This window comes from Psychroserpens sp., from assembly GCF_045105015.1.
Classification (GTDB): Bacteria; Bacteroidota; Bacteroidia; order Flavobacteriales; family Flavobacteriaceae; genus Psychroserpens.
In genome coordinates, this window is the sequence record NZ_JBGCCX010000074.1 from 1 (window position 1) to 45,756 (window position 45,756).

General features: G+C 32.4%; 41 protein-coding genes. 11 read left to right on the forward strand and 30 right to left on the reverse strand.

Annotation, left to right across the window (positions count from 1 at the left end):
* The 4 genes from AB8B90_RS05730 to pheT form a co-directional block, all read right to left on the reverse strand.
* Window positions 1-2,387 (reverse strand): DNA translocase FtsK (locus tag AB8B90_RS05730; RefSeq protein ID WP_405334592.1); only part of this gene is annotated, 2,387 nt, incomplete at its 3' end.
* A 96-nt stretch (window positions 2,388-2,483) separates the two neighbouring features.
* Window positions 2,484-2,852: a diacylglycerol kinase gene (locus AB8B90_RS05735; protein WP_405334595.1), complete on the reverse strand. Its 369-nt coding sequence runs from the start codon at window positions 2,850-2,852 to the stop codon at window positions 2,484-2,486.
* Window positions 2,852-3,352 (reverse strand): thiol peroxidase, encoded by a 501-nt coding sequence (tpx, locus tag AB8B90_RS05740; RefSeq protein WP_405334597.1) that lies wholly within the window; start codon window positions 3,350-3,352, stop codon window positions 2,852-2,854. Before tpx ends, AB8B90_RS05735 begins: the two co-directional genes overlap by 1 nt.
* Before the next feature lie 101 nt (window positions 3,353-3,453).
* On the reverse strand, window positions 3,454-5,880 hold the full coding sequence (gene pheT / locus AB8B90_RS05745; protein WP_405334599.1) for a phenylalanine--tRNA ligase subunit beta: 2,427 nt from the start codon (window positions 5,878-5,880) through the stop codon (window positions 3,454-3,456).
* A gap of 120 nt (window positions 5,881-6,000) precedes the next feature.
* Between pheT and AB8B90_RS05750 the strand changes: the two genes are divergently transcribed.
* Complete coding sequence (locus AB8B90_RS05750) at window positions 6,001-7,218, forward strand: peroxiredoxin family protein (RefSeq protein ID WP_405334601.1); 1,218 nt, start codon at window positions 6,001-6,003, stop codon at window positions 7,216-7,218.
* 9 nt (window positions 7,219-7,227) lie between these two features.
* Here AB8B90_RS05750 and AB8B90_RS05755 read toward each other — a convergent pair whose 3' ends face one another.
* The 3 genes from AB8B90_RS05755 to recG form a co-directional block, all read right to left on the reverse strand.
* Entirely contained in the window at window positions 7,228-7,809 is a 582-nt protein-coding gene (locus AB8B90_RS05755) for a tRNA-(ms[2]io[6]A)-hydroxylase (protein WP_405334604.1), read from the reverse strand.
* Window positions 7,810-7,859: 50 nt separating this feature from the next.
* Window positions 7,860-8,594, reverse strand: coding sequence for a hypothetical protein (locus AB8B90_RS05760; RefSeq protein ID WP_405334607.1), 735 nt, complete (start codon window positions 8,592-8,594; stop codon window positions 7,860-7,862).
* A gap of 87 nt (window positions 8,595-8,681) precedes the next feature.
* Entirely contained in the window at window positions 8,682-10,784 is a 2,103-nt protein-coding gene (recG, locus tag AB8B90_RS05765; protein WP_405334609.1) for an ATP-dependent DNA helicase RecG, read from the reverse strand.
* Between the two features lie 118 nt (window positions 10,785-10,902).
* Between recG and AB8B90_RS05770 the strand changes: the two genes are divergently transcribed.
* Window positions 10,903-11,799 carry a patatin family protein gene (locus tag AB8B90_RS05770; RefSeq protein WP_405334612.1) on the forward strand — a complete coding sequence of 299 codons (897 nt, stop codon included), beginning with the start codon at window positions 10,903-10,905 and terminating at the stop codon, window positions 11,797-11,799.
* 9 nt (window positions 11,800-11,808) lie between these two features.
* On the opposite strand, the gene AB8B90_RS05775 is transcribed toward AB8B90_RS05770, so the two are convergent.
* The 3 genes from AB8B90_RS05775 to AB8B90_RS05785 are packed head-to-tail and all read right to left on the reverse strand — an operon-like array spanning window position 11,809 to window position 15,195.
* Entirely contained in the window at window positions 11,809-12,327 is a 519-nt protein-coding gene (locus AB8B90_RS05775; protein WP_405334614.1) for a hypothetical protein, read from the reverse strand.
* Window positions 12,328-12,356: 29 nt separating this feature from the next.
* Window positions 12,357-13,922: an FMN-binding glutamate synthase family protein gene (locus AB8B90_RS05780; RefSeq protein ID WP_405334617.1), complete on the reverse strand. Its 1,566-nt coding sequence runs from the start codon at window positions 13,920-13,922 to the stop codon at window positions 12,357-12,359.
* A 1-nt stretch (window position 13,923) separates the two neighbouring features.
* Window positions 13,924-15,195, reverse strand: coding sequence for an amidohydrolase (locus tag AB8B90_RS05785; RefSeq protein ID WP_405334620.1), 1,272 nt, complete (start codon window positions 15,193-15,195; stop codon window positions 13,924-13,926).
* Between the two features lie 138 nt (window positions 15,196-15,333).
* Between AB8B90_RS05785 and AB8B90_RS05790 the strand changes: the two genes are divergently transcribed.
* Both AB8B90_RS05790 and AB8B90_RS05795 read left to right on the forward strand, forming a co-directional pair.
* Window positions 15,334-17,652: an ATP-dependent helicase gene (locus AB8B90_RS05790; RefSeq protein WP_405334623.1), complete on the forward strand. Its 2,319-nt coding sequence runs from the start codon at window positions 15,334-15,336 to the stop codon at window positions 17,650-17,652.
* A 9-nt stretch (window positions 17,653-17,661) separates the two neighbouring features.
* A complete protein-coding gene (locus AB8B90_RS05795; RefSeq protein ID WP_405334625.1) occupies window positions 17,662-18,705 on the forward strand; it encodes a WG repeat-containing protein in 1,044 nt (347 codons plus the stop codon).
* A 5-nt stretch (window positions 18,706-18,710) separates the two neighbouring features.
* Here AB8B90_RS05795 and AB8B90_RS05800 read toward each other — a convergent pair whose 3' ends face one another.
* Complete coding sequence (locus AB8B90_RS05800) at window positions 18,711-19,679, reverse strand: hypothetical protein (protein WP_405334628.1); 969 nt, start codon at window positions 19,677-19,679, stop codon at window positions 18,711-18,713.
* Window positions 19,676-20,635: a hypothetical protein gene (locus AB8B90_RS05805; protein ID WP_405334631.1), complete on the reverse strand. Its 960-nt coding sequence runs from the start codon at window positions 20,633-20,635 to the stop codon at window positions 19,676-19,678. Before AB8B90_RS05805 ends, AB8B90_RS05800 begins: the two co-directional genes overlap by 4 nt.
* 127 nt (window positions 20,636-20,762) lie before the next feature.
* Here AB8B90_RS05805 and AB8B90_RS05810 point away from each other — a divergent pair, with 127 nt between their 5' ends.
* Window positions 20,763-21,383, forward strand: a complete 621-nt coding sequence (locus tag AB8B90_RS05810; RefSeq protein ID WP_405334634.1) for an L-threonylcarbamoyladenylate synthase — start codon at window positions 20,763-20,765, stop codon at window positions 21,381-21,383.
* A gap of 52 nt (window positions 21,384-21,435) precedes the next feature.
* Here the strand turns inward: AB8B90_RS05810 and AB8B90_RS05815 are convergent, their stop codons facing one another.
* The 3 genes from AB8B90_RS05815 to AB8B90_RS05825 all read right to left on the reverse strand — a co-directional run bounded on the left by AB8B90_RS05815 (window position 21,436) and on the right by AB8B90_RS05825 (window position 23,815).
* Window positions 21,436-22,293: a flagellar motor protein MotB gene (locus AB8B90_RS05815; RefSeq protein WP_405334637.1), complete on the reverse strand. Its 858-nt coding sequence runs from the start codon at window positions 22,291-22,293 to the stop codon at window positions 21,436-21,438.
* Between the two features lie 101 nt (window positions 22,294-22,394).
* On the reverse strand, window positions 22,395-23,375 hold the full coding sequence (locus AB8B90_RS05820) for a glycosyltransferase family 2 protein (RefSeq protein WP_405334640.1): 981 nt from the start codon (window positions 23,373-23,375) through the stop codon (window positions 22,395-22,397).
* Window positions 23,372-23,815: a type I restriction enzyme HsdR N-terminal domain-containing protein gene (locus tag AB8B90_RS05825; RefSeq protein ID WP_405334643.1), complete on the reverse strand. Its 444-nt coding sequence runs from the start codon at window positions 23,813-23,815 to the stop codon at window positions 23,372-23,374. The genes AB8B90_RS05820 and AB8B90_RS05825 overlap by 4 nt, the downstream gene beginning before the upstream one ends.
* Before the next feature lie 102 nt (window positions 23,816-23,917).
* On the opposite strand from AB8B90_RS05825, the gene holA reads away from it, so the two are divergent.
* On the forward strand, window positions 23,918-24,922 hold the full coding sequence (gene holA / locus AB8B90_RS05830) for a DNA polymerase III subunit delta (RefSeq protein WP_405334646.1): 1,005 nt from the start codon (window positions 23,918-23,920) through the stop codon (window positions 24,920-24,922).
* Here holA and AB8B90_RS05835 read toward each other — a convergent pair.
* The 12 genes from AB8B90_RS05835 to uvrA form a co-directional block, all read right to left on the reverse strand.
* A complete protein-coding gene (locus AB8B90_RS05835; protein ID WP_405334649.1) occupies window positions 24,919-25,272 on the reverse strand; it encodes a VOC family protein in 354 nt (117 codons plus the stop codon). The genes holA and AB8B90_RS05835 overlap by 4 nt on opposite strands.
* A gap of 14 nt (window positions 25,273-25,286) precedes the next feature.
* Window positions 25,287-26,213, reverse strand: coding sequence for a tachylectin-related carbohydrate-binding protein (locus AB8B90_RS05840; RefSeq protein WP_405334652.1), 927 nt, complete (start codon window positions 26,211-26,213; stop codon window positions 25,287-25,289).
* Window positions 26,214-26,307: 94 nt separating this feature from the next.
* Entirely contained in the window at window positions 26,308-26,787 is a 480-nt protein-coding gene (locus AB8B90_RS05845; RefSeq protein ID WP_405334655.1) for a hypothetical protein, read from the reverse strand.
* The gene (locus tag AB8B90_RS05850) at window positions 26,784-27,047 is read right to left on the reverse strand and encodes a DUF202 domain-containing protein (protein WP_405334658.1); all 264 of its coding nucleotides are present in this window, start codon (window positions 27,045-27,047) and stop codon (window positions 26,784-26,786) included. The genes AB8B90_RS05845 and AB8B90_RS05850 overlap by 4 nt, the downstream gene beginning before the upstream one ends.
* 3 nt (window positions 27,048-27,050) lie before the next feature.
* A complete protein-coding gene (locus tag AB8B90_RS05855; RefSeq protein ID WP_405334661.1) occupies window positions 27,051-28,655 on the reverse strand; it encodes a class I SAM-dependent methyltransferase in 1,605 nt (534 codons plus the stop codon).
* A gap of 109 nt (window positions 28,656-28,764) precedes the next feature.
* Window positions 28,765-29,580, reverse strand: coding sequence for a polyphosphate kinase 2 (gene ppk2, locus AB8B90_RS05860; protein WP_405334695.1), 816 nt, complete (start codon window positions 29,578-29,580; stop codon window positions 28,765-28,767).
* Between the two features lie 4 nt (window positions 29,581-29,584).
* On the reverse strand, window positions 29,585-30,439 hold the full coding sequence (ppk2, locus tag AB8B90_RS05865; protein ID WP_405334663.1) for a polyphosphate kinase 2: 855 nt from the start codon (window positions 30,437-30,439) through the stop codon (window positions 29,585-29,587).
* Window positions 30,440-30,570: 131 nt separating this feature from the next.
* Complete coding sequence (locus AB8B90_RS05870) at window positions 30,571-32,982, reverse strand: thiamine pyrophosphate-dependent enzyme (RefSeq protein WP_405334666.1); 2,412 nt, start codon at window positions 32,980-32,982, stop codon at window positions 30,571-30,573.
* A gap of 152 nt (window positions 32,983-33,134) precedes the next feature.
* Window positions 33,135-35,987, reverse strand: a complete 2,853-nt coding sequence (locus AB8B90_RS05875) for a metalloprotease (RefSeq protein ID WP_405334669.1) — start codon at window positions 35,985-35,987, stop codon at window positions 33,135-33,137.
* Complete coding sequence (locus tag AB8B90_RS05880; protein ID WP_405334672.1) at window positions 35,984-37,255, reverse strand: endonuclease/exonuclease/phosphatase family protein; 1,272 nt, start codon at window positions 37,253-37,255, stop codon at window positions 35,984-35,986. Before AB8B90_RS05880 ends, AB8B90_RS05875 begins: the two co-directional genes overlap by 4 nt.
* Before the next feature lie 29 nt (window positions 37,256-37,284).
* Window positions 37,285-37,971, reverse strand: a complete 687-nt coding sequence (locus tag AB8B90_RS05885; protein WP_405334675.1) for a TIGR00730 family Rossman fold protein — start codon at window positions 37,969-37,971, stop codon at window positions 37,285-37,287.
* Window positions 37,972-38,002: 31 nt separating this feature from the next.
* Complete coding sequence (uvrA, locus tag AB8B90_RS05890; RefSeq protein WP_405334677.1) at window positions 38,003-40,834, reverse strand: excinuclease ABC subunit UvrA; 2,832 nt, start codon at window positions 40,832-40,834, stop codon at window positions 38,003-38,005.
* 199 nt (window positions 40,835-41,033) lie between these two features.
* Between uvrA and AB8B90_RS05895 the strand changes: the two genes are divergently transcribed.
* The 4 genes from AB8B90_RS05895 to AB8B90_RS05910 all read left to right on the forward strand — a co-directional run bounded on the left by AB8B90_RS05895 (window position 41,034) and on the right by AB8B90_RS05910 (window position 43,222).
* The gene (locus AB8B90_RS05895) at window positions 41,034-41,846 is read left to right on the forward strand and encodes a peptidylprolyl isomerase (protein WP_405334679.1); all 813 of its coding nucleotides are present in this window, start codon (window positions 41,034-41,036) and stop codon (window positions 41,844-41,846) included.
* 67 nt (window positions 41,847-41,913) lie between these two features.
* Complete coding sequence (locus AB8B90_RS05900) at window positions 41,914-42,441, forward strand: hypothetical protein (protein ID WP_405334681.1); 528 nt, start codon at window positions 41,914-41,916, stop codon at window positions 42,439-42,441.
* Window positions 42,442-42,572: 131 nt separating this feature from the next.
* Entirely contained in the window at window positions 42,573-43,022 is a 450-nt protein-coding gene (locus AB8B90_RS05905; RefSeq protein ID WP_405334682.1) for a hypothetical protein, read from the forward strand.
* A complete protein-coding gene (locus AB8B90_RS05910; RefSeq protein ID WP_405334684.1) occupies window positions 43,022-43,222 on the forward strand; it encodes a helix-turn-helix transcriptional regulator in 201 nt (66 codons plus the stop codon). The genes AB8B90_RS05905 and AB8B90_RS05910 overlap by 1 nt, the downstream gene beginning before the upstream one ends.
* A gap of 38 nt (window positions 43,223-43,260) precedes the next feature.
* On the opposite strand, the gene AB8B90_RS05915 is transcribed toward AB8B90_RS05910, so the two are convergent.
* Window positions 43,261-43,935, reverse strand: a complete 675-nt coding sequence (locus AB8B90_RS05915) for an SIR2 family NAD-dependent protein deacylase (protein ID WP_405334686.1) — start codon at window positions 43,933-43,935, stop codon at window positions 43,261-43,263.
* A gap of 34 nt (window positions 43,936-43,969) precedes the next feature.
* Between AB8B90_RS05915 and AB8B90_RS05920 the strand changes: the two genes are divergently transcribed.
* Entirely contained in the window at window positions 43,970-44,620 is a 651-nt protein-coding gene (locus AB8B90_RS05920) for a TrmH family RNA methyltransferase (protein ID WP_405334688.1), read from the forward strand.
* Window positions 44,621-44,636: 16 nt separating this feature from the next.
* On the opposite strand, the gene AB8B90_RS05925 is transcribed toward AB8B90_RS05920, so the two are convergent.
* A complete protein-coding gene (locus AB8B90_RS05925) occupies window positions 44,637-45,422 on the reverse strand; it encodes a carboxypeptidase-like regulatory domain-containing protein (RefSeq protein ID WP_405334690.1) in 786 nt (261 codons plus the stop codon).
* A 126-nt stretch (window positions 45,423-45,548) separates the two neighbouring features.
* Window positions 45,549-45,756 (reverse strand): hypothetical protein (locus tag AB8B90_RS05930; protein WP_405334692.1); only part of this gene is annotated, 208 nt, incomplete at its 5' end.

Sequence of the window (45,756 nt, forward strand, 5' to 3'; positions counted from 1 at the left end):
AGAGCTACTAAATCAGGAACAAGAACTTGTCTGGCTTTACTTCCTTCAAATCCTCCAACGATACCTGCTGCTTCTAATTGGTCAATCAATCGTCCAGCTCTGTTATATCCTAATTTTAATTTTCTTTGCAATAAAGACGCAGAACCTTGCTGTGCTGTCACAATAATTTCAGCTGCTTCTCTAAACAATTTATCTCTATCTGCAATATTATTATCAAGACTTGTGCCACTTTCTTCACCTACATACTCAGGTAATTGATGTGCTTCAGGGTAAGCCTTTTGGGAGCCAATAAAATCTGTTATTTTTTCAACTTCTGGAGTGTCAACAAATGCACATTGAATTCTAATAATTTCATTTCCTTGTGTGTAAAGCATATCACCTCGACCAATCAACTGATCTGCACCAGAACCATCTAAAATAGTTCTAGAATCTATTTTTGAAGTTACTCTAAATGCAATACGTGCTGGGAAGTTTGCTTTAATAATACCTGTAATTACATTTACAGAAGGACGCTGTGTAGCGATAATAAGGTGAATACCAATAGCACGTGCAAGTTGGGCTAATCGAGCAATAGGAGTTTCAACTTCTTTTCCGGCCGTCATAATTAAATCAGCAAATTCATCTACTACCAATACTATATATGGTAAAAACTTGTGACCGTCATTGGGATTTAACTTACGTGCTTTAAATTTAGTATTATATTCTTTTATGTTACGACACATTGCATTTTTAAGCATTTCGTATCGATTGTCCATTTCAATACACAATGAGTTTAATGTGTTTATAACCTTAGTATTATCTGTAATAATAGCATCTTCACTATCTGGTAGTTTGGCTAGGTAATGTCGCTCTATTTTGTTAAATAATGTCAATTCTACCTTCTTAGGATCAACCAAAACAAACTTAACTTCTGCAGGATGTTTTTTGTAAAGTAGTGAAGTTAATACAGCATTTAATCCTACAGATTTACCTTGACCAGTTGCTCCAGCCATTAATAAGTGTGGCATTTTAGCTAAATCTACCACCATAGTTTCATTACTAATGGTTTTACCAAAAGCAATAGGAAGTTCCATTTCAGATTTTTGAAATTTTTGTGATGCGATTACAGAGCGCATCGATACTATGGTTGAGTTTTTATTTGGAACTTCTATACCAATGGTTCCTTTTCCTGGTATTGGAGCAATAATACGGATGCCTAATGCTGAAAGTGATAAGGCGATATCATCTTCTAAGTTTTTAATTTTTGAAATTCTAACTCCTGCTTCTGGTACAATTTCGTAAAGTGTAACAGTCGGACCAATAGTTGCCTTAATACTAGAGATTCCAATTTTGTAATTATTTAAGGTTTCTACAATTCGATTTTTGTTTTCTTCAAGTTCTTCTTGATTAATAGTAATGCCTTCAGTATCGTATTTTTTTAACAAATCTAATGGAGGAAATTCAAATTTACTGAGATCTAGGGTCGGATCAAATTGTCCGAAATCTTCTACCAGTTTATTTGAAAGATTATCTGTTTCTGAAACTTCCTCTTCAATTGTTTTTATTTCAATGTTTAGTTCTGGTTCTGGCTCAATCTCAGGTTCTGGTTCAGGTTTGGTGATTTCAACTTTAGTAATTTCAATCTTTTTTTCTGGAATGGAGTGATTTTCTATGGTAGGTTTAGGTTTTTCAATATCTAATTCGAAAGCAGACTTAATGTCTTCAGCTTCAGCAGACAAATCATTATCTAATGGGACAATGGTTTCGTTATCAGTGTTTTTATCAGAACGAATATCCTCTTTAAACTCTTTTTTAGCACTTTTGAAAAGAGACGCAATTGAATCGCCAGTAACTTTGAATCTAATAGCTAAGTACACAATCAAAATAAAAACGAGTAGGAGCATAGTGCCGATTTTACCCATGTAATCTTGAAAAAAACTATTCATTTCAAAACCAATTGTTCCGCCTAGCGTGTCGAATTTTTGTGCGAAAAATCCAAAGAAAACAGAAAGCCAAATTGCAATAAGTGTTCCCCAAATCCAATGTCTGCGTAGTTTTGATTTGTTTATATCAAGGGTTACATAAACTCCAGATAGAAATAATAGTCCTGAGAATATAAAAGAAGATATTCCAAAACCTTTGTTAATAAATAAGTCGCTTACCCAAGCACCAAGTTTATTTAGCCAATTTTGCGCTTCAACATCTCTAGATGCAAATTCTGAAAGTGTGCTTTGATCTGCTTGACCAGTAAAGAAAAAAGACAAGAATGCAATAAACAACAAAACACCAAGAATGATCAATAAACTACCAAAAATCAACTTTTGCTGACTTGATAATTTAAAACTTGGTTTTTTTAGTTTAGGCGTTGTTTTAGCTTTGCTCTTAGTCTTCGTTTTTTTCTTCGCCATAAAGGATTCTTAGTGTAAAACAAAAATACAAATTACTAACGTTTATCCTAACTTAAAAGTATTTAAACCTAGGAGATATTAACGGAGTTATTAACCTTAAAATATTTTAGGTATGTAAATAATTAAACCTACAATAGTAGATGAAACTGCTGCTATAAAAACTGCACCAGCAGCTATGTCTTTTATTTTTCCTATAGTTTCATGTCTGTCAGGATGAATAAAATCTGCAATGTACTCTATTGCGGTATTCATGCCTTCTATGCTCATTACTAGACCTATACATGTAATTTGAATAAGCCATTCTGTATTAGAGATATTAAAATAAAATCCTGCAATGGTAACTATTATCCCAATACAAAATTGAATTTTAATACTTGATTCAGTCTTTACAAGATAAGCTGCGCCTTTAAAGGCGTAGCCTACACTTTTTAATCGGTTAACTAGGAACGAGTCTTTTTCTGACATTATTTTAAAGAAGCTAAAGCTTTTTCATAGTTTGGTTCATCAGCAATTTCACTGACTTGTTGAGTATGTAGAATCTTTCCTTTTGAATCAACAATTATAATGCATCTAGAAAGTAGTGTTTCAAAAGCGCCATCTGTAAAATCAAGACCATAGGTCTTTCCAAAATTTCCATCTTTATAATCAGATAAGCTAATAACATTATCTAATCCTTCAGCGCCACAAAAACGAGCCATAGCGAAAGGTAAATCTTTAGAGATGCAAAGTACTTTAGTATTCTCTAGGCTACTTGCTTCTTTGTTAAACGTTCTTATTGATTGCGCGCATGTGCCTGTATCTACACTTGGAAATACATTTAGGACTAAGTTGCTTCCGCTATAGTCATTTAATGTTTTTGTAGATAAATCTGTTGTGGTTAATTTAAAATCTGGAGCTTGTGATCCAATTTCAGGGAGCGTTCCTGATGTATTTACGGGAGTTCCGCCTAATGTTACTGATGCCATTTTGTGTTATTTAGTGAATGTTAAATTTAAGTATTATTTAAATTCTAAATGCCAAATAAATTATAAAAAAAAAGCCTTTTCATTTCGAAAAGGCTTTTTTTTTATCTCAACTCTGCGCCAAGCTGTTTTTCAAAATTGGCTTGAAGCTTGTTCATTATTTTGTCAATTTGTTTATCTGTGAGTGTTTTCTTTTCATCTTGAATGGTAAAACTTACGGCATAACTCTTTTTGCCTTTGGGAAGGTTCTTGCCTTGATAGACGTCAAAAAGATCGACATCTTTTAAGAGTTGCTTTTCGGTTTGCATAGCTATTTTATCAATATCTTCAAACATCACATTTTCGTCTAATAATAGAGCAAAGTCACGACGTACTTCTGGGTATTTAGGAATGTCCTTAAATTTAATGTCTTGGTGTTGTACCAAATCTATAATATTATCCCAGTTAAATTCAGCAAACAGTACTTCTTGAGAAATTCCAAAATGCTTTAAGACTTTCTTATTTATAATCCCAAAGTCAACCAATTTTGTTTTTCCTTGTGATAAACTAATGCCTTCACTAAACACATCATTTTTGATAGGAGAAACTTTATGTTTATTTAGTCCTAAGCGTTCTAATGTGCTGTTTACTATACCTTTTAAATAAAAGAAGTCACTTTTCTGAACAGGAGTGTTCCAACGTAAATTAGTTTTGTTTCCTGTTAAGAAAATGGATAAACGTTTAAATTCTTCACGTGATTCACTATAGTTATGATAGGTTTTTCCAAACTCATATAACTTCAAATTATCACGTTTTCTATTAATATTATAGCTTACCGACTCCAATCCCGAAAATAATAAGCTCTGTCGCATTACACTTAAATCATTACTCAACGGATTTAGCATTTCTACATTGTGTTCTTCATTAAGTTGTTCGCTTAATTTAATGTATTTAGGGGTCGTCAATGAATTTGATAACATTTCGAAAAATCCTTGAGAAGCCAGTTGATTACCAATGACATTCTGAAGCTTGTAATCTTCAAATTTAGAAGTATTAGAGATCGAAGCGTTTAACTTTTCAGTGGTTTCAATGTTGTTGTAACCATAAACACGCAAAACTTCTTCAATAATATCTGCTTCACGTTGAACATCATTCCTGTAGGCAGGAACTGTTAGTCCTAAACCAGCTTCAGTTACATTGTTTACTTTAATGTCTAAAGAGGTTAAGATGCTTTTTATCGTTTCCTTTGGGATCTCTTCGCCAATCAGTTTCTTAGCATTTTCAAAGCTTAAACGGACTTGAAAGTCTTTGATTTTGTTAGGGTAGAAATCTAATAAATCACTTGTAATATCTCCACCAGCAATTTCTTGTATCAGAATTGCAGCTCGCTTTAATGCGTATTCTGTAATGTTTGGATCAATGCCTCTTTCAAATCTAAAAGATGCATCAGTATTCATTGCATGACGCTTAGCTGTTTTTCTAATGCTTACAGGATTAAAATAAGCACTTTCTAGAAAAATAGTTGTTGTGTTTTCGGTAACACCAGAATCGATTCCTCCAAAAACTCCTGCAATACAAATTGGTTTTTCTGCATCACAAATCATAAGGTCTTCTTCGTGCAATTCTCGTTCTATCTCATCAAGTGTGGTGAATTTTGTGCCTTTAGGAAGCGTTTTTACTACGACTTTATTGCCAGCTATTTTGGCTGCATCAAAGGCGTGAAGCGGTTGTCCTAATTCATGTAATACATAATTGGTAATATCAACGATGTTGTTTTTTGGAGCTAATCCAATCGCTTTTAATCTATTTTGTAGCCATAAAGGGGATGTTTCTACTTTTATTCCAGAAATGGTGACACCACAATAGCGAGGTGCTAAAGTTTTGTCTTTAACATCGATATCTATTTTTAGTGTTCTGTTTTCAACATGAAACGAACTTACTGAAGGAGTAATTAATTCTGAATTGATTTCTTTTTGGAGTAATCCTGCTTTTAAGTCTCTAGCGACACCAAAATGACTCATGGCATCAGCACGATTTGGAGTGAGTCCGATTTCAAATACTTGATCATTTTCAACTTCAAATAAATCTGAAGCAAGAGTACCAACTTTTGTGTCAGGTCCTAAGACCATAATTCCGTCATGAGATGCTCCAAGACCTAATTCGTCTTCAGCGCAAATCATTCCATGGCTTTCTTCACCTCTTATTTTACCTTTTTTGATTGTCCAAGCTTCACCTTTGTCTGTATATAAAGTTGTACCAATTGTAGCGACGGGAACCTTTTGTCCTTTTGCAACATTTGGAGCTCCACATACAATTTGTAAAGGTGTTTTGTCGCCAATATTTACAGTTGTAATTTTTAAACGATCTGCATTTGGATGTTGTTCACATGTTAATACTTCTCCAACAACAATACCGTCTAAACCACCTTTTATCGATTGAAAAGACTCAATGCCTTCAATCTCTAAACCTAAGTCTGTTAGAAGTTTACCAGTTTGTTCAGCTGGCCAATCTGTCTTTAAAAACTGTTGTAACCAATTATAAGAAATCTTCATTTTTATTCTTTAATCAAGACACAAAGATAATAATACTATGTAGTAATAATAATTGATAATTGCTTTTCTTTGTAAGAATTATAAATTTGTTAAGACTATAGCTTATTTAATCTCCATATCATGAAATATTCTATTGCTTTTATTGTTGTTTTTCTAATGCTGTTGTCCTGTGATTCAAGAGAGGGAAACAAACTAAAATTAGGGTTTTGGAGGGCTGAATTGCGCGTTAGTCCAGATGAGGTTTTGCCTTTTGTTTTTGAAGTAACCTCTCAAGAGTCTATCAAGATTTTTAATGCAGATGAAGTGATTTTAGTGAATGATATTTCGTATTCTAAAGATACAATAGTTTTTAAAGCTCCTGTATTTGAAGGTTACGTAAAAGCTATTATTAATGGTGAAGACTTAGAAGGTGATTTTATAAAAGAAAGTTTGGATCGTGTGGTTCCATTTTCAGCTGAATATGGAAACAGAGAGCGGTTTGCTTCAAAATATAATCAAACAAATCAGGATTTGACTGGAAATTGGGAAGTTGTATTTAGTCCAGATTCTGAAGCTGACATGTATATTGCTAAAGGAATTTTTAAGCAAGAAGGGGCAAAAGTTAAAGGTACTTTTCGAACCACCACAGGAGATTATCGTTATTTAGAAGGTGTTATGGATGGTGATATTATGAAGCTATCTACATTTGATGGAGCTCATGCTTTTTTGTTTACTGCTGAAATTGAAGGCGATACTATGAATGGTATGTTTTACTCAGGAAATCATTGGGTAGAGCCGTTTGTTGGAAAACGGAATGAAACTTATGAATTGCCAGATGCCAACAATCTTACCTATTTAAAAGACGGATATGAAGTATTAGAATTTACTTTTCCAGATTCAGAAGGGGATATGGTGTCATTGTCTGATGATCAATTCAAGAATAAGGTAGTTGTAGTGCAGATAATGGGAACTTGGTGTCCAAATTGTTTAGATGAAAGTAAATATTATTCTGAATATTACAACATGACTAGTAATGAAGATTTAGAATTCGTCGCTTTAGCTTTTGAGTATGCAAAGACAAAAGAAAAAGCATTCCAAAGTATTAAACGTTTAAAAGATAATATTGGAATATCATATCCAATTTTATTGGCGCAATATGGGACTTCAGATAAAGTTAAAGCTCAAGAAAAATTACCTATGCTAAACCATGTTTTGTCATATCCAACCACAATTTTTATAGATAAAAAAGGACAAGTGCGAAAAATTCATACAGGGTTTAACGGGCCTGCAACTGGGGAAAAGCACACAGAGTTTAAGCGTGAATTTGAAATATTTATGGATAGTTTGCTTATTGAATAATTACTTTTTTTAACCATGTATGCTTTCAAACACACCATAGCTTTTAATGAGTTGACCTTCAAATTCTACGAGGTCTTTCCAGCGCTGATCAACATCAATATCTTTTCCGTATTTACGAGCAAAGGTTATAAAGATTGTGTAGTGACCTGCTTCGCTAACCATTAAGTCATAATAAAATTGAGAAAGTTTTGGGTCTTTGATTCGTTGCGATAATAATTTGAATCGTTCACAACTTCTAGCTTCAATCATGGCAGAAAACAACAATCGATCTACCATGCTTTGTAGGTGGTTGCCACCCTTATTCATAAACTTATATAATTCGTTTACATAGCTGTCTTTTCGTTCTCTGCCAAGTTTGTAGCCACGAGCTTTAATAATGTTGTGTACCATTTGAAAATGCTCTAGCTCTTCTTTGGCGAGTTCTAGTAAGTCAGTAACTAAATCCTCGTATTGTGGATTATGAGTTATAATAGTAATGGCATTAGTAGCAGCTTTTTGTTCGCACCAAGCGTGATCTGTCAGTATTTCTTCGATATTTTCTTCTGCAATAGTTGCCCAACGAGGATCGGTTTCTAATTTAAGATGAAGCATTCTAGCGTTTTATGTGTTTAAAATTATGATTTAAAAACTATTATCAATTGTTAACCTTTGCTTAGTATTCCTTCGCTAATACTTTCAGGAATAACATTTTTAAGTTTTGCAAATTGTAATGACAGATCTCCATCTCTGATATCATCTAAAAGCCATTTTTTATTAGAATATTCCATGATCCATATTTTTTCTTCACTGTTATAACCATTTTTTCCTTTAACTATTCTTCTGGAATCTCTGTCGATTAGGTAGTCTTCAACATTTGCTGTTATACTGAAAGCTATTTTGGAGCCTTCAAAATTGTCGTCATCAGAAATTTCTAAATACAATGGTTTGATTTTATTAATACTCTCAAGATGACATACATTTTTTAAATTTTCTGATTTCCATTTGTCTAAATGAACACTTTGTTGGTTTTGCCAATACCAATGATTTACGTATTCAGAAACTTCTTTCATATCTTCATTGTTCCATGCTTTATAAACTCTTGTAAATGTATTGGTTACATGTTTTTCAACATTTAGCCATGAGAAATCCTTATTTATTAGACCTATTTTAAAGAGTTCTTTTTTTGCTTTTCGTACTGCAAAAAACTCAACAGTTTTCATATAAATAATTAATGGAAGAAAGATTATAGTTAAAAGACCTAAAATGGTTTTTCCCCACCATGTTTTAAAAAACGCCTTTGCTACAGTACCGCCTGGGCCAGCATATACTGGGTCTGCATAAAGTAATATAGCTATAAAAATAATAGTGAAGAGTAGTTGTTTTTGATTCGAAGTCATTTATTAGCAATTTAAGTTAATAAGTTAAATTGTTTCTACATTCAACAATATAATAATTAATATTTATTTCAATTGTTTAGATTATGACTAGCTAATATAGTTCCAAATATTTTTATACTTACTGAGTTGTCTGTAAGTTTCCAAGATAATTTTGTTTTCAATTTGATTAAGTGATGGGTCGTGGGTTAGAATTCGTTTAGCGTAAAAACGTGCGCTTTGCAAAATATCTTTGTCTTTAATGATATTTGCTATCTTTAAATTCAATATACCACTTTGTTGTGTGCCCATGATGTCTCCTGGACCACGAAGTCTTAAATCAACTTCAGCAATTTCAAATCCGTCACTGGTTCTAGTCATAGTTTCAAGTCTTATTTTACTGTCCTGACTTAGTTTGAAACCAGACATTAAAATACAATAGCTTTGTTCGGCGCCACGACCTACGCGTCCTCTTAGTTGGTGTAATTGTGATAAGCCAAATCTTTCGGCGCTTTCGATAATCATAACTGATGCATTTGGTACATTAACGCCAACTTCAATAACAGTTGTAGCGACCATAATTTGTGTTTCACCTTTAACGAAACGTTGCATCTCATAATCTTTATCTGCTGGTTTCATTTTGCCATGTACTATAGAGATTTGGTATTTTGGTTGTGGAAAATCTCTTACAATACTTTCATAACCGTCCATTAAATCTTTATAATCTAAATTTTCACTTTCTTGAATTAAAGGGTAAACGATGTAAACTTGTCTTCCTTTATCAATTTCATCTCGCATGAAACGTAAAACTTTGAGTCGATTTTTGTCATATCGATGCACTGTTTTTATGGTTTGTCTTCCTGGTGGCAATTCATCAATAATTGAAATGTCTAGATCGCCATAAACAGACATTGCTAGAGTTCTCGGAATTGGTGTAGCAGTCATTACTAAAATGTGTGGAGGAGAGGTGTTTTTTTTCCATAGTTTAGACCTTTGAGCAACTCCAAATCGATGCTGTTCGTCTATGATTGCGAGTCCTAAATTTTTGAATTTCACCTTCTCTTCTAGGAGTGCATGAGTGCCAATTAAGATTTGTAATTCGCCATTTTCTAATGATTCATGAATTTTTCTTCTTTCTAAAGTAGTACTTGAACCAGTTAGTATTGAAATTCTGATATTCAGTTTTTTAGACCATTCAATTAAACCGTTATAGTGTTGAACTGACAAAATTTCAGTCGGAGCCATTAAACAGGATTGAAAACCATTGTCAAGTGCCATGAGCATTGACATGAAAGCTACGATAGTCTTTCCTGAGCCTACATCACCTTGTAGTAATCGATTCATTTGTGCGTTGCTTCCTAAATCTTGTCTAATTTCTTTTAAAACACGTTTTTGTGCATTGGTTAAATTGAAGGGTAAATAGTCTTTGTAGAAATTGTTAAAATAGTCGCCGACCGATTCGAACGGAAATCCTTTTATTTTAGATTTATGAATGAGGTTTTTGAGAATTAATTGCAATTGAATATAAAATAATTCTTCAAATTTCAGTCTAAATTCGGATCGTGATAAAAGGTCTTGGTTTTTGGGAAAATGTATGTTAAAAAGGGCGTCGCTTTTAGATATTAATTTAAGTTCTGAAGTAAGGTTTTCTGATAGTGTTTCTTTAAAACGACCTTTTGTTTCTAAAAATAAACTTTGCATTATTTTAGTCATGACTCTATTTGTAATGCCTTTGTTCGAAAGTTTTTCTGTCGAAGGATATATTGCTTGCATTGATGAACGCAAGTTTTGTTTGTGATCTTCTAGTAATTCTAGATCAGGATGTGGCATGCTAAACTTACCATTAAACCAATTTATCTTTCCAAACACAACATATGGTGTGTTTGTTTTTATGCTGTCACGTATCCATTTTTGTCCACGAAACCAAACCAGTTCCATGCGTCCAGTGTCGTCTTCGAATGTGCCTACAAGTCGTTTGCCTCTTTTTTGAGGGACTTCTTTGAAGCTGATTATTTTACCTATAATTTGAACTTCAGCAGTATTTCTTTGGAGTTGGCTAATTTTGAAGTACTTAGTCCTGTCTAAATAACGATTAGGAAACAGATTGATCAGGTCTTGATAAGTGTGAATTCCTAATTCGCTCCTTAGCAAGTCAGCACGATTAGGCCCAACACCTTTAAGATAATCTATTGGAGTTTGTAGATTCACACTCATAACTGCGAATTTACCAAATTACTTTTTACGATTTTGTTATTAAAATTAGATTTTCTTTTAATTTATGCTTGAATAAAATTGTATTTTGTAGAATGATTTTGATTAAGTTGAAAAATAGATGAGAGCATTGGTTATATCTGGTGGTGGAAGTAAAGGTGCTTTTGCAGGTGGCGTTGCTCAGTATTTAACGCAGGATTTGGGTAGAAATTATGATATGTTTTTAGGTACCTCAACTGGAAGCTTGTTAGTGCCTCATTTGGCGGCTAATGATATTGGTAAGTTGTATACTATATTTACCAATGTGAACCAGCGAGATATATTTAGTGTGAGTCCATTCGTTCAGCGTCAAAAAGGTGATCGAGAATATGTTTCTATTGATTTTTTGAATTCACTGTGGCAATTCATAAGAATGAAAAGGACCTTTGGTGAGAGTAAGTCGTTAAAGCGATATATAAAAAGGAATTTAACAATAGAAGAATTTAATAAAATAAGGGAAACTAAAGAAGATGTGGTTGTAACGGTTTCGAATTTATCGATGAATCGTGTGGAGTATAAGTCTATAAAAGAATTTGACTATGAAGAGTTTTGTAATTGGATTTGGATTTCATGCAATTATATCCCCTTTATGTCCTTGGCTAAAGTTAACGGTTATGAATATGCTGATGGTGGTTTGGGTTGCGTGATTCCAATAAGAGAGGCTATAGAGCGAGGTGCTACTGAGGTTGACGCTGTTGTTTTGGAGTCTGAAAATATGAGTAAGCAAAAAATCTTGGGTAAAAATCCGTTTTCATTAATGCTGAGTCTCTTTGGTCATTTGTTAGATCAGGTTGAGAAAAATGATATTATGATTGGTAAGTTGGCGGCTAAAAACAGAGGTGTGAAACTAAATTTGTATTATACGCCTACAAGTCTTACCGAGAATTCATTGATTTTCAGTAAACGATTAATGGTGAAATGGTGGGCTCAAGGCTATGAGTATGCTAAACAAAAGCACAAAGATTCAGCGTTGTTATAGAAGTGCAAGTTACCAAATCTCTGAAACCTCCTCCTTGATAAAAGATAGAGCTGCATCGCTAGGAGATCGTTTGTCTATCATATCGCTTAAAATAACTTCTCTTAGTTTGTCTGAAGAATCAATTTTTTCAGATAAATTAGCTTTTCTGATCATTTGAATTGTAGCATTTTTTGCGGTTGAAGTGATGCTCCAACACTTGTCTGTAACGTATATTTGTTGTGCTAAATTGTGATCAAACTCTTGTTCTATATTTGCTATAAGTAAAGACTCGTAATCTTCTTTATTAGAAGAGTTTGGCTTAACTCTTAAGAGTAGTTTTGATGGTTTTATTCTTTCTAAAAAAAGGGACATGCGTTCATAGGCTTGAAGTCGCATTGGTAAGCTTTCTTTTTGGAGGTCCTTTTGAATTAAAAAGTTTCTACGATTATTTTCATTTTCAATATGTTCTCTAAAAAATAAAAATGCAATTGCTCCTGTAACTATAGCTGGAACACAATATAATAATAAGCCTATGATGTCTAATTCCATAATTGATTTTAAGTGTTATAAGTTGGAATTTATTTCTTTTTTAAATTGCCTCCCAAAAATAGACAATCTTTTAAATCTTGCATAGAAGTAAATGGAACTTTTGTTTTGTTATACATATAAGTACTGCTTAAATCCTTTGATAAGTTATGATCATCAACGTTTAGTTCAATATCTGTCATATCAAATTGGCAAGGATGTTCATGTCCAGCCGCATGTGTGATTTCGATAAGCTCTTTTTTGAAAGATTTGAAATACTGAGCTAATCGTTCAGATTTAAGAGGGACATTAATCCCATTTTGAAGCCATTTGCTTTGGGTTGCTACTCCTGCTGGACATCTATTTGTATGACAAACTTGCGCTTGAATGCAACCTATGCTCATCATGGCTTCACGAGCAACATTAATACAATCAACTCCCATAGAAAATGCCATTGCGGCTTTGGCAGGAAAACCTAGTTTACCACTACCTATAAATACAATGCGCTCAGTTAAACCCTTATTTTGGAATAATTTATATAAATCACCAAAGGCATAAACCCAAGGCAAGCTTACGTGATCAGCGAAGCTTGGCGGAGCAGCTCCAGTTCCTCCTTCGCCACCATCAACAGTTATGAAATCTGGTCCTTTACCTGTTTTATGCATAATTTCAGCAAGTTCTTCCCACTGGTCTAATTTTCCTATTGCAGCTTTTATTCCTACAGGTAAGCCTGTAGCTTCTGCAATAGATTCAATGAAATCTATTAATTCTGGTACATTAGAAAAAGCCTTATGATTTGGAGGTGATAATACATCTTTACCAACTTCAACACCTCTAATTTCGGCAATTTCTTCTGTTATTTTAGCTCCTGGAAGTACACCTCCTTTTCCTGGTTTAGCACCTTGAGAAAGTTTAACTTCAATAGCACGAACAAAAGGATTGTCTTCAACCAGCTTTATCATTTTTTCCATTGAAAACCCTCCATCTTGTGCACGAACACCAAAATAACCGGTTCCAAAGTGAAATACAACATCGCCGCCATTTTTATGATAAGGTGATAAGCCGCCTTCACCAGTGTTGTGATATGCATGAGCAATTTTAACACCTTTATTTAAAGATTCTATTGCCTTGGCAGACAAAGAGCCAAAACTCATAGCAGAGATATTTATAATTGAAGCTGGTCGATAAGGTTTTCGCCTTTTGTTATGTAATCCCATAACTTTTGCACATGGAATAAATGATTTGTCAGTGTTGCTAGGGTGATTGTCATCAACTTTAAAGGGCATCATCGCATTATTAATGAAAATATGATGATGTGCGTAAATATCACGATCTGTTCCAAAACCTTCATAGTTGTTTTCTTGCTTTGCAGAGGCATAAATCCAGCTTCTCTCAATTCTGTTGAATGGTAATTCTTCACGATTATTCGCTACAAAATATTGACGCATTTCAGGTCCGATACTTTCTAAAAGATAACGAATATGGCCAATAATTGGAAAATTATGGCTTATGGTATGTTTTGTTTGGAAAAAGATGTCTCGCATTGCGATGACCACCAACACAATGATAATCCATAACCACCAAGGGATATTGGATAGTATATCTAAAAATGATTCCATATTAGTTTTGATTTAAATAGTCTAATGTTATTTGAGTTAAGGCTTTTACGCCAAGCAATAATCCACTTTCATCAATATAGAAACTAGGTGTATGGTGTGGATGAAGTTCTGTGTTTCCTTTTGTCATTCCGCCAAGATAAAAATAAAAACCTGGAATTTTTTCTTGAAAGTAAGAAAAATCTTCACCTATAGTTTCTGCTTTAATCTGAATCACTTTATCATCTCCAGCAGCTTTACGTAAACTAGGTAGCATATCTTTGACTAAGTCATGATTGTTATATGTAATTGCTGTTTGATTTCTGAATGAAATTGTTGCTTCACCACCATAAGCTTTAGCAATCATTTCAGTCATTTCAGTCATACGTTTTATGATCAAGGCTTTCATATCTGGATCTAGTGTTCGCACTGTACCAACTAATTCGGCAGTTTCGGGTATTATATTAAATCGAACACCACTAGTTATTTTACCTATTGTAATGACTGCAGCTTCATTTATAAGTTTAGATTCGCGGCTAATAATACTTTGAAAACCGTCAATAATTTTTGCTGAAATCAATATAGGATCAACACCCAACCAAGGTGCTGCACCATGAGCTTGTTGACCTTTTACATTTATAACAAACCTTTCAACAGCTGCCATAGCGCCTCCAGGTTTGTAATGTATTTGTCCAACTTCGACCATTGAGCGTAAATGTAATCCAAAGATCACATCTACAGTGGGATTTTCTAAAACCCCTTCTTTAATCATCAGTTTTGCACCACCTTCTTCTCCTGGAGGTGGACCTTCTTCAGCAGGCTGAAATATGAATTTAACAGTGCCTTTTATTTTATCTTTATTATTTGATAGAATTTCTGCAACAGCCATTAAAATTGCCGTATGACCATCATGACCACAGGCATGAGCAACTCCAGTTTCGTTTCCTAAGAAATTTGTGGTAACAGTAGATTTGAAGGGTAACTCACTATTTTCGGTTACTGGCAAGGCATCAATGTCTGCTCTAAGTGCCACTACTTTTCCTGGTTGATTCCCTTTTAAAATGCCAACAACTCCAGTTTTTGCAACTCCAGTTTGAACTTCTAAGCCTAATGATTTGAGATGCGATGCAATTTTTTTAGCAGTTTTAAATTCTTGATTAGATAATTCAGGATGCTGATGAAAATCTCGTCGCCATTCTATGAGTTGAGATTCGATATCTATAAATTGGGATTCTAAATCATTTTGTGCTGATACACTGATAATTCCCAAGAAAAGAAGTCTGCATAGGATTTTCATGTTTTCCTTTTTTTTATTTAAAACCTAAATATATATCAAAAAACAAAAGCTATGATGATTGTTTATAATTATTGATAAAAGCACCATAAAAAACCTATAACAAATAGTTATTTTTATCATTCTAAAAATGTTAACGAATTGGAAAAATATTTAAGTCAGTTAAATGATGCGCAATTAGCACCGACCTTACAAAAGGATGGTCCGATGATAATCATTGCAGGTGCTGGTTCTGGTAAAACACGAGTATTGACCTACAGAATTGCTTATTTGATGAGCCAAGGTGTGGATGCATTTAATATTTTGGCATTGACTTTTACAAATAAAGCTGCTAAAGAAATGAAAGGCAGAATTGCTGATATTGTTGGTGACAGTGAAGCTAAAAATCTTTGGATGGGTACGTTTCACTCAGTGTTTGCTAAGATTTTGCGTTTTGAAGGTCATCATCTAGGTTTTCCTAGTAATTTTACAATATACGACACACAAGATTCTCAAAAATTGTTAGGTTCCATCATAAAAGAAATGGGCTTAGATAAGGATATTTATAAGACTAAACAGGTGTATAGTCGAATTTCGTCGTATAAAAATAGCTTGATTACAGTTAAGGCTTATTTTAGAAATCCTGAACTTATGGAAGCTGATGCAGCTGCAAGGCGACCTAAAATGGGAGAAATTTATAAAAATTATGTCGATCGTTGCTTCAAAGCAGGAGCTATGGATTTTGATGATTTACTACTTAGAACAAATGAGTTATTGACCCGTTTTCCGAATGTACTAGCTCAGTATCAAAATAAGTTTAGATATATTTTAGTCGATGAGTATCAAGATACTAACCATTCGCAATACCTAATTGTAAGAGCATTGTCTGATCGTTTTCAAAATATTTGTGTTGTGGGTGACGACGCTCAAAGTATTTATGCCTTCAGAGGAGCTAATATCAATAATATTTTAAATTTCCAGAAAGATTATGATGATGTTAATGTGTATCGTTTAGAACAAAATTATAGATCTACTAAAAATATTGTAGGAGCTGCTAATTCAGTCATAGAACATAACAAAACAAAACTTGATAAAATTGTTTGGACCGCTAATGTTGAGGGAGCAAAAGTGAAAGTAAACAGATTAATGACTGATGGTGACGAAGGACGTTTTGTTGCAAGTACCATATGGGAAACTAAAATGAATGAGCATTTGCCAAGTAGTGATTTTGCTGTTTTATACAGAACTAATGCGCAATCTAGAGCCATTGAAGATGCGCTAAGAAAACGGGATATTCCGTATCGTATTTATGGAGGCTTATCATTTTATCAACGAAAAGAGATTAAAGATGTCACGGCTTATTTACGCTTGATATTAAATCCAGCAGATGAAGAAGCTTTGAAGAGGATTATCAACTATCCTTCAAGAGGAATAGGTCAAACAACTCTTGATCGATTGGTTGTTGCTGCAAATGGCTACAATAAATCAATTTTCGAAGTGCTTCAAAATATAGATAAAGTGGATATTAATATTAATGGTGGTACTAAAACGAAGTTGAGAAACTTTGTCACGCTTATTGAAAGTTATCAAGTTATGAACCAAACGGCAAATGCTTTTGATCTTACAGAGCATGTTGTGAAGTCTAGTGGTTTGATGAGAGAGTTTAATAAAGACGGAACTCCTGAAGGCGTAACTCGAATAGAAAATGTTGAAGAATTATTAAATGGTGTTAAGGATTTTGTTGAAGGTCAATTAGAACTAGCAGATGCTGGAGATACATTAGCAGAGTTTTTAGAAGATGTTGCTTTAGCTACCGATTTAGATGCTGATAAAGGTGATCCTAACCATGTAGCATTAATGACAATACACTTGGCTAAAGGATTAGAGTTTTCGCATGTTTTTATTGTAGGTATGGAAGAAGATTTGTTTCCAAGTGCAATGAGTATGAATACAAGAAGTGAGCTAGAGGAGGAGCGACGTTTATTTTATGTGGCTCTAACTAGAGCTGAAAAACAAGCTTACCTAACTTATACTTTGTCACGTTATCGTTGGGGCAAACTAATAGATGCAGAACCTAGTCGTTTTATTGAAGAAATAGACGATCAATTTGTAGAAGTGCTAACACCAATAAACGAACCTCGTCAAAATCCAATGCTGTCTGCAGATATATTTGGTGATGTTGAGCCGAGTCGTATTCGATTTAAGAAACCGATAAAACGAAAAAAAGAAGTAAAGCCTCCAAAATTTGTTGCTCCTAAAAACTTGAAGCCAGTGTCTAAGTCTTCTAATGTCGATGATAAAACAAATTTATTTGACGCTAAGTTAGCTGTAGGTAATTTTGTAGAACATACCCGTTTTGGTAAAGGTGAAGTGCTAAAAATAGAAGGGAAAGGTGCCGATGTAAAAGCCGAAATTAATTTTGAAGTTGGTGGTGTAAAGAAATTATTACTTCGTTTTGCGAAATTAGATGTATTAGGTTAAATAAAAAAGATGAAAATAAAAACGATATTATTAGCTCTTGTATTAGTTAATTGTTGTTTTTCTTTTGGACAGCAGTTTACAAAAGAGGAATCACTAAAAGGAAGAATGAAAGAAAATGTCATTTTTGGTGATTCTTTGAACATTCCTGTGTTTAGTAGTGATGTTTGGGGTTTTAAAGATGAAGGGTTTCATTTTATTAGAAAAGAAGGAAAGTGGGCTTTGAAAGATGTGAATAAAAACAAACTCATAATTCCATTTGAAATCGATTCCATTTTAACCCAATACAATCCACCAAATATTAAAAGTTACTCAATAAAAAGAAAAGGCAAATGGGAGTCTTTCACGTTTACAGAAAAATACAAAATGAAGAAAGCAAATCCATATAGTGGTTTAGCTACTTCAGATAAACGTAATAATGTCTATAAAGGAAAAGATTGGTTAAGATTTCAAGTCATTTATAATGGGAAACGTGGTGTAATGAATTATAAATATGAATGGATTGTTCCTCTCAGATATGATTATGCCTTAGACCTATATACACCTCTCACAGAAAATTATAGAGATTCAGTATCTTATATTTTATATAATAATGATAAAGTTGGTTTATTAACTAATGATGTCATGATTGAGCCTAAATATGATGATATTGGAGCTTATGAGTTTAGAGGTTATGATTATAAGGCCATTATAAAATTAACAGACGGTAAAGATTATTTTGGGACAACTATCAATGGCAAAATGGGAATGATGAATTTTAATGAAGAAGTATTAGTTGAAAATATTTACGATGAAATCGTGTATTGCAAGCCTTACTCTGATAATATGAAATATCCAGATAAGTTTGTAGTTAGAGTTGGAAGAAAATATGGTGTTGTTAATATTACCGGAGACTTATTAATACCTATTGAATACGAATCTATCGAGTATGATGAAACTTTCGAGAAATTAGATCGCTTTTTTGTGAGAAAGAATATGAAATATGGTATCGTTAATTCTGAAAACGAAATTTTAATGCCTATTGAATTTAGTAGAGAAGAATTAAAAAATAACTAATCATGTTATTTTATCATACAAACTGAATTGACATTTCCTTCACCATCATATTCTCTAACAGAATTGCTTGGGTCCAGTATCCAGTTTCCATCGACAATAAATTTATAATGATGTTTGCCGGCTGACATTGGTAAACGAATTTTCCAATAACCATTTTCAGTTTTAGTCATTTTTAGACTATCCTCGTTCCAATTATTGAAAGATCCTGAAAGGATAACCTTATTTGAGTTTTGATGCCCTTTTAGTAAGAACGTCTGATATTTTCCCACATTTATATGTGAGTTAAATTCATTAAATTCATTTCTAACTTTATCTGGATTAGAAGGATCTTCCATCCATTGGCCATCAACTATGAAACGATATTCGTAGCTGCCAGGTTTTACTTGAAGTTTTAATTCCCAACCATTTTCAATCTTGTACATTTTAAATACATGTTCATTCCATTTATTAAAAGATCCAGCAATGATGACTTTATTAGCAGACTCATAACCTCTTAATCTAAATCTTACATTCCCTTTGTCATCGGGATAGGCTTTAGGATACATCTTAAGATTGTAAACATGAAGTTGTTCCCCATTTTCACCTACAGCATCAACTGCGTTGAAAGTGTTTCTACTTGGTTCAGCCCAGTATTCATTGTTTATTATGAATTTAAATTCCCATGTAAAATTATCATCAAATTTGCTAAGTGGTTTTCTTAATTGATAAGTATCCTCATTAATTTTAGTCATTTTCCAGTCGTATTTTGACCAATTATTGAACTCACCAGAAACGACAACATTATCAACATTTAAATCATCAAAGCTAATACGATTTCCTTCTATGTCGTGGGATAATGTTTCGTAGTCAGACCTATGAAATGTAAATACAACATCATCGCCTTCTATTGTGTATCCTTTTTGATTTTGGGCAAAAGAAGTGTGTATCGTGATTACGAATAATATGGTAATAATATATAATGATTTTAACGTCATTCCTTATATAATGGTTGCTTTACAAAGTAAAGCTTTTCTTTTTTATAATTAATAATTGTTCGTTGTTGTCTTAAAAATTCATAGCCTAAGACACCATCTAATTGAGTTCCAAATGCAATATTCATTTTGTTTAGATTTGTCAAAATCGTTTGCATGGGTCCGAAGTAGATTGCATCCGTTAATTTAACACGATACAACTTTCCTGCCAAGACTTCAATTTTTTTTCCACTTACACCGACCAATTGGAGTTTACGTTTTGGAAAAAATTGTTTTAAAGCTTCTTTGTTAACTTTTTTATTAAGCTGATTATACTCAGCAGCACTATCTAATCCAAATTTTAAATTTTGATTATTTACGCTTGCTTCTAATACGATTGTATGTTTTTTTTTTTTTATATCAACACTATCAATTATTTTTTCTAAATAAACAGATTTATCAAATTTTTCACCTTTACTATTTACTTGAGACAATGTGATTTGGTTAAGATGCATATCAATAAAGATTTCGTAATCCTTAAGAAGATCATAGCCTATAATTCCTAAGAGATGCATTTTTTTACTAATTTCTATTGATGATAAATCAATAACATCTGAAAATTTATTTTTAATAACTAAATCCTTGATAATAAATTCATGTAATTGCTTTTCTAGTGGATTGTCAATAAAATCAATTACACCAGAATTTTGTTTATTTGGTTGAGAACTAGTCATTTTACCTTTAAAGTGATTCTTGTTTAAAATTAAAGATTCTGAACCTGTATCAATGATAAAATTGCCAGTTTGATCTAATAATTTTGCCTCAATTACAATTAAATGATCTACTAATTTGAAGGGAATTCTTGTTGTACTATTATTTAGTACTTCAGCCTTAGGAAAATACAAAACTTGATTATACTCTTTAGTATATCCTAAAAAGGGTAGTGTAAAAAGGAATAAAAAGTAGAGGTGCTTCCGCATATTTAATAGACTCTAAAAAGATAAAAACGTTACACTACATATAAAAGAAGTATAAAGCTCTTTTTATTTATTCAAATCATGAAATAATTAATTACTTTGTAACTTATAACACTAAGATTGGCAATTTATGGCTGAATTAATTCGTATTTATGAAGAGAATCCTAATCCTAAAGAGATTAAGAAAGTTGTTGAGGCGTTAAAACGTGGTGGATTAATCATTTATCCCACAGATACAGTTTATGGTTTGGGCTGTGATATTACAAACATTAAAGCTCTAGAAAAGATTGCAAGAATAAAAGGTCTGAAGTTAGAAAAATCAAACTTTTCATTTATTTGTCATGATTTAAGTAATCTAAGCGATTACGTAAAACAAATTGATACAACGACTTTTAAAATTTTGAAACGAGCACTTCCTGGTGCTTATACGTTTATCCTACCAGGATCTAAGAGTTTGCCACATCCGTTTAAAAAAAGAAAAACTGTTGGTATTCGTGTTCCTGATAATAACATTGCTTTAGAAATTGTAGAACAACTTGGTCATCCTATCGTATCTACTTCAATTCGTGATGATGATGAAATTATAGAGTATACCACAGACCCTGAATTAATTCTTGAAAAATGGGATAACCTTGTAGATATTGTTATTGATGGAGGGTATGGTGATAATGAAGCTTCTACTGTTATTGATTTATCTGAAGCCGAACCTATAATTATTAGAGAAGGCAAAGGAAGCTTAGAAATTTTTTAATAAAAAAAGCTCAACCTTTCGATTGAGCTTCATTCTTTTAGTTCTTATTTAATTAGTTACCTGCAGAAAGGTTTTTCATTTCTTCTTCAACCATTTCATAGAATTGGTCAATTTTTGGTAAAACTACAATTCGTGTACGTCTATTTTTTGCTCTATTTTCAGCAGTGTCATTTTCAACTAAAGGGACATAATGACTTCGTCCTGCTGCAATTAATTGTTGCGGATTTACTTTCAACTCTTCAAGAACACGAACTACTGATGTTGCGCGCTTCACACTTAAATCCCAATTATCGACCAACACGCCTTTAGAATATGATTTGTTATCTGTATGAGATTCTACCATTGCTTCAAAGTTTGGTTTGCTATTGATGACTTTAGCAACTTTAGCGAGAACATCTTTGGCTTTGGTTGTTACATTATAACTACCACTTTTAAATAATAATTTATCTGCTATAGAAATAAATACAACACCTTTTTCGACATTAACTTCAATGTCTGGATCGTCAATACCAACAGCTTTCTTCAAACTAGAAACAATAGCTAAAGTCACACTATCCTTTTTAGTTAAAGCATCTTGTAATCTTGATATCTTTAAATCTTTTTCTTTTAAACTTTCCAAAGATTTTTCAAGATTCTCTGCCCCTTTTTGAGTTAAGGTTGTTAAGTTTCCTTTCGTGTCTATTAAATCTTGATTAGACTTACGTAAATCTGCTAATTGATCTTTCATGGTTTCGACACGAGCTTCAGCAGCAGCTCTATCAGATAAACAACTGTTTAGTTTTACAGTTGCAGAATTCAATAAATCTTGAGTTTTTTTGTGCTCATCTTTTAGAGCCATATGTTCTTTCTTGGAAACACATGACGTCAATACAAACATTCCAGCAATACTTAAAAGCATTAATTTTTTCATAATAAAGTTTGATAATTTATTGTTGTTAACTTATCAAAAGTATATAAAAGTAAAGACGATAAACCCTACTTTAACTAAACTTTTAACAGTTTTATGAACAATTAATAGTCTTGACGTTTTTTAATGAAGTAAGACCATACAATAGAGTTTGTTTGGTAGTAGTTTTTTCTCTTTGGAAGTTGTCTGCGTTTTTTTAAAAGGCGGGTTAGGTTTGCATAAAAACTAAAGTGAGCTTTAAGAATAGCTAAAACATGCGATAACTTTAAATTGACTAAAAATTTTAGTCCAGCAATACCGTCTAAAACCATCCTAATAAAGATAATGCCAAAAATGAATCCATGTGCGTTTTTAGTTATTGTAAATAAACTATTTCTAAAGTTAAGGTATGTTTTTTGTGGGTTTAAACTGTTAAGCGTTGCACCTCCTACATGATATATTTTAGAATCACCGACATATGTTGTAGTCATGCCAGTATTAAAAGCTCGCCAACACAAATCGATTTCTTCAAAATGAGCAAAATAAGTTTCATCAAAACCATTTAAAGCTTCAAAAGTAGACTTTCTAATAAATAGGCATGCACCAGAAGCCCAAAAGATAGTTTCTTTATCATCGTATTGTCCTTTGTCTATTTCAATTGAATCAAAAATCCGTCCTCTACAAAACGGATATCCATATTTATCAATGAATCCTCCAGCAGCTCCAGCATACTCAAAATATGATTTCTTTTTAAAGTCTAATATTTTGGGTTGAATTATTCCTGTTTGAGAGTTTGAAATAAATTCTTCAATAACAGGAGTGAGCCAGTTTTGAGTAACTTCTACATCGCTATTAAGTAAACAAAAGACATCGGCTTCCAAATGTTTTAAAGCATCATTGTAGCCTTTAGCATATCCTCCGTTAGTTTGGTTTTGTATAATCTGAATTTTTGGAAAATGATGTTTTAAAAACTCTACAGAGCCATCAGTTGATGCATTGTCAGCCACATAAATATCTGCCTCATTTGAATATTGAATAACTGAAGGTAGGAATTGCTCTAGCAATTGTTTTCCATTCCAATTTAATATAACTACAGCTATTTTCATTTGTATTCTGGAATATCTCTTAGAAAGTCATAACGTTCATTTTCAAAATCCATAACACAATAATAATGATTAATTCCGTTAGTTACCATCAAATAGCTTGCTTTTAAAGTGAGGTTGTATCTAGCTATTTGGTCAAAAGTTGATTGCTCAATTTTTATTTTATGTGATTTACATTCTACGATGAGATGAATACTTCCGTCAGAATTAAAAACCACAATGTCATACCGTTTTGTTAAACCATTTACTTTGAGTTCTTTTTCAACATTAATTAATGATTTTGGATATTTTTTATGTGTGATTAAATACTGAATACAGTGTTGACGCACCCATTCTTCAGGTTGTAAAATGATGAATTTTTTACGAATCTCATCGAAAATAGATACTTTATTTTCGTTACTTTTGAAACGGAATTTGAACTTCGGAAAATTTAATTCTTGCATACAAGCAAACTAGTATTTTTTCAAAGTTAATCTACTAAATCTGAAAACCAAAACAGAGATTGATTTTTTGGAATTCAGCATTTGAAAATATAATTTTCAACGATGGAAGACGTAAAGCAAATAGTTGCAAATATCAATAAAGGAGACATTAAACCCATTTATTTTTTAATGGGAGAGGAGCCTTATTATATTGATGCAATATCTGACTATATTGAAAATAACTTACTTGCTGAAGAAGAAAAGGGATTTAATCAAATGGTGTTGTATGGTCGTGACGTTTCTATTGATGATATAGTTAGTAATGCCAAACGTTATCCTATGATGGCTGAACGACAAGTTGTTATTGTAAAAGAAGCTCAAGATTTATCACGTACCATTGAAAAACTATCTAACTACGCTGAGAACCCTCAACCTACAACTGTTTTGGTTGTTAATTATAAGTATAAAAAAATTGATAAGCGTAAAGCATTATATAAAACCATAAAGAAGTTAGGAATTGTCTTTGAAGGTAAAAAGCTTTATGAAAATCAAGTTGCTGACTGGATTCGTCGCGTCTTATCTGGGAAAAAATACACCATTTCACCTAAAGCAGCTCAGATGCTGGTTGAGTTTTTAGGAACAGATTTAAGTAAAATTAATAATGAGTTAGAAAAACTTAAAATTATTCTTCCTGAAGGCACTCAAATTACAGCAGAACACATTGAGCAACATATAGGTATTAGTAAAGATTATAACAATTTTGAGTTGCGTAAAGCTGTTGGAGAACGCAATAGTGTAAAGGTCTTTAAGATTATAAATTATTTTGCCAACAATCCAAAGGACAATCCTATGGTTGTGACTGTGTCCTTGTTGTTTAATTTCTTTTCGCAGTTACTGCATTTTCATGGTTTACATGATAAGAATCCAAGAAATGTAGCTTCAGCATTAAAAATCAATCCATATTTTGTTAATGAATACGTTTCTGCAGCTAGAAATTTTCCTATGAAAAAAGTAAGCAGTGTTGTATCGTTACTTCGCGAGTTTGATGTGAAGAGTAAAGGAGTGAATTCAAATGCTGTACCTCAGGGTGATTTGTTAAAAGAGTTATTGGTCAAGATATTGTCTTAGTCTTCTGTCTCACACCAAACTGCTAATTCATTTCCAGAAGGGTCTAAAAATTGAAACCGTTTTCCTCCTGGGAAGGAAAAGATATCTACTGATATTGTTCCGCTAAGATCCATTATTTTTTGTTTAATGTCTTCTAGGTTTTTATGTTGAAGTACAACAAGAACTCCATTAATTATAGAGTTTTCAGTTTTTTCAAAACCTCCCGAAATCCCACTATTTTCAAAAGCCGTATAATTGGGACCATAATCTGTGAAAGTCCATCCAAAAGCTCGAGTATAAAATAGCTTAGTAGCTTCTAAGTCGGTAGACTTGAATTCAATATAATTGATGTGGTTGTTAAATGGTTTCATAAATGTATTTCTTATTAGAACGGGACAGCATATAGTTCTCCATTGTTACCAGATGTAACCAGTCTAAATTTTTCCCAATTCCAACCAATTTTTTTAGCTGTTCCATTATTAGCCCATTTCGTCTCGCCATTACTGCCTTCGTATTTAAACCAAAATAACTCTCCTTTTTTTGAAATAGCATATAGCACTCCATTTTCACCAGCTATTACTTTAGTGTATTTATCCCAGTTCCAACCAATTTGTTGTGGCTGACCATTATTAGCCCAACTTCGTTCTCCATTATTTCCAAGGTACTTAAACCAAAAGAGTTCACCTTTATCTGTAACTGCGAATAATTCACCATTATCACCTGCAACTATACTTGAGTATTTTTCCCAACCCCATCCAATCTTTCTAGGTTCTCCATTATTTGCCCAGCTGCTTTCTCCATTTTTTCCTAGATGTTTAAACCAATGTAAGTCTCCATCTGGAGTAATTGCAAAAATAACACCATCATCACCAGCAACTAGATTGGAGTATTTTTCCCAGCCCCATCCAATTTTCTTTCCAGTACCATTATTTCTCCAATTCACTTCTCCATTTCGACCTTGATGTTGAAGCCAGAATAACTCTCCTTTAGAGTTTACTGTATACAATACTCCATTGTTTCCTGCAGCAATATTAACACAGTTTCCCCAGTCCCAGCCAATTCTTGTAAAACTTCCACCCATAAACCAACTTTCTGAACCATCATTGTCATCGTATTTTGCCCACATTAAATCTCCTGAGTCACCTTGAACGAATCTAGATGAGTTATTATTAAAGTTTATTACTTCTGCAAAATGGTAATTAGAACTATGATCGTTATTAATGCTCAGAGCAAATAATGCTAAGACGATAGATAAAACTGAGAAGATTAATTTTGTGTGTGATTTTATATTAGATTTCAAAGTCGTTTTCATTTTGTAATAATTGTGGTTAGTATTTCAATTATTGAAAGATTAATTAGGTCAATCTCAGTTGTTTTTAATAAAATTAGAGTTAGGCTGGTTCAACTTATAAATAACCTAATTCTTCAACCTTCAAGCCATAGTCATACTGCAAATCTTCATGTAATTTTGAAATAATCTTTTCAACTAGCGTTAATTGTCTATTATAAATATTTATAAGCGTAGTATTATGCTTAATAGAAGGTTTAAATTCTTTTAATTTCCAGCAATAGTAAAGAAGTAACTCAGCTTCTGTTTCTTTTTTAAGAGAATACCGAGCATACTTTTTTATATGTCTTAAAATTTTTCGGACACTCTTTTTTATGTAGAAATAACTGTTGGTATTTATCATTTCAAATTGAGAGTCTATTTCAGCTTTGACTGTTTCGATATATCCAGATTCATCATGAGATTCAAATAGGAGGTAGGTAAGGAGTTCCTTGTTTTCTTTTTTGAATCTAGAAAGTCTTAAACATAATTGCATGAGTTCGTCATGCGAACGATGTTTTAATTCTTTTTTTATGGTAACTACTGAAACTGCTTTCAAATTTTATAATGTTTTCTGATGATTTGTTTTACACGGAATAATCGAATTAATCCAACAATTAAAATAATTGGAGATAGGATTAGAAGTGCAATTCCGAAGCTTTTTAAATCGGAAAAGAATTCAATTTTAAGAACTGTTAATCCTGTGCCTAAAAAAACAACGAAGGTTCTAAAATAGGCTAAAAACGTACGTTCGTTAGCAAGTTTAGTTCGCTCAACAGCTAACCAATCTCTTGTAATAAGTTGTTGTTCTTCTTTCATAAATTAGTTGCCTTTTAGTAAGTTAACACTTACTGTAGCTAAGTCACTATTTGGAAATTTAGCAAAATAGTTAGGATCGGGATTTAAGCCTGCCTCTTTCGCTATTTTATTAAATACATCAACCTCTAATATGTATTGATCGCTATAACCATGTGTTCCATCATAAGCTGTTGCTGCAGTTTTTCCAATGTTTTGAGCAACTAAATGTGGGTTAACAGTATGTAATTCTATCATTAATAAACCAAAACGTTCCACATATGGCTTCCATTTGGTTAGATGTTCTAATAATGAATCTTCAACTAAATTATTATTCAAACGATTTCCATTACTTGCATATGCTCCAGAAGAATCGCTAACTCTATTAGTTTTAGTTTGAGGTGCTTCCCAGATTCTATTATGATCTAAAAAGGTTCTAACATTAAGTAAATCTTTTAGCTCAATATTATAATCTTCTTTTAAATCTTTAGCTAATAAATCTGGTCTACCAATATCTCCCCAAATCACCTTAGCCCAAATATCTGCTTTTATCAGATTAGCTCTTGTGACTTTCAGTGCTGCTTGATTAAAATCAGCTCCAACTAATAATAATGGGTGCTCATCAAGCATTCTACCTCTTTTAGTTTGATATTCAATGACATCAAAAATGTGTTGAATAAAAGCGCCATTTCCACAACCCATATCTAAAATACCTTTAGGTTGCTCGTCAATAGGTTTATTAAAAAGTTTTATAATGACTTCATCTATAACTTTGAAATAGGTAGAGTGTGCACCACCACTTCCCCAAACATTCATCTCACGATGTACATGCTTTTCAGTTTCATTTGGAGAATCTGTTTTTAGAATGTTAGAATTCCCAAAGATTAAATCGTCTAAATGAATAAATGTTGGTATGTAAGAAACGGTTACACCATAAGCACTAGCTCTCTTGGCGAAAAACAAACCTTCATTTGTAAATTGATACGTGTTTTTCTTTTTATTGAACCATCCTAAATGTGAGAAGAAATCTAATATTTTTTTAAAACTCTCAGGATTTTTATGGTATTCTTCAGCAGTAAAAGACGCTTCCATGAAATATTTATGGAACAATCCATTCATTCCCATTCTAACAATTATTGGAGCAATGATTACACCTTCAATATGTTTTAAAATTTGATATTCTACCGAAGTTTCATTTGAAACATCCATACCATATTTTGATTCAAAAGACTTAAATACCTTTTCTAAAATATTAAAAGCATCTATTCCTATAGGCTCACTTGATAACTTTACTGTATAATTTAGAAGTTTTACAGCTTCCTCATAATGTTTTACTAATTTAAATGCACTTTCACTTACGTGGTTAGTTTCATAAGACACCGAATTACTTTCATTATTTAAATGTTGAACAAGCCATCCTTGAGACGATAAAATACGTAATGCTACATTTAGATAACCTTCATTGGCTTCAAATTTAGTTGTTAGTGCATCTAATGATACTTTTTCTTCTTTTAAAATATAGGCTAGAACACCTTTTTTATGAAGCGTAAAAGCTGAAGTTGCAGTAGCAATACCATCAAGATGCCTAAAGATGTGGCCTCTTAATTTTTGTTTGTCTTGTTTAGAAAGCATAGTTTGGTTGTTTCCTATAAATATAGAAAAACCATCAATAGTGAGATGGTTTTTCTAATTATTTAATAAAATTTTCTAATAATGAATAGTCATTTTAGTTTTTTAAAAATTATTCATTTAAGATAGAACGTAATGTTTTATGTCTTATCGTTTCAACATCTTTGGTTTCGTATGGAATTTTCTTTAGTATGTATTCAAAAGCTCTAATTCTAGCATTAGTTTTCCTATTCGCTTTAATAATTTTCCATGGTGCATTTATTTGAGTGTTTTCAAACATAGCTTCTTTATAGGATGTGTACTCGTCCCATAGTGATAATGCCTTTTTATCAACATCACTATACTTCCATTTTTTATGACTAGAGTCAATGATGTCTTTAAAACGACGTTCTTGCTCTTTTTGTGTGATTGAGAAATATAGCTTAAGCAAATAGATGCCTGAGTCTTGAATCATTTTTTCAAATTCATTCACCTGTCCCATAAAAATGTCGTATTCTTTTTTAGTGCAAAATTCATTAACAGGCTCAACCACAGCTCTGTTGTACCAACTTCTATCAAAAAATACGATTTCACCATTATTTGGTAAACGATTGATGTAACGTTGGAAATACCACTGTCCAATTTCAGTTTCATTTGGTTTTGGTAGGGCTTCGACACGAATAGCACGAGGCGGAAGGTGTTGAATGATTCGTCTTATTGCACCACCTTTACCTGCTGCATCACGTCCTTCAAATAATATAATAACTTTTTTGTTGTTTTTTGCTACCCACTGTTGAAGTATTAGCATTTCTTCCTGAAGTTTTTCTAGACGTTTTTCATATTTTACATTTTGAATCGCTTTTTTAGTGTCTAAACGTTTTTGACGTAATAATGCTTCAATGCCTTTTTTAGAATTGATAATATTTAGGTTTTTTTCAGTCATTGTAATTTTTTTATTGATCAAGTTGAATGGTGTTTCTAAAATAACGCTGTACAATATTTGGGTCGGGAAGAATGCTTTTACAATTTGCACCTTTATTATCGTAGTCAAATAGGCTTAATACATATTTTATACTTTCAAGTCTGGCTTGCTTTTTATCGTTAGATTTTATAATTACCCAAGGTGAAAATGAGTTGTGAGTTCTAGAGAACATCTGATTTTTATAAGTAGTAAAATCATCCCAAAGTTCTTGACCTTTTTCATCTACAGGACTAAATTTCCACTTTTTAAGTGGGTTTTTTAATCGTTTTTCGAAACGACGTTGTTGTTCTTCTTTAGATACTGAAAACCAAAATTTGATAATAGTTGTTCCTGATTCGTAAAGCATATTTTCAAATTCTGGAACCTGAATCATGTATTGGTTGTATTGTTGCTTTGTGCAAAATCCCATGACAGGTTCTACAACGGCTCTATTATACCAACTTCTGTCAAAAAACACAATCTCTCCAGCATTTGGTAATTCTTTAATATATCTATTGAAATACCATTGGTTTTTTTCAACTTCAGTTGGTTTGTTTAGCGCTACAATTCGCATTGCTCTTGGATTGAGGTGCTCTTTAAATCGTTTGATAGTTCCCCCTTTTCCTGATGCATCACGCCCTTCAAAAATAATTGCTATTTTTTTGTTTTCTTTTTGAACCCAACGCTGAAAGTCAACTAATTCTGCTTGTAGTGGAAGTAATTCCTGTTCGTATTTATATTTTTCTAAAGCAGATTGATACTCTGGTTTTTCAGTTATGTGCGTGTCTAAATAAGAAATAAAGTCATTTTTAGTTTTGAATGATTTTAGTAATTCTTCTGTAAGCATAAATTAGTGTTTAAAGTAAGCAATAAAATTATGAAAAAATGAATACTAATTTTATGACTTTTATCATTTTGAAGCTACAAAAAAACCTTCCGAATTATGGGAAGGTTTTGATAATTTTATGCGTTATGATATTATCTCAATTTAGGATAGTCAGATGGGTTAGCCTCATGCATGACTTCATAAACGGCCTCAAAAATGTCTTCAGCAGACGGCTTTGAAAAGTAGTCGCCATCTGTTCCATAAGCTGGACGATGAGGTTGTGCAGCTAAAGTTTTAGGTTGACTATCAAGATGTTGAAACGCATTTTGTGTATTTAAAATTTCATTTAGGATATAAGCAGAAGCTCCTCCAGGAACATCTTCATCAATTACCATTAGTCGATTCGTTTTAGCTACACTTTTTACAATGTCATGCTTGAGGTCAAAAGGTAATAAAGACTGCACATCAATAATTTCAGCATCAATACCAACTTCGAGTAGCTCTCTAGCTGTTTGTTCTACAATTCTCAGAGTAGAACCATAAGAAACTAGAGTGATATCAGTTCCTTCTTTAACAGTTTCAACAACTCCAACAGGTGTTTTGAATTCACCAATATTATTAGGCATTTTTTCTTTTAGACGATAACCATTTAAACATTCAATAATTAATGCAGGTTCATCACTCTCAAGAAGTGTGTTGTAAAAACCTGCTGCTTTAGTCATATTTCTAGGAACTAAAACATGAATACCTCGTATAAGATTAATAACACCTCCGAGTTGAGAGCCAGAGTGCCAAATTCCTTCTAATCTGTGACCACGTGTTCTCACAATAAGTGGTGCTTTTTGTCTGCCTTTGGTTCTGTATTGAAGTGTTGCTAAATCATCACTCATAATTTGTAAGGCGTACAAAATGTAATCTAAGTATTGTATTTCTGCAATTGGTCTTAGACCACGCATAGCCATTCCTATTCCTTGTCCGAGAATCGTTGCTTCTCTAATTCCTGCATCGGCAATTCTGAGTTCTCCGTATTTTTCTTGAAGACCTTCAAGTCCTTGATTTACATCACCAATATTTCCAGCATCTTCACCAAAAACTAAAGCTTCTGGATAATTGTTAAAAATGGCATCAAAATTATCTCTTATTATAAGTCTTCCATCAACATCTTCAGCATCATTATCGTATGTAGGTAAAACTTCATCAATATGAATTGCAGCATGTTTTGAAGCACTATGTAGATGTGAACTATATTTTGGTTGAACAGATAACATATAAGTATTTACCCAATGTTGCGCATTATTTTTAGCTACGGATTCTTCAGACACCACATAGCGTAATGCCTTTCTAACTGCTGAAGCCATATCTTTTCGAATAGGTTCGGCAATTTCTTTTAAATCATTAAGAATTTTATTAATAAAGACTTGGTTTGAACTTGATTCTGCTAATTCAGTAAGAATATTTATAGCATCTTGTTGTTCTGATTTTATTGGATTTAAATAATTATTCCAAGCTGCTTTTTTACCAACAACGACTTCCTTTTTAATACTTTTATCAATAGCATCAAGCTCCTCTTGATTAGCAATATTATTACTAATCATCCAAATTTTCATTTGGGCGATACAATCAAATTCTGCTTCCCACTCTAAACGTTCTTTACTTTTATAGCGTTCGTGTGACCCAGAAGTTGAATGTCCTTGTGGTTGTGTTAATTCTTGAACATGAATCATTACAGGAACGTGTTCATTTCGAGCAATGTATTCGGCTTTTTGGTACGTTTCAATTAATGCTGGATAGTCCCATCCATTAACTCTTAATATTTCGTATCCATTTTGCTCTTCATCTCGCTGAAATCCTTTCAAAATTTCTGAGATGTTTTCTTTTGTTGTTTGGTGTTTAGCATGAACAGAAATTCCATATTCGTCATCCCAAACATTTATTACCATAGGTACTTGTAGTACTCCAGCGGCATTGATAGTTTCAAAAAACAATCCTTCACTTGTACTCGCATTTCCAATAGTTCCCCAAGCAATTTCATTGCCTTTATTAGAGAAATTGGTAGTGTCAATTCCTTCTACATTTCTATAAATTTTAGAGGCTTGAGCTAACCCTAAAAGTCTTGGCATTTGTCCAGCTGTAGGAGATATGTCTGCACTAGAATTCTTTTGCTTTGTTAGGTTTTTCCAGTCACTATTTTCATCAAGACTGTGTGTTCCATAGTGACCACCCATTTGACGGCCAGCCGACATTGGTTCAAGATTAATGTCTGTAGTTCCGTATAAACCTGCAAAAAATTGTTCGATAGTTAATTCTCCAATAGCCATCATGAAGGTTTGATCTCTGTAGTAACCAGATCTAAAGTCTCCATTTTTAAAAACTTTAGCCCAAGCGAGTTGAGGAATTTCTTTACCATCACCAAAGATTCCAAATTTTGCTTTACCAGTCAATACTTCACGTCGGCCTAACAAACTACATTCTCTACTAGTTACAGCAATTTTATAATCGTTTATAACTTGAGATTTGAAGTCTTCGAATGTTAAATCTGTTTTGGTATTAGAATCGGTTTGCATAGCTTAAAGTTATAAGTTGCAAATTTAACTAAAGTTTCTATGTTTTACAACGTTGAGTATTGTTATAAATTTAATAAATTATCATAAAAAGAGTATAAATTTTACGATATTCTTAATAATGTTAAAAATAAAGGAGTTTAGTTAGGGATTTCTTAAAACCACTTGCGCCTAAATAAGCCTAATAATCTACCAGGATCTAAAGTGAATAAAAACCGAATGCGTTCTTCATAATTAGGTTGTCCAACTTCCCAACCTAAATTAGAGTATATAGGAAAGTAAACCTCAAAATAATCTGTTATTAAATTGAGTCGAATGCCAGAATCGTAAACAAATTTTGGATCTATTCCACGGTTTTTAACCAAACCAATATCTCCATAAGCTTCAACGTATTTCCATATCGTTGTACTAGTATTTACGGTTGTCATCCATCGATTTGCAAAAGGTGTATCTAGCATCGATTTAAATCCACCTTCAGCTATTATAATTTGCTGACTAAAAATACCTGAAGATTCTGAACGACCTAAATAATTATAATCGAACATATAATCTGTTGGCCTGTCTAGTGCAAAACTAAAATAGTCTGATTCAGTATCCGTTTTATTATATAAAAATGTTCCAGCATAGATACGAATATTGAATTGCCTGTTGCGTTCTGAAAGCTTTCTATATTCATAATTTAGAGCAATTTTTCCAAACCGTTCAGCAAACTGAAGATCATAAAACCATCTTTTAAAATTTATTATACCTGGTTTGCCACTTACATATCTCACATTAAACACACTGTAATCAGGTTCATTAACAATATCATTATCAACCTCAAATACAGTTTCGTCACCAACATCTCTTTTAATAGTTAAAAATCTAAAACTAAGACTTTGAAATTCATCAGATCTTAAATCATCATAATCTCTAAAATTGAATGAAATACTTGGTGAAATTCGAGTTACAAACGCTTCTTCTGCAAATGAAGAATAACTTGAGCTTATTCCGTAATTGATTCTAAATAAATCTCTGTTTTCAACATAATGTGTGTAACGTACTGATGCACTTCCTGTTAGTGTTTTTGAATTTGTGGCATATTGTGGTGATATTTTATAATTAAGCCTCTTTTTTAAGAGTGTTTTATTGTAAAATTTACCACCAAGTGTTAATCCGTCATAAATGTTTTCAAATTCAATCAATGGCATCATGAAAATCTGATTGTAATATGGATCTTCTACATCTTGAATTAGCCTAAATTGTAGAGGTTTATTATTTAAAAAATTGCTGTTTAAAGTTTTATAATTATCACGAAGATTAAATTCAGGTATGGTATTATCGTAGTTTAATGCAAACTTGGTGTTTTCTCCTTTAGGAATTGTAAGTGTTTTACTTTCGTTAATGTTTTCAATCCATGTTTTAGTTAGAATAGAATCTTTATCTAAAGTAAATAAGGACACAGGAACGTTATTGTTCCTTTTGTTTTTAATGGTAAGGGTTATTGAATCTTCGGTAGCTTCAATGTCTTTAATTTTGAAATCAATTTTTTTTCTTGAATTGACATAGTCTGAAAAAAACCAATCGATATCTTTATTTGTATTTTGCTTAAGAATTTTTTCAAAATCCTTTGAAGAGGTTATTTTTAGTTTTTGCTGTTGCAGATACTGATTAATGGTCGATTCAACAGTGTTTCCGTTTACAAAATCGTCTAAATATCGTAAACCAACACCTGCTTTGTATTTACTTGCAATATTTGAGTTAAATTTCAATAAAGAATCTTTAGACGTAGTTAAGGCTTGATCTCTGTTAGTTCTTGCCATTTGCATGTAAAACATTACAAACTGGTCATTGTAGTATAGATCAGAAGCGTGAAACGATCTTATTCCCCAAAGATTAGCTAAGGTGCCAATCATTTTAGTATCTGGATAGTATGTTTCTACATATTTCATCAGGTAATAAATCTGAATACCTTCTTTAATCCAATAATCTTTTCTAGGGTTGACTAAGAGAGTGTTGTCTAAATATGTTTTTAGAGCTGTCTTCAATAATTTTAATTCATATTGAAAACTATCAGGAAAAGGTCTAATAAAATCTGGTAATTGATTTAAACCATACAACGGATCTTTTTTGTAATCATTTTTTGTAATCAACAAACGTTCGTGCGGATAATCACCTAAGTTCTCTGTGATATAATCTGTGATTTTGTCTGTAATTAAAGCCTTTACTTCAGAAGGGATTCCTTTACTGCTTATGTTGGAAATAATTGTAAAGTCATCGGTTTGTACAAATTTGAAATCTGAAAACTTAACCAGCTCAAATGTCGTATTGACTCTGTCTTCACCATTAAGTTTTATAGTCTGTTTGTTTTTTGTTTGTTGAATGTCGATGGTATTCAATTCCGAAATAAAAGTATATCCTAAAGGAAAGCTTATTTCTAAATTTAGATTGGCTTTAGGTGTATATAAATCATCAATATTCTTATTACTGTAAATTTGCCATTCTCCATTATACACAGCAGGAGTTAAGTACCAATATTTTAAATTAAACTCTTTGCTTTCTGTAATCCCATAACCAGTAAATGTGTCGTCTGGTAATACCAAATTATAATCTAGGTTGAGTTCGTAAATTTCATTAGGTAATAATGGTTTATCAAGTTCTATTTTTACAATATCTGGATGGTCTTCAAGACTATTGAATTTGAGATCTGAATTTTTATTGTTTTTTAATGAAGTAATTGTCGTATAACCACGTTGTTCAGGTTTAGCTAGGTGAACCTTAAGGCTGAATTCTTCTTCAAATCGTTTAGCTAAGGGTGTTTTTTTATTTGAGTAAGCATTATTCCAATCATTGAGATAGATGACCTTTAAAGCATCGTTGCTTGTGTTTTGATATCTGATTTTCTGTTGTATCTGAATGGTTTTATGCTCCACATCGAAATCAGCTTTTAGGTCAATACTGTTCTGACCAAAACTGATGTTACAAAACCCTAAACTAAATATGACTAAGAAAGCGTACTTTAATTTCAATGTGTGATAATAAATTTTAATGGTTTAAATTGTCGTTCAGGTGAGCTAATATAATATACACCAGCAGCTAGGGAAGACAAGTTTTCTTTTATATACAACGAATTATTTACTGAAATTGTTTTAACGGTTTGTCCTAAACTATTGTTAATGATTAGTGTTTTTAATTGTGTTAGAGGGTTCAATTTCAATTTTACAACATCATCAATAAGATTTGATCCAATAAATTGAATGGCTACTGTAGTTGAAAACGATTTTAATGATAAGGTTTGATTTGTTTCCAATTCTAATGTTACTGGAAGGTGATCACTAAAATTATGTAATGAACTTCTAATTATAAATGAATAATCTGATCCAGAGCAATTTGAAGAATTTATAGATTGATTATAGCAATTCGGATTGTTATTATTGCCATATACTTTATAACTATCGTCTACATATTTTATTTCTGGATTTGTTAACATGTTCTCTGAAGTCATTATAAAATCAAATCGATCATCAAAACCTCCAGTAGAACCTCCAAAACCTGAATCTGTTCTTGTAGATTGAGTCATCACATCAAGATAAGTTGTATTGTTATGCCAGCTTCCAATACGATTTGCTGGATCAACAAAAACGATGTTATTATCATCATCAGCATCTATCAGTTCTTGAAATGCTGGCTCTGAATCGGTGTAGACATTAAAATCACCTGCTAAAACCACATTACTTTCTGATGATAACGTTTCTAAGTATTCTGTTAAATCCTCAACCATTTGAAACCTCAAATTTTGATTTTGAACACCACTAGAAGCTTTTAAATGACAAACAATAACATCAATAAACACTGGATTAGTATTTGCTTGAACAGAATTAATTTTTAGCTTATAGTGATTAAAATCCCTAAAAATTGAAGTAATAATTGTTTGACTTTCTAATACAAACTTTGTACTGTCATAAAAAATCAAATTTTGAAGATCATTCTGATCACTAATGGTGTCATCAGAAGTGTTAAGTTCAAATACAGCACGTTGGAAATTTGGATTTATGGCTTGAAGCGAATTTAAAACGGTATCAGCTCCAAATTCATTATTAAGTTCACAAACCATAAATAAATCTGGTTGATAATCACCTAGAACAATATCCAAACCTTGTATACGGTTAGGCACTGCATCCTCTAATGGAAAATTTAAAAGATTATAAAACATCAATTTAAAATTTTCCTGTGCATGCAAACCATTAAATGCAAAGATGCACGAAAGCATCATTACCAAACTTATTTTCTTTTTCATAGCTATTGTAAAAGTAAATGTTGGCTTTTTTAGAAATTTGGACTCAATCCGTACTCTTTATAGAAACTGTCTAAAATTGTTATCACTTCATCTGAACTATCAACTACATGAATTAAGTCAAGATCTTTTGGGCTAATATTTTTCTCTTCTAAAAGAGTCGATTTAATCCAATCCATTAATCCTCCCCAAAATTCTGTTCCAACTAAAATAATAGGGAATTTTTCAATTTTATTAGTTTGAATTAATGTCATGGCTTCAAAAAGTTCATCAAGTGTTCCGAAACCTCCAGGCATAACAACGAATCCTTGTGAATATTTTACAAACATTACTTTTCTTACAAAGAAGTAATCAAAATCTAAACTTTTATCAGAATCAATATATGGATTATCATGCTGTTCGAAAGGCAATTCAATATTTAATCCTACTGAAGTTCCTCCAGCAATGTGAGCACCTTTGTTACCAGCTTCCATAATTCCTGGTCCACCACCAGTAATTACACCATAACCATGTTCTACAATTTTAGTAGCAACATCTTCGGCTAGTTTATAATATTTATGGTCTGGTTTAGTTCTTGCAGATCCGAAAATAGAGACACAAGGTCCAATTTTACTGAGTTTTTCGTAACCATTTACGAATTCACCCATAATTTTAAAAATTGCCCAAGAGTCGTTAGTTTTTATTTCATTCCATCCTTTGTGGTTATGTTCTTTTCTCATTTATTTTTTATATTAATTATAAGTCAACTTGCTAATTTAACTCTTTTTTCAAGAATTTTGCAGTGTAACTCTTTTTATCTTTAATAATATGTTCTGGAGTTCCTTTGGCTACAATATTTCCACCACCTTGACCACCTTCGTATCCAATGTCTATTATATGGTCACACATTTTAATAACATCTAAGTTGTGTTCGATAATTAAAACGGTATTACCTTTATCTACTAGTTTATTTAATACCTGCATTAAAACTCTAATATCTTCAAAATGTAAACCTGTTGTAGGTTCGTCAAGGATGTAAAATGTGTTTCCAGTATCTCTTTTGCTTAGTTCTGTCGCTAATTTGATACGTTGAGCCTCACCACCTGAAAGTGTTGTGCTTTGCTGACCTAAAGTGATATAGCCTAAACCTACATCAACAATGGTTTTTAGTTTTTTATGAATTTTAGGAATGTGCTCAAAGAAATCTACAGCTTCATTCATTGTCATATTAAGTACGTCACTAATTGACTTTCCTTTGTAACGAATTTCTAAGGTTTCTCTATTAAAACGTTTCCCTTGACATGTTTCACATTCTACATACACATCAGGTAAGAAATTCATTTCAATTACTCTTAACCCACCACCTTGACAAGTTTCACAACGACCACCTTTAACGTTAAAACTGAAACGTCCTGGTTTGTATCCACGAATCATGGCTTCAGGAATTTTTGAAAACAAGCTTCTAATTTCGCTAAACGTTCCTGTATATGTTGCTGGATTACTTCTAGGAGTCCGACCAATAGGAGTTTGGTTGATGTCAATAACTTTATCACAATGCTCTAGACCTTTAATGCTTTTATATGGCATCGGTATTTTTACACCATTAAAATAATGTGCATTCATTATTGGATATAAGGTTTCGTTGATAAGTGTTGATTTACCACTTCCAGAAACACCAGTAATTCCTATCATTTTTCCTAGTGGAAACTCTATAGTTACATTTTTTAAATTGTTACCTGTACAACCTTTTAAAGTGATTTTCTTTCCATTGCCTTTTCGTCTAGTTTTTGGTGTTGGAATTTCTTTATTTCCGTTGAGGTAATCTGCTGTTAAAGTATCATGAGATAATAATTCTTTTGGGTTACCAATACTAATAATTTCTCCACCATATTTTCCAGCTTCCGGACCAATATCAATAACATAGTCTGCACGTTCAATCATGTCTTTATCATGCTCTACAACAATGACTGAGTTGCCTATATCACGGAGTGAAACTAAGGAGTTAATGAGTTTTTCGTTGTCACGTTGGTGTAAACCAATACTTGGTTCGTCTAAAATATAGAGTACACCAACTAATTGAGAACCTATTTGTGTAGCAAGTCTGATACGTTGAGCTTCACCACCTGATAGCGATTTTGAACTTCTGTTAAGTGATAAGTAATCTAAACCAACATCTAATAAAAACTTCGATCTAGCTTTAATCTCTTTTATAATTTCTTCTGCAATTTTGAATTGTTTGTCGCTTAGATGATTTTCTAAGTCTTCAAACCAATTAGCAAAATCAACAATGTCTTTATTAGCTAATTCCGCAATACTTAATTCATTAACTTTGAAATAAAGAGATTCTTTTCTTAAACGGGATCCTTCACATGTCGGACAAGTTACTTTATCCATATAGGCTTTTGCCCAACGCTTAAGAGAAGTGGTTTCGGCATTTTTATATTGACTCTCAATAAAATTTGCAACACCTTCAAAGTCTATGTTATAATCTCGAGTAACTCCAAGCGATTTACTTTCCACTGAAAACTTATCATTTCCACCATACATAATCATTTGCTTGGCTTCACTAGGAATTTTTTTGAAAGGATCATTTAAGCTAAAATTAAAACGCTGCGCAATGGTTTCAAACTGCTTAAAAATCCAACTATTTTTTTGTGGTCCGTGTGGCGCTAATGCTCCTGCTTTTATAGACAAGCTATCATCAGGTACAATTTTATTTTCATTAACCTGATATAACGTTCCAATACCATTACAAGTCTGACATGCGCCTTTGGGAGAGTTGAATGAAAAATTATTTGGTTCAGGGTTTGGATATGAAATACCTGATGATGGACACATTAAATTTCGGCTAAAATAACGTGTCTCATTAGTATCATGATCAAGAACCATCAATACGTCATCTCCATGATACATGGCTGTATTTATGGTTTCTGTTAGACGTTTATCATTGTCAGAAGTATCATCAATCTTGAGTCGGTCGATAACAATTTCAATATCATGTGTTTTGTAGCGATCTAACTTCATACCTTTAACTAAATCGCGAACCTCACCATCAGTTCTTACTTTTACAAAGCCTTGTTTTGCAATTTGTTCAAAAAGTTCTCTATAATGTCCTTTTCTTGAGCGTATGATAGGAGAGAGGATGTTTATGCGCTTGCCTTTGTAACTTTCAGTAATAAGATTTTTGATTTGCTCATCGCTGTAACTAACCATTTTTTCTCCAGTATTATAACTGTAAGCATCACTAGCACGAGCAAAGAGAAGGCGAAGGAAGTCATAAATTTCAGTAATCGTACCTACTGTAGAACGAGGCGACTTACTTGTGGTTTTCTGTTCAATAGCAATCACTGGTGATAAACCATCTATTTTATCGACATCAGGACGTTCTAATCCACCTAAAAACTGTCGAGCATAAGCTGAAAAAGTTTCGATATAACGACGCTGACCTTCAGCATAAATAGTATCAAAAGCCAAAGACGATTTTCCACTTCCCGATAAACCAGTAATCACTACTAATTGTTCCCTAGGAATAGAAACATCAATGTTTTTTAAGTTATGTACTCTAGCACCTTTAACCTCGATGGTTTCGTCGAATTTGCTCATAAATGATCCTGAAAATGTGAGTTATGTTCACAAAGTTGCAAAGGTAAAGATTTTAGCATTAAAACAGAAGCGAGGATTGTTTAGAGTTTTGTTAAAGTATAGCTATTTAAGGTGATAGGAATATTGAAATTAAAGATTTAATTTTAGAAACTATTTTGCTTATGTAAATTTAATCTAATTGATAATCAATCATACAGAAATGAAAACAAATTTTAAAATTGTAATAGCCATAGTTTCATGCTTGATTTTTTTTAGTTATTACTCAAAGTCAGAAGATAAAACTATTGTAGAAATGACAACCAATTATGGTACAATGGTTATAGAACTTTATAATGAAACGCCTTTGCATCGTGATAATTTTATTACATTAATTAATGATAAAGCTTATGATAGTTTGTTGTTTCATCGTGTGATTGAAAATTTTATGATCCAAGGTGGTGATCCTGACAGCAAAAATGCTAAGGCTGGAGATATGTTAGGAGAAGGTGATCTAGAGTATTCTGTTGAAGCAGAGTTTAGACCAGATTTGTTTCATAAAAAAGGAGCTTTGTCTACGGCAAGAGAAGAGTCACTAGGAAGAGTATCGAGTGCGATGCAGTTTTTTATTGTTCAAGGAAAAATATATAATGATAGTCTTTTAGAAATATCTGACTCAAGAATTAATAAAATGCTGGCTAGACATCATGTGATTAATAAAGATTCAATGTTGTTTAATGGGTATATAAATGCCTATGAAAATGATAAAATGAAGTTGGCTAAAAAGTTAAGCGATAGTATTGAAAACTTAGCTGAATCATTTTCAGATTTTGAAAAATATACCATTCCACAATCACATCGAGAGGTCTACAAAACAATAGGCGGAACACCACATTTAGATCAGAATTATACAGTGTTTGGGCAGGTTATTGAAGGTTTGAATGTCATTGATTCTATTGCAAAAGTTAAAACAGATGGTATGAATCGACCAATTAAAAATGTTAGAATACTTTCGGTTCGTTTAAAAAATAATTAGTAGAGTTTTAAAAATCACAAAATCATATTAATTTATACTTTAGTTGAACATTAATAAAATTTATAAAATGAAATTATTAGGAATAGGGTCAAGAATAAATCATTCAGAATATGGCAAAGGTGTAATCACCAATGTAACTTCAAAGCATTATTGGGTTACTTTTATTGATAACGGGTTAGAAACCATTGAACTGGATTGTGAATTTGAAGTTATTGAAGCAGCAGAAGATGAGGTTGACACCGTTAGTTTTTTTGAAGTTGAAAGTAGTTTAGTTCAAATTTTAAAAAAATGGAGTGATGTTACAGAAGTAGTATCTATCGCTGATAAATGGAAAGGTGGAAAGATAATTCTTGAACCTGCAGATACGGACTTGCAAAGTAAGGAGATTCCAATTGATAGTTTTTTCCATAAGATTACTATGGTAAGAGACCGATTAAGAGTTATGGAACAAAAAATTAATTCTAGTAACAATCTAGACGAACAAGAGAAAATTGACCTCCAACAATATATTACACGAAGCTACGGAAGTTTAACTACTTTTAATGTTTTGTTTAAACTTAAGACTCAACAGTTTGTAGGACAGAGGAGTAAATAAATTTTTTTATAATCTATAAAATCACTGTTTTAATTATTACAGTGATTTTTATTTGCGTATTTGTAAAATGTAAAGTATATTTGTCATATAGTAAAAATATTTTTACTTAATATAAAATATATTTGTCAATTATGGAAAAAGAAAGTTTTGTAGAATGCGAACGAAAAGGTCTTGAAAGACTTATTAATTTTAGATTGCCATCTTATTTTTACAAAGTGGGTTTGGTAGTGGCAGGATTGTCTATTGCGATGATGTTTGTGAGAGCATTTGCTCTAGAAGGTGATCAAGAAGTGCTTAAAGAAGTGTTGCGAAGAGCACTTTTAGTAGGAATGTTGTTAATGTCTATTGCTAGAGATAAGGAGGAAGATGAAATGATTGTGAAATTAAGAATGCAGTCCTATACGTATGCTTTAGTTGCAGGTTCAATTTATGCATTAGTAATGCCATTCATAGAATATGGAGTCTCTAATGCTTTTAAACCTGAAGGTGAAGAATTTCATGATATAGGTGATTTTCAATTATTGCTATTCATGTTGATGGTACAGTTGTTATGTTTTCATACTTTAAAACGCATGCGATAATGGAAAACACAATCAAAGTTGAACGCGCAATTTTAAGCTTGACTCAAGATGATTTAGCAAAAAAAATAGGCGTTTCTCGTCAAACCATAAATTCTATTGAAGCTAATAGATATGTACCTTCAACAGTTTTAGCTCTAAAGCTTTCAGAGGTGTTTAGTAAGCCCGTTAATAATTTTTTTAAACTGAGTTCTGATGATTAAATTAATTATCATAGTTGTTCTATTTTGTTTAAAAATAATTACAGTAATTCTTTAAGTATCTTCATTCCTTTTGTCGCTGTTTCTGCAATCACAGTTAAGTTGTATTTACTCTCAATAGCTGGATTAGGATCTATAAAATAGGTTGGTGAGTGTTGAGGAACATAATGCATTAAACTTGCAGCAGGATAGACCTGCATTGAAGTCCCAATAATAATTAATGTATCTGCTGTAGCACAAATTTCAGCGGCTTTATCTATCATTGGAACTGCTTCACCAAACCATACAATATGTGGACGTATTTGAAAACCTTTTTTGCAAGTGTCTCCAAGAACAAGGTCTTTCTTCCAAGTTTGTATATCCATTTCATTTCCCGAGCTTCTCACTTTTAATAATTCGCCATGAAGATGAATCACATTATTACTTCCTGCACGTTCGTGTAAATCATCAACATTTTGAGTGATAATGGTGACATTATATTCGATTTCTAAAGCAACTAAATCTAAATGTGCAGAATTTGGTTCAACGTTTAATAATTGTCGTCTACGTTGATTATAAAATTCCAAAACTAATTCAGGATTTTTAGAAAAACCTTCAGGAGTTGCAACTTCCATAACATCATGACCTTCCCATAATCCGTTAGCATCTCTAAATGTTTTCAATCCGCTTTCAGCACTCATTCCTGCACCAGTTAATACGACAATGTGTTTTTTCATAGTTTAAAAATAGTAAATTCCTTATTTTTATGACATGACTGACCTTAAACTTCTTGAACATTTAGAAACTTACCTCACTGAAAATCGCAAAGAGCGTTTTGCTCAAGTGCTTTCCCAGCGCACGAAACATTTTACTGTGGCTACCGAAGATGTTTATCAATTACATAATACAAGTGCAGTAATCAGAAGTTGTGATGTCTTTGGAATTCAGGAAGTAAATATCATAGAAGAACAGAATAGCAAAAGTATCGATCGTGAAATTGCAATGGGAGCTCAAAAATGGGTAGATCTAAATAGATATCATTCGGTAAAAGAATCTATTTCAGATTTGAAAGGTAAAGGCTATCAAATTGTAGCGACGACTCCTCATGAAAAGGATGCAATGCTTCATAATTTTGATGTCTCAAAGAAGTCTTGTTTTTTCTTCGGAAGAGAAATGGATGGATTATCACAGGAGGTTATTGAGCAAGCAGATTGTTTTCTAAAAATACCAATGGTTGGTTTTACTGAAAGTTTAAATATTTCAGTTTCTGCTGCAATAGTTTTGCAACATGTAACTACTAAACTAAAGCAATCAAATATTAATTGGCAACTCTCAGAAGCTGAGCAAGCAGAAAAGCGATTAGATTGGTGTAAAAAAACAATCAAGAGTTATGATGAGATTATAGAGCGTTTTTATAGTTGATGAACGTATTAACTATTTAAAATCGACCTGATTTCTTATTACTTCTACTCAAAACTTTATATTCTTCATAGCATTCGCTAATAGCATCAAGTACCTGAAGATCATTTGCAGTATCAATGAAGTCTTTAGAATAATTACACTGATTAATAATTTCATCTAAGTCATATTTATCAACCTGTAATAAGACTAGAAGCATCTCTCTATCAAATCGAGAGGCAAGATTATTTCTAATTTCATCATCTTGCTTCATTTTCTTTAACTTGCGTAGTTCGTTTGGTTTCTTTCCAAACATATTATGTAAGAAATCTGCAGGATTAAAAATGGCGCCTAGGACTTTATTTACAGCATTAGGTCTTCGGCTTCCTGCTTCATAGCCTTTGTTAGACAAGCCAGAAATGCTATATCTATAATTAGATTTTATAGGAACTTGTTTGATATCAACAGCTAAGTAACCAGTTAATTTTAATTGGTTTACTACCACTTCTTCAAGCGCTAATGCCAATTCGGTCATACCTATTTCTGTATTCCCAAACTTAAGCCAGTCATTGGTCACTCTTACTTTAATAGATTTGTAACCTAAGTAAGAAAAATGAAGTGTGTCGTTTACATTGGCTTTAATTTCAAAGACACCTTTGTCATTAGATGATGTTCCAATTACTTGATTTAAATTTACAATATTTACGCGATCTAAGGGTAGGTCTGTAGAGACATCAATAACAGTTCCCATCACAGAAGTTGGGTCTTGTGCAAAACAAATTATTGTGGTAAAAAAGAAAAAAACTAGTAGTTGTAGGTGTTTCATGTATTATAATTACGACATAAAAGTACTAAACAAAAGTAAATTACTGGTTGAATACCTTATAATTTGACTTAATATTAACACCATGGTATTAAAAAACCTCACATTAATAATGTGAGGTTTATTAGTTTAGTCTCTTCGTCTAGAACGTCTTGGTCTATCAGAACCTGATGAACTTTCAGAGCGTCTAGATGGCCTTGAATCACCTTCAGAACGTCTTCTGTCACTTCTGTTACCAGAATTTTCATTGCTTCTTCTGTCACTTCTATTTCTTGAATCGCTTCGTCTTCCATCAGTGGAGCGTCTATCACCTCTGTTATCTGAGCCTGAATCACTT

Bases quoted from the DNA above. Each gene is read 5' to 3' on its own strand.
- AB8B90_RS05735 (WP_405334595.1), bottom strand. From the start codon at position 2,852: ATGTCAGAAAAAGACTCGTTCCTAGTTAACCGATTAAAAAGTGTAGGC.
- tpx (WP_405334597.1), bottom strand. From the start codon at position 3,352: ATGGCATCAGTAACATTAGGCGGAACTCCCGTAAATACATCAGGAACG.
- pheT (WP_405334599.1), bottom strand. From the start codon at position 5,880: ATGAAGATTTCTTATAATTGGTTACAACAGTTTTTAAAGACAGATTGG.
- AB8B90_RS05750 (WP_405334601.1), top strand. From the start codon at position 6,001: ATGAAATATTCTATTGCTTTTATTGTTGTTTTTCTAATGCTGTTGTCC.
- AB8B90_RS05755 (WP_405334604.1), bottom strand. From the start codon at position 7,809: ATGCTTCATCTTAAATTAGAAACCGATCCTCGTTGGGCAACTATTGCA.
- AB8B90_RS05760 (WP_405334607.1), bottom strand. From the start codon at position 8,594: ATGACTTCGAATCAAAAACAACTACTCTTCACTATTATTTTTATAGCT.
- recG (WP_405334609.1), bottom strand. From the start codon at position 10,784: ATGAGTGTGAATCTACAAACTCCAATAGATTATCTTAAAGGTGTTGGG.
- AB8B90_RS05770 (WP_405334612.1), top strand. From the start codon at position 10,903: ATGAGAGCATTGGTTATATCTGGTGGTGGAAGTAAAGGTGCTTTTGCA.
- AB8B90_RS05775 (WP_405334614.1), bottom strand. From the start codon at position 12,327: ATGGAATTAGACATCATAGGCTTATTATTATATTGTGTTCCAGCTATA.
- AB8B90_RS05780 (WP_405334617.1), bottom strand. From the start codon at position 13,922: ATGGAATCATTTTTAGATATACTATCCAATATCCCTTGGTGGTTATGG.
- AB8B90_RS05785 (WP_405334620.1), bottom strand. From the start codon at position 15,195: ATGAAAATCCTATGCAGACTTCTTTTCTTGGGAATTATCAGTGTATCA.
- AB8B90_RS05795 (WP_405334625.1), top strand. From the start codon at position 17,662: ATGAAAATAAAAACGATATTATTAGCTCTTGTATTAGTTAATTGTTGT.
- AB8B90_RS05800 (WP_405334628.1), bottom strand. From the start codon at position 19,679: ATGACGTTAAAATCATTATATATTATTACCATATTATTCGTAATCACG.
- AB8B90_RS05805 (WP_405334631.1), bottom strand. From the start codon at position 20,635: ATGCGGAAGCACCTCTACTTTTTATTCCTTTTTACACTACCCTTTTTA.
- AB8B90_RS05810 (WP_405334634.1), top strand. From the start codon at position 20,763: ATGGCTGAATTAATTCGTATTTATGAAGAGAATCCTAATCCTAAAGAG.
- AB8B90_RS05815 (WP_405334637.1), bottom strand. From the start codon at position 22,293: ATGAAAAAATTAATGCTTTTAAGTATTGCTGGAATGTTTGTATTGACG.
- AB8B90_RS05820 (WP_405334640.1), bottom strand. From the start codon at position 23,375: ATGAAAATAGCTGTAGTTATATTAAATTGGAATGGAAAACAATTGCTA.
- AB8B90_RS05825 (WP_405334643.1), bottom strand. From the start codon at position 23,815: ATGCAAGAATTAAATTTTCCGAAGTTCAAATTCCGTTTCAAAAGTAAC.
- holA (WP_405334646.1), top strand. From the start codon at position 23,918: ATGGAAGACGTAAAGCAAATAGTTGCAAATATCAATAAAGGAGACATT.
- AB8B90_RS05835 (WP_405334649.1), bottom strand. From the start codon at position 25,272: ATGAAACCATTTAACAACCACATCAATTATATTGAATTCAAGTCTACC.
- AB8B90_RS05840 (WP_405334652.1), bottom strand. From the start codon at position 26,213: ATGAAAACGACTTTGAAATCTAATATAAAATCACACACAAAATTAATC.
- AB8B90_RS05850 (WP_405334658.1), bottom strand. From the start codon at position 27,047: ATGAAAGAAGAACAACAACTTATTACAAGAGATTGGTTAGCTGTTGAG.
- AB8B90_RS05855 (WP_405334661.1), bottom strand. From the start codon at position 28,655: ATGCTTTCTAAACAAGACAAACAAAAATTAAGAGGCCACATCTTTAGG.
- ppk2 (WP_405334663.1), bottom strand. From the start codon at position 30,439: ATGCTTACAGAAGAATTACTAAAATCATTCAAAACTAAAAATGACTTT.
- AB8B90_RS05870 (WP_405334666.1), bottom strand. From the start codon at position 32,982: ATGCAAACCGATTCTAATACCAAAACAGATTTAACATTCGAAGACTTC.
- AB8B90_RS05880 (WP_405334672.1), bottom strand. From the start codon at position 37,255: ATGAAAAAGAAAATAAGTTTGGTAATGATGCTTTCGTGCATCTTTGCA.
- AB8B90_RS05885 (WP_405334675.1), bottom strand. From the start codon at position 37,971: ATGAGAAAAGAACATAACCACAAAGGATGGAATGAAATAAAAACTAAC.
- uvrA (WP_405334677.1), bottom strand. From the start codon at position 40,834: ATGAGCAAATTCGACGAAACCATCGAGGTTAAAGGTGCTAGAGTACAT.
- AB8B90_RS05895 (WP_405334679.1), top strand. From the start codon at position 41,034: ATGAAAACAAATTTTAAAATTGTAATAGCCATAGTTTCATGCTTGATT.
- AB8B90_RS05900 (WP_405334681.1), top strand. From the start codon at position 41,914: ATGAAATTATTAGGAATAGGGTCAAGAATAAATCATTCAGAATATGGC.
- AB8B90_RS05905 (WP_405334682.1), top strand. From the start codon at position 42,573: ATGGAAAAAGAAAGTTTTGTAGAATGCGAACGAAAAGGTCTTGAAAGA.
- AB8B90_RS05910 (WP_405334684.1), top strand. From the start codon at position 43,022: ATGGAAAACACAATCAAAGTTGAACGCGCAATTTTAAGCTTGACTCAA.
- AB8B90_RS05915 (WP_405334686.1), bottom strand. From the start codon at position 43,935: ATGAAAAAACACATTGTCGTATTAACTGGTGCAGGAATGAGTGCTGAA.
- AB8B90_RS05920 (WP_405334688.1), top strand. From the start codon at position 43,970: ATGACTGACCTTAAACTTCTTGAACATTTAGAAACTTACCTCACTGAA.
- AB8B90_RS05925 (WP_405334690.1), bottom strand. From the start codon at position 45,422: ATGAAACACCTACAACTACTAGTTTTTTTCTTTTTTACCACAATAATT.